Here is a 55,817-nt window from a genome sequence, read left to right on the forward strand (position 1 = left end):
GCGATGAAAATGCTGCGGGCCCGTTTGTACGAGCAGGAAGTGCAGAAGCGCAACGCGGCGTCCCAGGCCCTGGAAGACACCAAGTCGGACATCGGCTGGGGTCACCAGATCCGTTCGTATGTACTTGACGCCTCGCGCATCAAGGACCTGCGCACCAGCATCGAACGCAGCGACTGTGACAAGGTGCTCGATGGCGACATCGACGAATACCTGATCGCCAGCCTCAAACAAGGGCTGTAACGCGACACCCATGCGGCGGGCAGGCGCGCTTCCACCCAGGAGCGAGGCCTGGCCGCAAACTCCGGCCCGGGGCCGGGGGCAACGAACCTGTGATGGAATCTTTAAAGACATGAGCGACCTAGAACTCGACCCGCAAGCCCTGCAACAGGAAGAAAACTCCCTGATCGCCCTGCGCAAGGAAAAGCTTGCTGCCGAGCGCGCCAAGGGCCAGGCCTTCCCCAACGACTTCCGCCGCGACGCCTACTGCGACGTCTTGCAGAAGCAGTATGCGGACAAGACCAAGGAAGAGCTGGCCGAGGCGGCGATTCCAGTCAAGGTGGCCGGTCGTATCATGCTCAACCGTGGTTCGTTCATGGTGATCCAGGACATGACCGGGCGCATCCAGGTCTACGTCAACCGCAAGACGCTGCCGGAAGAAACCCTGGCCGCCGTCAAGACCTGGGACCTGGGCGACATCATTGCCGCCGAAGGCACCCTGGCCCGTTCCGGCAAGGGCGACCTGTACGTCGAAATGACCAACGTGCGCCTGCTGACCAAGTCCCTGCGCCCACTGCCGGACAAGCACCACGGCCTGACCGACACCGAGCAACGCTATCGTCAGCGTTACGTCGACCTGATCGTCAACGAAGACGTGCGCCAGACCTTCCGCGTGCGCTCGCAGGTCATCGCCCACATCCGCAGCTTCCTGATGAAGCGTGACTTCCTTGAAGTCGAAACGCCGATGCTGCAGACCATCCCCGGCGGTGCGGCGGCCAAGCCGTTCGAAACCCACCACAACGCCCTGGACATGGAAATGTTCCTGCGTATCGCGCCAGAGCTGTACCTCAAGCGCCTGGTGGTGGGTGGCTTCGAGAAAGTCTTCGAGATCAACCGCAACTTCCGTAACGAAGGCGTTTCGACCCGGCACAACCCCGAGTTCACCATGCTCGAGTTCTACCAGGCCTACGCCGACTACGAAGACAACATGGACCTGACCGAGGAGCTGTTCCGCGAACTGGCGCAGCTGGTGCTCGGGACCACCGACGTGCCGTACGGCGACAAGGTGTTCCATTTCGGCGAACCGTTCGTGCGCCTGTCGGTGTTCGACTCGATCCTCAAGTACAACCCGGACATCACCGCGGCCGACCTGCAGGACATCGAAAAGGCCCGCGCCATCGCCAAGAAGGCCGGCGCCAAGGTGCTCGGCTTCGAGGGTCTGGGCAAGCTGCAAGTGATGATTTTCGAAGAGTTGGTCGAGCACAAGCTGGAGCAGCCGCATTTCATCACCCAGTACCCGTTCGAAGTGTCGCCGCTGGCCCGTCGCAATGACGAGAACCCAAGCGTGACCGACCGTTTCGAGCTGTTCATCGGTGGTCGCGAAATCGCCAACGCCTACTCCGAGCTCAACGACGCAGAAGATCAGGCAGAGCGTTTTATGGCCCAGGTGGCCGACAAGGACGCCGGCGACGACGAGGCCATGCACTACGATGCCGACTTCGTTCGCGCCCTTGAGTACGGCATGCCGCCGACGGCCGGCGAAGGCATCGGCATCGATCGCCTGGTGATGTTGCTGACCAACTCACCGTCGATCCGGGATGTCATTCTTTTCCCGCACATGCGGCCCCAAGCGTAAGTGTTTCAATTAAAAAGCCGCCTCGAACAGGCGGCTTTTTATTGCCTGTCTGGTACAAACGTATCAATTGGTTAATTTTGAAATAGCGAGGAAAGACCTGTCGTGAATCGTGTAATGGCTCCAGAAGGTGCGGCGGGCGTCGCCACTGCTGTCGCTGAAAGTGTTCAGTACCAGGGTCGCAAGGCCAGCCGGCAGGGCAGTGAACAGCGTCGCCAGGAGATTCTCGATGCGGCCATGCGCATTGTGGTGCGTGATGGTGTGCGGGCGGTACGCCACCGCGCCGTGGCCGCCGAAGCGGGTGTGCCGCTGTCGGCCACGACTTATTATTTCAAGGACATCGATGACCTGTTGACCGATACCTTCGCCCAGTACGTGGAGCGCAGCGCGGCGTTCATGGCCAAGTTGTGGACCAACAATGAAGGCCTGCTGCGGGAGATGGTTGCCTACGGAGACGGCAGCGCCGAATCCCGCTCGCAGCTGGCGGACGACATCGCCCGGATGACTGCCGACTACGTGCAGCATCAATTGCACAGCCGGCGCGAATACCTGATGGCGGAACAGGCTTTTCGTCAGGAAGCGCTGCTCAACCCGCGCCTGGCGGAGCTGGTGCGCTCTCACCAGCAGATCCTGTTGCACGGCACTTGTCAGTTTTTCCAGGTTTTGGGCTCGCGTGAACCCCAGCAGGATGCCAAAGTGTTGACGGCGATTATCGGACGGATGGAATATCAAGGCTTACTCAATGGCGCCGAGCCGGTAGCGGCAGAAGAAATGCTCGGCATCCTGACCCGCTACATGCATCTGGTATTGGCGTCGGTTTAGTTTTTCAGGAGCACCACATGTGGCGAGGGAGCTTGCTCCCGCTGGGCTGCGTAGCGGCCCCTTTTGTGAGCGCTGCGCACTCAAGCGGGAGCAAGCTCCCTCGCCACAAAGGCTCCTCACAAAGACTAGGCGTCGTATGCCATAGGGAGTTCAAATGAAAGCCTGGCGTGCCGTTGTAATGGCCGTGTCGTTGCTGCTGCTCAGTGGCTGCCTGGTGTCCTTCAAGGCGCCGTTGCCCGACAGCGAAGCCGCGCCCCAAGGGCTGGTCGGCCACTGGACCAGTACCAACGCCTGGGGCGAGCCGCTCAACCTGGAGTTGGATGAAGTGGGGCCGCGCCGGTATCAAGCCGTCACCTACTTCAGGGCCAGGCCGCTGGAGCGCGAAGCCATCCCGGTGACCGTCTCCCGTCACGGCAGCCGCTGGTATCTGTCGGCCAAGGTGCCGGCCCGCTTTGGAGGGCATTTCGTGATCGCCGGTTTTGAACTGACCGACAAGCAGGAACTGGTGATCTACAACCTGGATATGGATCAGATCAACCAGGCCATCAGCCAGAAGATCCTCAGTGGCCAGCCGAACCAGAGCGAAGAAGGTGACGGCGTGCTGGTGGACAGCGACATGGGTACGGTTTTCCGTTACCTCGACGACCCGGCCAACTCCGATGTGTTCTCGGAGGCCGTGCGCTACCAGCGGCTGGTCAAATCCCAATAATTGCAACAAGCGGACGTTTTTTCACAGGAGTTCCGGGTGGACGATTACCAGCAGACGATACGCACCTTGTCCGATCGCATTGTGCTGGCGCAAACGCCGATTCGCATTCTCGACGCAGTAAAGTGGGACGAAAGCATCCGCAAGGGTTTCCTCAAGGCCAAGGGCAAGGAAATGCCCGCCGTGGACCGCGACTATTACCTCAACCGGCCCCTGTCGTTCGATTCCAGCAAAGTGAAGCTGGAATTCCAGAACATCGAACGCGACATCACCCGTCAACTCGGGCAGTTCAACCCGGTCGGCCAGATCATGCGTCGCATGTGCAAGGAATACCGCATGGTGGTGCGCATGCTCGAAGCACGCGGCACCGAGGATTTCGGGCTGATCTCCCAGGAGTTGTATGGCGCCGCCTCCGATGCGTTCCACGCCGGCGACCCGACCCTGGCTGACCTGGGCTTGATGCTGTCCGATTACCTGAACAACATTGATGGCCGTGGCGACCTGAAGGACGAGCCGAAGATTCTGACCGCCCAGGACGCTGTCAGCCTGCTGCAGCATCGGCTCAACCGGGTTTTTGGTGAGGCCGAGGAAACCATCCGGGTGTTCGAGTCCGACGGGATCGTGGCCGATGCGGCGGCTGGCGCCGATTACATCAAGATTCGCACCGATGCGATGTTCAACGACCGTGACGTTCGGGCCCTGGAAGTCCATGAAGGTCTGGTGCACGTCGGCACCACCCTCAATGGCCTGAATCAGCCGATCTGCACCTTCCTGTCCAAGGGGCCACCCTCGTCCACGGTGACCCAGGAAGGCCTGGCGATTCTGATGGAGATCATCACCTTCGCCTCTTACCCAAGTCGCCTGCGCAAGCTGACCAATCGCACCCGGGCCATTCACATGGTGGAGGAGGGGGCGGACTTTCTGCAGATATACGAGTTCTTCCGTGAGCAGGGCTTTGAGATGGGCGAAAGCTACGGCAACGCCAGCCGGGTTTTCCGTGGTTCGGTGCCGACGGGTCTGCCATTCACCAAAGACTTGTCCTACCTCAAGGGCTTCATCATGGTTTACAACTACATTCAGCTGGCCGTACGCAAAGGCAAGCTGGAGCAGGTGCCGCTGTTGTTCTGCGGTAAAACCACCCTTGAAGACATGCGCACGATGCGCCAACTCGTGGACGAAGGCCTGGTCGTGCCGCCCAAATACCTGCCGGAACAGTTCCGCGACATGAACGCGCTGTCGGCCTGGATGTGTTTCTCCAACTTCCTCAACCACCTGAGCCTGGACCGGATCGAAGCGGATTATTCCAATATCCTCTGAATACAATGTGGTTGAAAATGTGGGAGCGAGCCTGCTCGCGATTGCGATGTTCCAGTCAACATTGATGTTGACCGTTCTACCGCAATCGCGAGCAGGCTCGCTCCCACAGGGGACGGTGTTTCATTTATTTTTTGCGAGGTTTCACCGGATGCGAACCCTCGGCATCTTATGCCTGCTGCTGACCCTGAGCGGTTGCAGTTCCCTGCTGTTCTACCCCGAACGCGGCCTGCCTTTTACCCCGGAACGGGCCAAGCTCGACTACCGCGACGTCACCCTGACCACCGCCGACGGTGTCAGGCTCCACGGCTGGTGGCTGCCGGTCAAACCAGGGGTGGAGGTCAAGGGCACGGTACTGCACTTGCACGGCAACGGCGGCAACCTGGCCTGGCATCTGGGGGGGAGCTGGTGGTTGCCCGAGCAGGGTTACCAGGTATTGATGGTGGATTACCGCGGTTACGGCCGCTCCGAAGGCGAGCCGAGCCTGCCGGCGATCTATCAGGACATCGACGCGGCGTTCAAATGGCTCGACCAGGCGCCACAGGTTCAAGGCAAGCCTCTGGTGCTGCTCGGCCAGAGCCTGGGCGGCGCGCTGGCGGTGCATTACCTGGCCGATCATCCCGAGCGTCAGCCGCAACTCAAGGCCTTGGTGCTCGATGGCGTGCCCGCCAGTTATCGCGACGTAGGGCGTTTCGCCCTGAGTACTTCATGGCTGACCTGGGCATTGCAGGTGCCGCTGTCCTGGCTGGTGCCGGACGGTGACAGTGCAATCGGTTCGGTGGCGCAATTGAAGGGCGTACCGAAATTGATCTACCACAGCCTCGATGACCCGATCGTGCCTCTTTCCAACGGCATCCGTCTGTATCAAGCTGCGCCGCCGCCCCGGGTCCTGCAACTGACTCGCGGTGGGCATGTGCAGACATTCGCCGACCCGGTCTGGCGAACGGTGATGCTGCGCTATCTCGACGACCCCTGGCACTTCGACGGCCTGCGTCGCCTGGGCGAGATCCCGAATTATCCGAAATCATCCGTTGAATCTTCAGAGAGCCCGCAATGAGCGAAGAACGTAACGCCATCCCCCTGATCATCACCGGTATCTGCAGTATCCTCGGCACCGTCGCGGTGCTCTGGTACTACGGCTACCTGCACTTCGCCAAACCCGAGGATGCGTTGCTGCTCAACGAGTTCACCATGCTCAAGACCGTGCCGGGCGAAGACTACAAAGTCGCCCTGGAGCCTGCCCCCCAGGTCGCCCAGTGCATCGATGGTGTGCTGGTGCTGTTCGACACCGAACAGAAAGGCCTGACCGGCGTGCTGATCAATGAGAAAAAGCGTGCGGTGCGCTGCATGGGGCAGGAGACGCCGCAGAAGCTTGAGCCATAACCCAGCCTCAATTTCCCTGTGGGAGCGAGCCTGCTCGCGATAGCGGTGGACCAGTTGCAACTGCATTGACTGACCCACCGCTATCGCGAGCAAGCTCGCTCCCACAAGGGAAATGTGTTGGCCGATAAAAAAGCCCCGCCTGATCACGTCAGGCGGGGCTTTTGCTTGCAGTCAGCCGATCAGTTGGCGCTCATGGTCGAGCGCGGGGCGACTGGCTGGTTGTCGTTGGAGATGGTCACCTCGACCCGACGGTTCATGGCACGGCCCGAGACGCTGGTGTTGTCCGCCACCGGGAATTCCTTGCCGTAACCTTGGGTCACGATGCGGGATTGGTTTACGCCCATTTTTACCAGCTCGCGTTGTACGGAAGCGGCGCGGCGCTCGGACAGCGACTGGTTGTAGGAGTCCGAACCGGTGCTGTCGGTGTAGCCTTCGATGATCACCTTACGGTCGGGGTTTTCCTGGAGGAACTGGGCCAGTTTATTCACGTTGACCAGGCCGCTGGAGCGCAGCTCGGACTTGTTGGTGGCGAACAGCACGTCACCGAAGGTCACCAGCGTGCCGCGTTCGGTTTGCTTGGCGTTGAGGCTGTCTTGCAGTTGCTTGATCTGCGCGTTACGGGCCTCGAGCAGTGCGCGGGCGCGTTCATCACCGGCGTTTTTCAGCTCGGCTTCAGCGGTGCGCAGGGCGATGGTCTGCTTGGCCACCTCCACGCGCTGGTTGGTCAGATAGGCCAACTGGTCGACCTTGGCTTCATCTTCCTTGTCCATGTAAGCCTTGTCGGCTTTGGCCAGGAAGTCGGCGGCGTCCTTGGTTTCCAGAGCTGCAACCTTGGTCGCCGCCGGGTCAGCCTGCAGACCGTTGTAGTTGGTACGGGCCTGTTCCAGATTAGCGTTCGGATCTGTGGAACACGCGGCCAGCGAGACGCAGGCGGCCAGCAGGGCGGGGATCATCAAGTGTTTGTGCATCATAGTCTGTCGTCCTTTTATCAATGAGAAGTACGTCGCGGCGTGAACGGCTTACTGAAGCTTGTTCATGCCTTCCTGACGCAGTTCCTGAACCCCTTTCTGGGAGTCCTTGAGAGCCTGTTCGGCCTTGGCGGCCTGGGCCTTGCGCTCAGCGACGCGGGCGTCCCACTCGGCCTGCTCGGCCAGACGCTTGGCTTCTTCGTAGTTCTTGTCGTGCATCGCGATCTCGGCCTGCTTGAGCTTGTCCTGGGCCGACTTCATTTCCACGGCGGCGAATTCGGTACCGCCGGCGCTGACGGCGCTGTTGACCGCCGATTGGGTCACCGCGTACTGCTCCGAGGGCGGGTTGCCGGCGCAACCGGCGAGGATGAAGCTGCTACCGATAGCCAGGGCAGCCAACTTCAGGCCGCGCAGGCCAGTGGATGAGGGTTTGGCAGTGCAGGTATTCATAGGCTTCAACTCCATTGGAAAACTCCTGAAAAAACTACAGATCCATGCTGGGACCGAAGCCGGGACGTCTGTTTCGGCGCTGGCGCCGGGGCGCGTTTATTTAAACGACCGTTCCAGTATGGTTACTCGGTGTGACCTGAGGCGTTTTTCAAAAGTTCAGCGAGGATGGCCAATCGCCAAAAGTTTTGCTGACTGGTTGGTCAGCGCCAGAAAAGCTGAACTTTCAAGGCGCGTAGCGGTATTCCCGGCGTAGGAGGCGTGCGTTTTTGTGGGGAGCGCATGTAGGAACTGGCGAAGGCTGGGGCTGCGTTCGGACGATCTTTTGATCTGTCGTCTGGGAAAGATCGCAGCCCCGCTCCTAAAGAAAATTAGTGCTTGGACTTGTCGTTCTGAGAGGAGAGTTGATGCAGATGACGCCGCGACAGAGCGAGAAAACGCGGGGTCGGGCCGACGTCTTCGTAGAGCGGGTCACCCTCTTCATCGGTGGCCACCACTTGCGAGCCCTTGATGTAAGGGAAGCTGGCTTCCAGTTCTTCCAGCGCCGCCCCGATCAATTCGCCGAGAAGTTCCTCGGGTTGGCGCTTGGGGTACATCTCGCAGATCGCCGCCAGTCGTGCGGCGGCCTCCACGTCCAGGTGAATGGTGTAGCCGGTCTGGGTCAGGCAACCCTTGGCGTTTTCTTCCCAGTGTTGGGCGAGCTCACGGATTTTCATGATGGCCTCAATAGCCCGCGGATGGCAGGCGCGCAGAGTGACAAGCCGTTGTGTGGCTTACTGTTAAGACTAGCTTTGTCCGACAAGGTTTAATGTCCCCTCGTCGCTTGTCATAAACGTCTTGCGTCGGCACTCTCTGTAAAACGTCTAACCCAAGAGCTGTCCGGACCTTTTGCTGGAGAACTGCTGATGACCGATATCGATGCACGCTTGCGCGAGGATGTTCACCTGCTCGGCGAGCTGCTGGGCAACACCATCCGCGAACAGTACGGGGACAGGTTTCTCGACAAGATCGAGCAGATCCGCAAGGGTGCCAAGGCCGATCGACGCGGCTCCATGGACGCCGAACTGAGCGCCAGCCTCAATCAGTTGGGCGAGGACGAACTGCTGCCGGTGGCGCGGGCGTTCAATCAGTTCCTCAACCTGGCCAACATCGCCGAGCAGTATCAACTTATCCACCGACGCGAAGAGTCCAAACCGGCACCGTTCGAGGCGCGGGTGTTGCCCGAACTGCTTGCTCGATTGCGGGCCGAGGGCCATGGCGCCGAGTCCCTGGCGCGGCAATTGGGACGGCTGGAAATCGAGCTGGTGCTCACCGCCCACCCCACGGAAGTGGCCCGGCGCACGCTGATCCAGAAATACGATGCCATCGCCGCGCAACTGGCGGCCCAGGACCACCGCGATCTCACCAGCGCCGAACGTGCGCAAATCCACGAGCGTCTGCAACGGCTGATCGCCGAAGCCTGGCACACCGAAGAAATACGCCGCACCCGGCCGACCCCGGTGGACGAGGCCAAGTGGGGCTTTGCGGTGATCGAACATTCGCTGTGGCAAGCCATTCCCAATTACCTGCGCAAGGCCGATCAGGCCCTGCATGCCGCCACCGGCTTGCGCCTGCCGCTGGAGGCTGCACCGATCCGCTTTGCCTCGTGGATGGGCGGCGACCGGGATGGCAACCCCAATGTCACCGCTGCGGTAACCCGCGAAGTGCTGTTGCTGGCGCGGTGGATGGCGGCGGATCTGTACCTGCGCGACGTTGACCACCTAGCGGCTGAGCTGTCCATGCAAAAAGCCAGCGAGGCTTTGCGCGCCCAGGCCGGTGATAGCGCTGAACCCTACCGTGCCGTGCTCAAGCAATTGCGTGAACGCCTGCGCGCCACGCGCAATTGGGCGCACGCGTCCCTGAAAGTCACTACCCCAGCCTCTGCCGATGTGCTGCAGAACAACCGCGAACTGCTGGACCCGCTGGAGCTTTGCTACCAGTCCCTGCACGAGTGCGGCATGGGCGTGATCGCCGACGGGCCGCTGCTCGACTGCTTGCGCCGGGCGGTGACGTTCGGGTTGTTTCTGGTGCGCCTCGATGTACGCCAGGACTCCACGCGCCACAGCGCAGCCATGACTGAAATCACTGACTACCTGGGCCTGGGCCGCTATGAGGACTGGAGCGAGGAGCAGCGCATCAGCTTTCTGCTGGAGGAGCTGAACAACCGGCGTCCGCTGCTGCCCGCACATTTCAAACCGTCGGCCGATACGGCGGAAGTTCTGGCCACGTGCCGGGAAGTGGCGGCGGCGCCGGCGGCGTCCCTGGGCTCGTACGTGATCTCGATGGCGGGCGCCGCTTCCGATGTGCTCGCGGTGCAGCTCTTGTTGAAAGAGGCCGGCGTGTTGCGACCTATGCGGGTGGTGCCGCTGTTCGAGACCCTGGCCGACTTGGACAACGCCGGGCCGGTGATCGAGCAATTGTTGCTGCTGCCGGGCTATCGATCGCGGCTGCAAGGGCCTCAGGAGGTGATGATCGGCTATTCCGATTCGGCCAAGGATGCCGGCACGACAGCGGCGGCCTGGGCACAGTATCGAGCCCAGGAACGGCTGGTGGACATTTGTCGCGAACAGCAAGTCGAACTGCTGTTGTTCCATGGCCGCGGAGGCACCGTGGGGCGTGGCGGCGGTCCGGCTCACGCGGCGATTCTGTCGCAACCGCCGGGTTCGGTGGCCGGGCGGTTCCGTACCACTGAGCAGGGTGAAATGATTCGTTTCAAATTTGGCCTGCCGGACATCGCCGAACAGAATCTCAATCTGTACCTCGCCGCCGTGCTGGAAGCGACACTGCTGCCACCGCCGCCACCCACTCCTCAGTGGCGTCATCTGATGGATGAACTGGCGGCCGACGGGGTCAAGGCTTACCGCGCCGTGGTGCGGGAAAATCCGCAATTCGTCGAGTACTTCCGCCAGTCCACACCGGAGCAGGAACTGGGCCGTCTGCCGCTGGGCAGCCGGCCGGCCAAGCGCCGGGCCGGAGGCATCGAAAGCCTGCGGGCGATCCCGTGGATCTTCGGCTGGACCCAGACGCGCCTGATGCTGCCGGCCTGGCTCGGTTGGGAGACCGCCCTGGGCAAGGCGCTGGAGCGCGGCGAGGGCGAGTTGCTGGGGCAGATGCGCGAGCAATGGCCGTTTTTCCGCACCCGCATCGACATGCTGGAGATGGTGCTGGCCAAGGCCGACGCGGACATCGCGCGCTCCTACGATGAGCGTTTGGTCGAACCTGGGTTGCTACCGTTGGGCGAGCATTTACGCGACCTATTGTCGCAGGCGTGCTCGGTGGTCCTGGGGTTGACCGGTCAGTCGCAGCTACTGGCACATAGCCCTGACACTCTGGAATTCATTCGCCTGCGCAACACCTACCTCGACCCGTTGCACCTGTTGCAGGCTGAACTGCTTGCCCGTTCGCGGCAGCAGGAAGTTGCCCAGGGCAGCCCCGTGGAACAGGCGCTTCTGGTGTCTGTGGCGGGGATTGCCGCCGGTTTGCGCAACACCGGCTAAGGTTAAGCGGCGTACCGAAACGGCCCGCCCGGTATCCCCCGGGCGGAGGCCGGGTGGGCAGGGAGGAGGTCGGTCGGGCGACAGTTTGTTGTCCGGTTGCGACGATCGCCACCTCCTCCCAAGGTCGCGTCAGGCGCGGGTTCCTTCGACTTTCGGCGGCTTGTGTGGGTCGGGCCTGCTGTGTATCTTGATCAGCCTTTGGCCGTTTGGGCGGTCACGATCCTGTTTTCCGAGATTGGCCCCACGAGGCGAATCCGAGCGTTTACATAAAAAAATTGAGGAGCACATCGATGCGCGTCATTCTGCTGGGAGCTCCCGGGGCCGGTAAAGGTACTCAGGCAAAGTTCATCACCGAAAAATTCGGTATCCCGCAAATCTCCACTGGCGACATGCTGCGTGCCGCGGTCAAGGCCGGCACCGAGCTGGGCGTCAAGGCCAAGAGCATCATGGATGCCGGCGGCCTGGTGTCGGATGACCTGATCATCGCGCTGGTCCAGGATCGCATCGCTCAAGCCGATTGCGCCAACGGCTTCCTGTTCGACGGTTTCCCGCGCACCATTCCGCAGGCCGAAGCCTTGGTTACGGCTGGCGTGGAGCTGGATCACGTTGTCGAAATCGCCGTCGACGACGAGGAGATCGTTCAACGCATTGCTGGTCGTCGTGTCCACGAGCCGTCCGGCCGTGTCTACCACACCGTCTATAACCCGCCGAAACTCGCCGGCAAGGACGACATCACCGGTGAAGCACTGGTGCAGCGCAAGGACGACACCGAAGAAACCGTGCGCCATCGCCTGTCGGTCTACCACTCCCAGACCAAGCCGCTGGTGGAGTTCTACCAGAAGTTGTCCGCCAAGACCCAGGGCAAGCCCAAGTACAGCTACATCGCGGGCGTTGGTTCGGTTGAAGCGATCACCGGCAAGGTGCTTGAAGCACTGAGCTGACAAGTCTGCTGTGCAGCAAATAACAACGGCCCGCTTGCGGGCCGTAGTTGTTTATACTGGCGCACTTTTCCCCATCTGATTTACGGACACACCGATGAGCACCTTGCTGGCCCTGGATACCGCGACTGAAGCTTGCTCCGTTGCCTTGCTGCACGACGGCAAGGTCACGAGCCATTACGAGGTGATCCCGCGCTTGCACGCCCAGAAGCTGCTGCCGATGATCCAGCAATTGCTCAGCGATGCAGGGACCACCTTGCAGGCGGTGGATGCGATTGCCTTTGGTCGTGGGCCGGGAGCGTTCACTGGCGTGCGCATTGCCGTCGGCGTGGTGCAGGGCCTGGCGTTTGCCCTGGAGCGGCCGGTGTTGCCGGTGTCCAACCTGGCGGTACTCGCCCAGCGCGCCTTGCGTGAACAGGGCGTCAGCCAGGTCGCGGCGGCCATCGATGCGCGCATGGATGAGGTGTATTGGGGCTGCTACCGCGAGTCCGAGGGTGAGATGCGCCTGGTGGGCGCCGAAGCGGTGCTCCCCCCCGAAGCGGCGGCGTTGCCTGCCAACGCCAGCGGCGACTGGTTCGGCGCCGGGACCGGTTGGGGCTACGGCGAGCGGATTGCCGTCCCCCTCAGCGGCCAGGACGCCTCGATGCTGCCCCATGCCGAAGACCTGCTGACCCTGGCCCGCTTCGCCTGGGAGCGCGGCGAAGCCATCCCGGCCGACGATGCACAACCGGTGTACTTACGGGACAAGGTTGCAACACCCAAATCCGAACGGTAGACCCAGGCGTTGTGAGAGCAAAGCTTGCTCGCGATACGGGGGCCCCGGTTCTCCGGCGGACCGCGTCATCTTCATCGCGGGCAAGCCTTGCTCCTACAAAGTCATTTGCTCCCCCAAAAGTCACGCCCAATATTACCAGTCGTCATTTTTTCGAGCCGGTTTTAAACCTTTTTGACTTTATGTGCTCTAGTTATCACTTGCGCATTTGCGCGGCTGTGAAAGTGCCGCTAAATTGCCATCATTGATACCGAGCATTCTGTTATGCGTATAGACGGCGTTTCATCCCAGTCCTACCCCATCAAACGCAGGCCTCGTGCAGGCAAAGCTGCTGCGGATGAGTCCTTCGATGACGTCGATGGCGAACTGGAATTTCCGTCCGAAGAGCAACTGGCCGCCCGCGCTGCCAAAGCCTCGGCGCAACGCCTGAGCAATCTTCCGGCCCGTCAGCAAGACATGCTGTATCACCGCGCCATGAGCCGCAGTGTATCCGTGGCCCTGGCCAGCTACCTGAGCACTGCCGGTTTTGTTGACTGGGATATGGAAGTGCTGGGACTCGACCTCTACATCTGATGGGGTTGCCTTACTACCTGGGCTGCCCGTCCTGGAGCGAAAACGCCTGGCGCGATTATCTTTATCCGCAAGACGCCAAAAGCTCCGATTTCCTGAACCTCTATTCTCAAGTGTTCAATGCCGTGGAAGGCAATACGACCTTCTACGCCAGCCCCTCTGCAGCCATCGTTCAGCGCTGGGCGCAGACCATGCCCGAGCAGTTTCGCTTCACCGCCAAGTTGCCCGGTGAGATCAGCCACAATGGCGATTTGCGTGAGCACCTGACGGCCATCGAAACCTTCGTGCAATTGCTCAGCCCCCTGGGCGAACGGGTTTCACCGTTCTGGTTGCAGCTACCCAAGGCCTTTACCCCGAATCGCTTGCCGGAGCTGGCGGGCTTCATCGATGCTTTTGAGCGACCCTTGGCCGTGGAGGTCCGTCACGGTGACTTCTTTGCCAAAGGCGATGCCGAACGACAGCTCAACCGCCTGCTCCTTGATCGCGGGGTAGAACGCATCTGTCTGGATCCCCGGGCATTGTTCAGTTGCACCTCGACCGATCCTGCCGTGCTCCATGCTCAATCGAAGAAACCGCGCGTACCGCCCCGGCCGACCGCGTTCACCCACTGCCCGCAGGTGCGTTTCATCGGCCATCCAGTGCTGGAGGCCAACGAACCGTTCCTGACCCCCTGGGTGGAAAAAATCGCCGGGTGGATCGAAGAGGGGCGCACGCCTTATATCTTTCTGCACACCGCCGACAACGTGCTGGCGGCCAAACTCGCGCAACACTTTCATCGCCGATTGATGAGCCGTTTGCCTGGCTTGCCGGCCCTGCCTGAGCTATACAGAGAGCCCGCCGCCGAGCAACTGGGTTTGCTCTGAGGCAAAATTTCTCTGCCCAGGAGTGATTTCCATGGATGCGCAAACCCGTCGAGCCCAGGCCTTCAAAGCCTTGCATGAACGCGAAGGCGCGTTCGTCATTCCCAACCCGTGGGACGCCGGTTCGGCAAAGATGCTTGCCAGTCTCGGCTTCGAGGCCCTGGCCACCACCAGTGCCGGTTACGCTTTTTCCCTGGGACGGCCCGATGGTGCGGCGGGGCTGGATGACACCCTGGCCAATGTCCGGGCGATTGTGGCGGCCACTGACTTGCCAGTGGCGGTCGATCTGGAGAACGGCTTCGCCGATGCCCCCGAGGCGTGCGCCAGCAGCCTGATCCGCGCGGCGCAGGCCGGCGCGGTGGGTGGCTCGATCGAAGATGCCACAGGGCGCGAAGACAGCCCGATCTATGGCTTCGAGCATGCCGTGGCGCGGGTTAAAGCTGCGGCTGACGCGGTGCGCAGTCTGCCGTATCCCTTTGTGCTGACCGCCCGGGCGGAGAATTTTCTGCACGGCAAGCCCGACCTGGATGACACCATTGCCCGCCTGAAGGCGTTCGCCGATGCCGGTGCCGACGTGCTGTATGCCCCAGGCTTGAGCTCGGCCGAGCAGGTGCTGGCGGTGGTCCGGGCGGTGGCGCCGAAACCGGTGAATGTGTTGATGTCCGGGGCGCTGGACCTGACGGTTGCGCAGCTGAGCGAGATGGGCGTCAAGCGCATCAGTGTCGGGTCCGCGCTGGCCCTGGCGGCGTATGGCGAGTTTTTCCGCGCCGCCGAGGAAATCCGCGAACAGGGCTCGTTCACCTTCACCCGTCGTTCGATGCCCTTCAACCAGGCCAACCAATTATTCAAGGGTTGAGGCCCGAGGCATTGTCGTGCGGGTTTTGAAAGGTTTTACGCTATTGGTGCTGGTTGTTGGCGTCGCAGTCCTGGGGGTATGGCGCGGTTGGCTGTCGGTGCCGGCACAATGGAATCCCTGGGCGCCCCTGGACGTCAATGCGCCGCCGAACCTGCTGACCCGTTACAAACTCATGGCCCTGCGCAACGATCCGCAGTTATGCGACCAGGCGCTCGCGACCTCGGGGCTGCGGGCCACTCGCCAGGCCGACAGCAGTCCCCAGGCCAGTTGCCCGCTGAGCAATGTGCTGAGGGTGCAGGGCGGCGAGGTGGCGTTGAGCAGCAGCTTCCTGGCCAGTTGCCCGCTGGCGGTGGCGTTCGCCTTGTTTGAACGGCATGCGCTGCAGCCGGCGGCGCAGGCGACCTATGGGCAGAAAGTGGTGCAGGTCGATCATCTGGGCAGTTTCGCCTGTCGCAATATGTACGGTCGGGAGAGCGGGGCGCGCAGCCAGCATGCCACGGCCAGTGCGCTGGATATCGCCGGGTTTCGCCTGGCGGACGGCCGTCGTGTGAACGTGCTCAAGGACTGGCCGAAGGACAACACCCACGCCCAATTCCTGCGCCAGGTGCGCGACGGTGCCTGTGACGTGTTCAATGTGGTCTTGAGTCCGGATTACAACGCGGCGCACCGCAACCATTTTCATCTGGATGTCGGGCCGTGGTGGATTTGCCGTTGATTCAGGCGGCGATGCGCAGGTTCTGCAACACGATCGGGCGTGCCCAGCGGGTATCGAAGTCCAGTTGCTTCTGCTGTGCCACCAGTTCCTCTTCCGGGAACGGCGGGAACGGCTTGTCCAGCAGGTCCAGTTCGAATTCGGCAATCGGCAGGTGCAGTGGACGTGGCTGAGGCGCAGGTCCCGGTTCTGGCAGCGGTTGGCCGGCGGCAAGCACCAGAGGGCGAACCCAGTTGCTTTCGAAGGTCTGCTGTTTTTGCTGGGTGGCGATTTCTTCCGGCGGGAACGGCGGGAAGGGTTTGTCCAGCAGGTCGAGTTCAAATTCAGCGATTGGCAGGAACAGCGGCTCAGGCGGTTTGACTTGGGTTTCTGTCACTTGGCAGTTGCGCTGGCTGACAATGTGCTCGAGCAATTCGGCGCCGAGGGTCGGTTCAACAGCCTCATCGAGGGCAACTGGCTGGTAGCTGCCAGGCGCCGGTGCGTTATCACCCAGTTGATCGGCCAGGGCCCGGGCAAAAAAATCCTGCCACAGGTGACTGACGCCGCTCAGGGCTTGGGTGTTGCGCAGGCTGTAATCGCCGTAAGGGGAGATGACGCCTATCGATGTGGATTGAATGTCTGACATTTTTCTCGGTCGACGCTCAGCTCTGGCAAAATGCCGTTCACCGTTGTTATCGGCCGTTTTTGCCGATCCTTAATTTTTTGAGCATGTTTCCAAGAATGAACAACTTCCATGAGTGATCAACCCGCGGCCTGCCGCATCCATGTTGAGGCCCTGGCCCCGGCCTTCCAGCCGCAGGCCGAGCACTGGGCACAGCGCCTTGACCTGCCGTTGCAGGTGGACGATGGCGAGTTTGCCTTGCAGGTCGGTGAGCAGGGGTTGCAATTGCAGCAACTGGGGCCGGATGCGCCGGGACCGGTGCGGGTGGACTTCGTCGAAGGCGGCGCGGCCCATCGCCGCTTGTACGGCGGCGGTAGCGGCCAGATGATCGCCAAGGCCGTGGGTGTGGCCCAGGGCGTACGTCCGCGTGTGCTGGATGCCACGGCCGGGTTGGGCAAGGATGCGTTTGTGCTGGCCAGCCTGGGCTGTGAAATGAGCCTGATCGAGCGCCAGCCGCTGATCGGCGCATTGCTTGAGGATGGCCTGGCCCGAGGCGCGGAGGACTTCGACGTGGCGCCGATCGTCGCCCGCATGCGGTTGCTCAAGGGCAATTCCATCGAGGTGATGCGCAACTGGCAAGGCGAGCCGCCCCAGGTGATCTACCTGGACCCGATGTTCCCTCATCGTGAGAAAACGGCCCTGGTGAAGAAGGAAATGCGCCTGTTCCGGCCGCTGGTGGGCGACGACCTGGACGCTCCGGCGTTGTTGGCCGCGGCCCTGGCCCTGGCGACTCACCGCGTCGTGGTCAAGCGCCCGCGCAAGGCACCGTGCATCGAAGGGCCAAAACCCAGCCACGGGCTCGAGGGTAAATCCAGCCGCTACGACATCTACCCCAAGAAGGCGCTCAAGGCCTGAGACCGCGTCGCCTCCATCGCGAGCAGGCTCGCTCCCACAGATGTGTGTTGTGTTAACTACACCTTACCCTGTGGGAGCGAGCCTGCTCACGATGAGGCCCGCCCAGCCGGCGAGAATCTATCAGATGATCTGCGGCCGATAAGCCCGCATAAACAACCCCACCACTTCCTCGACATGAGCCTCGGCCGCTGCGGCTTCCAACGGTGCGCCGCAGCCATACAGCAAGCGGAAATTCGCCGCACCCTTGATGAGGCAGAAGAAGTGTTCCGCCGCATTGCGCGGTTTGTCGATGCTCAGGGCGCCGCTCTGGTTGACCTTGTTCAGCAGCCTTTCCATGCCTGAGAGCATCCGTTGCGGGCCTGCTTCGAAGAAGATCGTCGACAGCTGCGGGTCCTGACTGCCCAAGGCCATGATCAACCGATGCAGGTTCACCGATTCGTCGCTGTTGATCAGTTGGTGAAAACCACGGGCAATGTTCAGCAACACATGTTCGATCGGCACGCCGTCAGGCCATTCGAAGAAAAGCGGCGGCACTTGCTCTTCACACTTGGCCACAACGGCAGCGGAAAACAGCGTTTCCTTGTCGTTGAAGTGGCTGTAGACCGTCAGCTTCGACACACCGGCCTCGGTGGCGACCGCGTCCATGCTGGTGTTGGCATACCCCAGGCTGACGAAGAGTTTTTTTGCCGCGTCGAGAATGGCCTGGCGCTTGGCCAGATCCTTCGGACGGCCTGGGCCGTTGGGAGGTGAAAGATTGTTCGACATTATTCGCTTTTAATACTGGACTGGTGAGTTTGCTATTAATAACATACTCGTCAGTATAATTATTCCAAGCACCATTAGCGAAAGGTCACTCGCCATGTTCCGCTATGCCTTGCCCCTCGCCCTGCCAGTGAGCCTGGTTTTTTTATTGTCTGCGTGTGGTCAGGACGAACCCGTGTCCCTTGCCGTGCGCCCCGCCATGGTGGTGCAGCCAGAGCCTTCGGGCCAGGCGATGGAAAGTTATCCGGGTGAAGTCAGGGCGCGATTCGAGCCAGACCTGGCCTTTCGCATCGGCGGCAAAGTAAGCCGACGACTGGTCGAAGAGGGCCAGCGAGTCAAGGCCAACCAGCCCCTGGCCGAGCTCGATCCCCAGGACGTGCGCCTGCAGCTGGAAGCCACCCGTGCCCAAGTCGCCGCCGCCGAAGCCAACCTGAACCTGGTGCGCGCTGAACGTGATCGCTACAAAACCTTGATGGAGCGGCAGATGGTCAGCCGCTCCCAGTACGACAACGCAGAAAACCTCTACCGCTCCGGTGCCGCGCGGCTCAAGCAGATCAAGGCTGAATTCGATGTCGCCAGCAACCAGGCCAGTTACTCGGTGCTGCGTGCGCCTCAGGATGGCGTGGTTGCCCGGCGTTCCGTGGAGGTCGGGCAGGTGGTGTCGGCCGGTCAAACGGTCTTCACCCTCGCCACTGACGGCGAGCGTGAAGTGCTGATCAGCCTGCCGGAGCAGGGCTTTGGCCGGTTCAAGATTGGTCAGCCGGTCTCGGTGGAGCTATGGAGCCAGCCCGATCAGCGTTTCAGCGGACGCATCCGCGAACTGTCGCCAGCCGCCGATCCCAGATCCCGCACCTTCGCCGCTCGCGTTGCCTTCACCGCCGGCAGTGTTCCGGCTGAGTTGGGCCAGAGTGCCCGAGTGTTTATCCAGACCGGCGACCAGGTGTCGCTGTCGGTGCCGCTGTCTGCACTCACCGCCGAGAACGGCGCCACTTACGTGTGGGTAGTCAACGGCAATAACACCCTGAAAAAAGTCCCGGTGCGCGTCGGCCCGTTTGGCGAAAAGACCGTTCCGGTGCTTGAAGGGCTGAGCCCCAATGACTGGGTCGTCGCAGCCGGTGTGCACGTGCTCCTCGACGGCCAGCAGGTGCGGCCGGTGGATCGCTCCAACCGCGTGGTCAATCTGGCGGCCAAGGAGTAATCCCCGATGGGCTTCAATCTTTCCGAATGGGCGCTGCGTAACCGCCAGATCGTCCTGTTCCTGATGTTGCTGCTGGCAATCGTCGGCGCGCTTTCCTACACCAAGCTCGGCCAGAGCGAAGACCCGCCGTTTACCTTCAAGGCCATGGTCATTCGCACCAACTGGCCGGGGGCTACGGCCGAGGAGGTTTCTCGCCAGGTCACCGAACGCATCGAAAAGAAACTGATGGAAACCGGCGATTACGAAAGAATCGTCTCGTTCTCCCGCCCGGGCGAATCCCAGGTGACGTTCATGGCTCGCGATTCCCTGCATTCGGCGCAGATTCCCGAGTTGTGGTACCAGATCCGCAAGAAGGTCAGTGACATCCGTCACACCTTGCCGCCGGGCATCCAGGGGCCGTTTTTCAACGATGAGTTCGGCACCACCTTCGGCAATATCTATGCGCTGACTGGCGATGGTTTTGACTACGGCGTGCTCAAGGATTACGCCGATCGCATCCAGATCCAACTGCAACGGGTCAAGGATGTGGGCAAGGTTGAACTGCTGGGTTTGCAGGACGAGAAAATCTGGATCGAACTGTCGAACGTTAAGCTGGCGACCCTCGGCGTGCCGCTGGCGGCAGTCCAGCAGGCGTTGGAAGAGCAGAACGCAATATCGACCGCAGGTTTTTTCGAAACCGGCAGCGAGCGAGTCCAACTAAGGGTATCGGGAAATTTTCAGACAGTAGAAGAGATCCGCGACTTTCCCATTCGTGTCGCTGATCGCACGTTCCGTATCGGCGATGTCGCGGATGTGCATCGCGGTTTCAACGATCCGCCAGCCCCGCGCATGCGCTTCATGGCCGAAGATGCCATTGGTCTGGCCGTGGCGATGAAGGACGGCGGCGACATTCTGATTCTGGGCAAGGCCCTGGAGGCGGAGTTTGCCCGTATCCAGAACAACCTGCCGGCCGGCATGCAATTGCGTAAGGTCTCGGACCAGCCGGCGGCGGTGAAAACCGGTGTTGGCGAGTTCGTCCAGGTGCTGGTGGAGGCCCTGACGATCGTGTTGCTGGTGAGCTTCTTCTCCCTCGGGCTGCGAACCGGGATGGTGGTCGCCCTGGCGATTCCGCTGGTGCTGGCGATGACCTTCGCCGCGATGTATTACCTGGGCATCGGCCTGCACAAGATTTCCCTTGGCGCGCTGGTGTTGGCGTTGGGTCTGCTGGTGGATGACGCGATCATCGCGGTCGAGATGATGGCGATCAAAATGGAGCAGGGCTTCGACCGGATCAAGGCCGCCAGCTATGCCTGGACCAGCACCGCATTCCCGATGCTCACCGGTACGCTGATCACCGCTGCGGGTTTCCTGCCGATCGCCACGGCGCAGTCAGGCACCGGTGAGTACACCCGTTCGATTTTCCAGGTCGTTACCCTGGCGCTGCTGGCCTCCTGGGTGGCCGCGGTGGTGTTCGTGCCGTACCTGGGTGAGAAACTGTTGCCGGACCTGGCGAAAATTCATGCCGCCAAACACGGCACCGCTGATGGCCAGTTCAACCCCTACGGCACGCCGTTCTACCAGCGTGTCCGGCGCTTGGTGGAGTGGTGCGTGCGGCGGCGCAAAACCGTCATCGTGCTGACTGTGCTGTTATTTGTGGGCTCGGTGGCACTGTTCCGTTTCGTGCCACAACAGTTCTTCCCGGCCTCGGGGCGACTTGAGCTGATGGTCGACCTGAAGCTGGCCGAAGGCGCGTCCCTGAGCAACACCGCCGAGCAGGTCAAGCGCCTTGAAGCGCTGCTCAAGGACCACGCGGGCATCGACAACTACGTGGCTTATGTCGGCACCGGTTCACCGCGTTTCTACCTGCCGCTGGATCAACAACTGCCGGCACCCAGCTTCGCCCAGTTCGTGGTGCTGGCCAAGACCATCGAAGACCGCGAGCCCCTGCGCAGCTGGTTGATCACCACGTTGAACGAGCAGTTCCCGGCCCTGCGCTCGCGGGTCACGCGCCTGGAAAATGGCCCGCCAGTGGGTTATCCGGTGCAGTTTCGCGTGACCGGTGAGCACATCGAACAAGTCCGGGCCCTGGCGCGGAAAGTGGCGACCAAGGTTCGTGAAAATCCCTACGTGGCCAATGTGCATCTGGATTGGGAAGAGCCGAGCAAGGTGGTGTACCTGAACGTCGATCAGGACCGCGCCCGAGCGTTGGGCGTGAGTACGGCTAACCTGTCGAGCTTTTTGCGCAGTTCCCTCACCGGCTCCAGCGTCAGCCAATACCGGGAAGACAACGAACTGATCGAGATTCTGCTGCGCGGCACGGTGCATGAGCGCACCGAATTGTCCCTGCTGCCGAGCCTGGCGGTGCCGACCGACAATGGCACAAGCGTTGCGCTGTCACAGATCGCGACGCTGGAATACGGCTTCGAAGAAGGCGTTATCTGGCACCGCAATCGCCTGCCAAGTGTGACCGTGCGGGCTGATATCTATGGCAAGGAACAACCGGCGACCCTGGTGCAGCAGATCTTCCCGACCCTGGCCCCGATTCGTGCCGAGCTGCCGGACGGTTATCTGCTGGAAGTGGGCGGTACGGTAGAGGATGCCGCCCGTGGCCAGCAATCGGTGAACGCCGGCGTGCCGCTGTTCATCGTCGTGGTGCTGACGTTGCTGATGCTGCAACTGCGCAGTTTTTCCCGCACGGCCATGGTGTTTCTCACCGCGCCCCTGGGGCTGATCGGTGTCACGCTGTTCCTGCTGGTGTTCCGCCAGCCGTTCGGTTTCGTTGCCATGTTGGGCACCATCGCCTTGTCGGGGATGATCATGCGCAACTCGGTGATTCTGGTGGACCAGATCGAACAGGACATCAAGGCGGGGCTCGCCCCGTGGCAGGCGATCATCGAAGCCACTGTGCGACGGTTCCGCCCGATTGTGCTCACCGCGCTGGCGGCGGTGCTGGCGATGATTCCGCTGTCACGCAGCCTGTTCTTTGGCCCGATGGCGGTGGCGATCATGGGCGGGCTGATCGTGGCGACGGCGTTGACGCTGTTGTTCCTGCCGGCGTTGTATGCGGCGTGGTTCAGGGTCAAGAAGACCTGACACGATCCTGATAGCACTGAAGATCAAATGTGGGAGCGAGCCTGCTCGCGATGGCGGAATATCAGTCAACACAGATGTTATGGCTGATACCGCTATCGCGAGCAGGCTCGCTCCCACAGTGTTTTTGCGCTGAACTCAGAGCGTACCAAACACCTTCTTGGCCAAACTGCTCGCCGCCGCCGCAGGGTTCTGGCGGATGGTGGCTTCCTGTTTGCCGATCATCTCGAACAAACCGTCCAGCGCTTGTTCGGTCACGTAGTTTTCGATGTTGGCGCTTTTGGCGTCCAGCACGCCGAAGGTCGCCGCTTGGCCTGCGAACGTGTTGTATTTCTGCGCCAGGCCGACCTTGTCGGTGGCTTGCTTGACGATGGGCAGGAACTTGGCGCGGATCTGCTCGCGGCTGCTCTTGTTCAGGTACTGCGTGGCGGAATCGTTGCCGCCGCTCAGGATCCCCTTGGCATCGCTCACACTCATGTTCTTCACGGCATTGACCAGGATCGGCTGGGCCTGGACCACAGCGGCTTCAGCGGCCTGGTTCATGCTGGCTTCCAGTTGTTCGACCTGATCGCCCATGCCAAAGGCTTTCATCTTGCTGGCGACTTTACCGAGCTTGCCCGGCAGTTCGATCTTTACCTCGGGATTGTTGCTGAAGCCACCGGGTGTGCCCAACTGCTTGACGGCTACTTGGGCGCCCTGGGTCAGTGCGTCCTTGAGGCCGCCGGTGGCGTCCTTCTGCGAGAGGTCGGCCAGGGACAGGGCCATGGTGTTGGCGCAGAACAACAGGCCGGCGCACAGGCTGGTGAAACGGAGCGTAGAGCGGAGCATGGCAGCTTCCTTGAAAAAATTAGAAAGAGAAATCAGCGGGCGGCGTTGACGCGGATCTTCAGCGGCTGTGGATCTTTGCCATCGAGCTGCACGGTGTGTTGTTCGGTGGTGATGAACATCAACTGGCCGTCCACTTCAATGCGCGCGCTCACGGCATAGCGATGGCCGGGTTTGACCTGGGCCGGATCATAGCTGAGGTGAAACGGCAGCGGGACCTGGCCCTTGACCGGACCGCTCTGTTCATCGAGCACCACCGCGGGGGCGTCGGCCAGGGACACATCCTGCAGGCTCACGCTTAAGACAGCGGTGGGCGGCAGGGCGATGCGCTGCAGGTAGAACACTTCACCGTCGAGACTGTTTTTGCTCGCCAGCGGTGCGCTGGAGCAGGCACTGAGTAACGTGGCAACGGCGACGAGAAGAAGCTTTTTCATTGGGGGCATTTCCATATTGAGGGCGCCAGAGAGAACCTGGCGCCTGTGGGGTCAGTCCGCAACCACCGGGATGACCTGATCTGCCGCATCTTCACTGCGATGCAACGCCACCTGACGGATCGACAAACGGATCTCCGCCGGCAGGACCCGCTTGGCCGCACCTTCGGCCAGTTCACCCAGCAGCTCGTGATAGCTTAGCTTGCCCGCTTCGTCCCGGCGCAGTACGTCCAGGTCCAGCATTGTCTGGATGAAATGCCGGAACAGGCTCTTGTCGAAGAATTCCGGTGCGTTCAAGCCGTGCAGGATCGACAGGCGCTGGGCCATGACCGTGCAGAGGTCTTCCAGTTCTTCGGCGCTGATGCTGTTCTGGCCGCTGTTGAGCAGCAGGGAGACGGTCATGTAGAAGCGCTGCAAGGTCTGCGCGATGCTCTTGGACAACAGGGTCAGCAGCACGAAATGCCGCGAACTTGGGGCCGGGCGCAGGTACAGGTCTTTTTCGAAACGCAGCAGCCCTTGTTCGACGAACGCTTCGAGCCATTGGTCGACCACGGCGTCCAGTTCTTCCAGTGACCAGCGAATGAACAGCTCCGATTGCAGGTAGGGGTACAAGGCGCGGGTGTAGCGCAGGATCTGTTCGCGGCTCATGCGCGAAGTGCTTTGGAAGAAACTCGCCAGCAACGCCGGCAGGGCAAAGATGTGCAGCACGTTGTTGCGGTAGTAGGTCATCAGGACGGCATTCTGCTCGTCCAGATACAGAATCTTGCCCAGGGCATCGCTCTGTTCCGACAGCAGGTGCATGCCTTTGACGTGCTCGATCAGCGCTCGACCATCGCCCTCGGGCAAGGTGGTGTGAGGCGAGTACGGCACTTTGCGCAACAACGCCAGGTACAGGTCCAGCACCCGGGCCATGGCACGGTCGTCCAGGGCCAGGCGGCTGGTGGACAGCAGCGCCAGGGCGACCAGGTTGACCGGGTTGATGGCCGCCGCTTCGTTCAGGTGCCGGGCCACCCGCTCGCCGAGGCGGTGGGTGGTTGCGTTGAGCCAGGCCGGTTTGAATTGCGGGCCCAGCTCCTGTTGGCGCCAGCCTGGCTGTTCGCCGTCGAGAAACTCCGCCAGTTTGATCGGCTCACCGAAGTTCACCGCTACTTGGCCGAAGCGCTGCTTGAGGGCACCGATGACCTTGAAAATGTCGAAGATCGATTCTTTCTTCTTGCTCGCCCCACGCAGTTCACCCAGGTAGGTGCGGCCTTCCAGGACGCGCTCATAGCCGATGTAGACCGGCACGAACACGATGGGCATGCGCGATGAGCGCAGGAAGCTGCGCAAGGTGATGGCGAGCATGCCGGTTTTGGGTTGCAGCATGCGTCCGGTGCGCGAGCGACCGCCCTCGACGAAATACTCCACCGGAAAGCCTTTGGTGAACAGCGTGTGCAGGTACTCGTTGAACACCGCGGTATAGAGCGGGTTGCCCTTGAAGGTGCGACGCATGAAAAACGCCCCGCCCCGACGCAGCAGACCGCCGATCACCGGCATGTTGAGGTTGATGCCGGCGGCGATGTGCGGCGGGGTCAGGCCGTTGCGAAACAGCAGGTACGACAGCAGCAGGTAGTCGATATGGCTGCGGTGGCACGGCACGTAGATGACTTCGTGGCCCTGGGCGACCTTCTGCACGCCTTCGATGTGGTTGACCTTGATGCCGTCGTAGATCTTGTTCCAGAACCAGCTCAGCACCACTTCCAGGAAACGGATCGCGGTGTAGGTGTAGTCCGAGGCGATTTCGTTGCCGTAACGCAGCGCTTGGGCCTTGGCTTTTTCCGGGGTGATTTTTTCCCGCTCGGCCTCGTCGGCAATCGCCTGTTTGACCAGCGGCTGGTTCAGCAGCCCCTTGACCAGATTGCGTCGGTGGGAAATGTCCGGGCCAATGACTGCCGCTTTCAAGTTGCGAAAATGTATCCGCAGGATCCGCTGGGCCATGCGCACGGTGCGTTCGTGGCCCTTGTCGTGCTCGATCAGTTCGCGCAAATGGATCGGCGCGGAAAACTGCACGCGGGTCTTGCGCCCCAGGATCATGATGCTCAGCAAGCGCCGCAGCCGGCCAGTGACGGCCCAGCTGTCGGCGAACAACAGTTTCCACGGGCTGGATTCGCTGTCGGGCGACTGCCCCCAGAACACGCTGACCGGGATGATTTGTGCGTCTTCGGCGGCGTTGTGGGTCAGGGCATTGACCAGTCGCGTCAGGGTCGGCGGCGCGCCGCGTTTGTCCTGCCGGCCGAGCCAGTCCGGCTCCGGAGTCAGGTAGAAAAACGCCGCCGGTTCCAACAGGTTGCCCACGGACACCGGCAGTACCGGGCGGGGCAGGCCAGCCTTGGTGCACTCGGTGTCGAGCACCGCCAGGTCGGTGAGCGAAGGGTTTTGCAGGACGTAGAACACCGGACGACTGCGGTCGAGGTTGAGGGTGAAGGACGACTGATTGATCGTCTCGGAGCGAACCCAGAGGTACAACAGTCGGCGCAGGGTGCCAAACACAAGACGGCGGAACGGGGAACGGGTCATACGGCTTCTGCATGAGTGGATAAGATAAAGCGGCGGCTAGTGTGCCGGATTCGTCGAAAATCGGCAAAAAAGCGCCGAAGTAAAGTCAGTTGAGAGTTTTTACGTCTGTCATATACTCGGGCAGCTGACTGCCTCTGCCTTCCTCGTGGACGGCCGGACGGCGGCGAAGATCGTACGGCTTTCTATCGAAAGGCCGACTTAAAAATAAAAATGGGAGTGAGCAATCATGGCAGCACGCGAAACCGGCAATGTGAAGTGGTTCAACGACGCCAAAGGCTACGGCTTCATCCAGCGTGAAGGCGGGGCGGATGTATTCGTGCATTACCGCGCGATCCGTGGCGAAGGCCATCGTTCTCTGACTGAAGGCCAGCAGGTCGAGTACGCGGTGGTGGAAGGGCAGAAGGGCTTGCAGGCTGAGGATGTGGTGGGGTTGTAACCCGCATTCACTGGCGACACAAAACCCCTTGTGGGAGCGAGCCTGCTCGCGATAGCGGTGTGTCAGTCACTTCTAATCTGGCTGATCTACCGCTATCGCGAGCAGGCTCGCTCCCACATGGGTTGTGCTTTTACCTTTGTATCTGCGGCGGGCATCGCGAGGGTGGCCCTCAGATAGTCACGCCGTCTTCCAGGTAATCTCTTCTTCCCCATCGGCGCTGATGCGAATCCAGCGATCCGCCGACTCTTCACCTTCTTCCTCCACCCACGACCCAGGTGCGCAGCGCACTTCGACGTTCAGCGCGGCAAAGGCTGCACGGGCGCAGGCGATGTCGTCTTCCCACGGGGTCTGGTCGCTTTCCAGGTACAGGCTGTTCCATTTACCCACAGCCTTGGGTAGCCAGGTCACCGGGATATCGCCGGCCTTGCACTTGTAGGTTTGGCCTTTCTGGACCCAGTCGCTGCACGGGCCCAGGGCCTGGCCGAGCCACGCGGCAATGGCCTTGTGATCGACGTCGGCGTCTTTGAGGTAAATCTCGATATCGGGTTGGCGCATGGATGTCCTCACTGCGGTCTTGAAAAATCCATTCGCGGATTTAACTGGCCTCTGGCGGTTGCCCGAGGCCGGGAATTAAAAGTTATTGAAGAACGAAATAATCGTAGCGCATCGACACCGTGACCTCGAACGGCTCGGCCTGCTCGATCACGCTGGCGCGGCGTTCGGCACTGGCGCGCCAGCCGTGGGGCGTCATCGCCAACAGGTTGGCGCGGTCCTGGCCACTTATGAGTGTGAGCTTGAACTCGAGGGTTTCGCTGTGATCGAGCACCATGCCCGACGGCACCAGGGCCAGGTGTTTGTCATCCGTGTACTGGCGCACTTCGTCGTACAGTCGCTCGCGCAATTCCATCAGGTGGCCGCTGGTCGGGCCGACCTTCATCAGGCCGCCACCGGGGCTGAGCAGGCGTTTGGCCTCCTGCCAGTCCAGCGGGCTGAACACGCTGGCCAGAAACTGGCAGCAGCCGTCCGCCAGCGGTACGCGGGCCATGCTGGCGATCAACCAGGTCAGCCGTGGATCGCGTTTGCAGGCGCGTTTGACCGCCTCGCGGGAAATGTCCAGGGCGTAGCCATCGGCATCCGGCAAGGCGTCGGCGATCTGCGCGGTGTAGTAACCCTCGCCACAGCCGATGTCCAGCCAGCGACCGGGCGCGCGCTCGGCGGCCAGTTCGGCCAGGCGCCGGGCGACAGGGGCGTAATGCCCGGCGTTGAGGAAGTCGCGGCGGGCTTCGACCATCGCCTGGTTGTCGCCGGGATCGCGGCTGTTCTTGTGCTGCACCGGCAGCAGGTTCAGGTAACCCTGCCGCGCGCGGTCGAAGCGATGGCCGGCCGGGCACACCACGCCGTTGTCCACCGCGTTCAGCGGTTCACTGCAGATCGGGCAGGCGAGCATCAGGCGAGCAACTTGATCAGCGTCTTGTAGTAGATCTCGGTCAGTACGTCGAGATCGGCCGCCAGCACGCGCTCGTTGACCTGGTGGATGGTCGCGTTGACCGGCCCCAGTTCCACCACTTGGGTGCCCATGGTGGCGATGAAGCGGCCATCGGAGGTGCCACCGCTGGTGGAGGCTTTTGTCTCGCGACCGGTGACATCCTTGATGCTCGAAGACACGGCATCCAGCAACGCGCCTGGTTCGGTGAGGAATGGCAGGCCCGACAACGCCCAATCGATGTGCCAGTCCAGTTGATGCTTGTCGAGGATATCGGCGACGCGTTTTTGCAAGCCTTCGACGGTGGACTCGGTAGAGAAGCGGAAGTTGAACACCGCCACCAGGTCGCCAGGGATCACGTTGGTCGCGCCAGTGCCGGCGTTGAGGTTGGAAATCTGGAAACTGGTGGGCGGGAAGAAGTCGTTGCCGTGGTCCCAATGCTCGGCGGCCAACTCTGCCAGGGCCGGCGCGGCCAGATGGATGGGGTTCTTCGCCAGGTGCGGATAGGCCACGTGGCCTTGCTTGCCGCGCACCGTCAGTTTGGCGCCGAGGGAGCCGCGGCGGCCGTTCTTGACCACGTCACCCACCAGGGTGGTGCTCGACGGCTCGCCGACGATGCACCAGTCCAGGCGTTCCTGGCGGGCCTTGAGGCGCTCGACCACGGCCTTGGTGCCGTGGTGGGCCGGGCCTTCTTCGTCGCTGGTGATCAGAAAGGTGATCGAGCCCTTGTGGTCCGGGTAGTCGGCGACAAACCTTTCCGCTGCCACCACCATCGCCGCCAGGCTGCCTTTCATGTCTGCCGCGCCACGGCCACAGAGCATGCCGTGTTCATCGATGACCGCATCGAACGGGTCGAGCTGCCAGGCCTGCACCGGACCGGTCGGCACCACGTCGGTGTGCCCGGCGAAACACAGCACCGGGCCGTCATGCTTGCCATGGCTGGCCCAGAAGTTATCCACATCCTCGATGCGCATCGGTTCGAGCGTAAAGCCCGCGCTGCCCAGGCGCTGCATCATCAGTTTCTGGCAATCGGCATCCACCGGCGTCACGGACGGACGGCGGATCAGGTCGCAGGCGAGTTGCAGGGTCGGCGAGAGGTCGGCGTGGGCCGTCATGGAAAACTCCGAAAGCTGGAAAGGAGATCACAGTCCATGTGGGAGCGGGCTTGCTCGCGAAGCTTTTAGCGTCAGTGATGACGCCTTCGCGAGCAAGCCCGCTCCCACAGGTCCTGAGTTCGACCGTTGGATTGTATTCGGTCGAGGCTTACAAAATGGCGGTTATCTTATAGCAAAACGACCCCGGTGGGCCCCTGGTGCTGGTCAGTTGGACCACGAAACCTGTGGGAGCGAGCTTGCTCGCGATGCGGTGGATCAGTCGACATTGATATTGACTGGACCGATGCCATCGCGAGCAGGCTCGCTCCCACAGAGGTTTTGCTTAAATTGCTACGACAAAGCCCTATAATGCGCGCCGGTTTTTGGGGTAATGGTCATGAGTACAGAAGATCCACGGTTTGCCGGTATCGCCCGTTTGTATGGCATCGAAGGCCTGGAGCGCCTGCGGGCGGCCCATGTGGCGATTGTCGGGGTGGGCGGTGTTGGTTCCTGGGCGGCGGAAGCCATCGCCCGGTGCGGCGTGGGCGAGATTTCGCTGTTCGACCTGGATGATGTCTGCGTCAGCAATGCCAACCGCCAACTGCACGCCCTGGACAGCACCGTCGGCAAACCCAAGGTCGAGGTGATGGCCGAGCGCCTGCGCGGCATCAACCCCGACTGCACGGTGCATGCCGTGGCGGATTTCGTCACCCGCGACACCATGGCCGAATACATCACGCCGAACATCGACTGCGTGATCGACTGTATCGACAGCGTCAACGCCAAGGCGGCGCTGATCGCCTGGTGCAAACGCCGCAAGATCCAGATCATCACCACCGGCGGCGCGGGTGGGCAGATCGACCCGACGTTGATCCAGGTGTGCGACCTGAACCGCACGTTCAATGATCCGCTGGCCTCGAAAGTGCGTTCTACCTTGCGCCGCGATTACGGTTTTTCCCGTACCGTGACCCGCCATTACAGCGTGCCCTGCGTGTTCTCCACCGAGCAACTGCGCTACCCGAAACCGGACGGCAGCATTTGCTTGCAGAAGAGCTTTGTCGGCGATGGCGTCAAGCTCGACTGTGCTGGCGGGTTTGGTGCGGTGATGATGGTCACGGCGACGTTCGGCATGGTCGCGGCGACCAAGGCTGTGGATAAGATTGTGGCGGGTGTGCGGCGGCCGGCGGACCGGGTTAAGCCTCAGGTTTGAGCACTGGGGCTGATGGCCTCATCGCGAGCAGGCTCGCTCCCACATTGGATCTCATGGAACACAAGTTTTGTGTACGACACGGATCCCCTGTGGGAGCGAGCCTGCTCGCGATGGCGATCATTCAGTCAACTCAAGCATCCGCTTCAACACCGCATTCAAACCATTGCTGCGCGACGGCGACAACTGCCGCGACAATCCCAACTGATTGAACCAATCCGGCAAATCCACCTGTTGCAACTCGTCAGCCGACAAGCCGTTGACCCGCGCCAGCAGCAACGCCACCAGCCCACGAATCAACCGCGCATCGCTGCTGGCGGCAAACTGCCAATGTCCGTCCTGCAGCCGTCCCACCAACCACACCTGACTTTCACAACCATGGACGAGATTGGCGTCGCACTTATCCGCATCGCTCAAGGGCGGCAGGCGCTCGCCCCATTGCATCAGCAGCCGGGCGCGTTGCTCCCAGCTCGATGCGTCCTGGAAAATCTGCAGCGCCTCGGCGGCCTCGAACGGCAGGCTCATCGGAGCAGCTCCAAGGCCTGGTCCAGGGCTTCGAAGAAGCGTTCGATATCGGCGGAGTCGTTGTACAGCGCCAGCGACACGCGAATCGCCCCCGACAGCTTCAGATGTTTGAACAGCGGCATGGCGCAGTGATGCCCGGCGCGTACAGCGATGCCTTGTTCGGTCAGCAAGTGGGCCACGTCGGCGTTGTGCACGCCTTCGACCACGAAGCTGACCAGGGCCACGCTCGGATTGCCCACCAGGCGGACGCCATTGCGCGCCAGCAGCCCGTGAAGCAGGTAGTCATGCAGTGCAGTTTCATGGTCGCTGACTGCCTGCGGGTCGAGGCCGGACAGGTAGTCGAGGGTCGCGCCCAGGCCGATCACACTGGCAATCGGCGGCGTGCCGGCTTCGAAGCCCAGTGGCGCCGGACGGAACGTGGCGCTGTGGTAGTCGGCCTGTTGCACCATCTCGCCGCCGAACTGCCAATGACGCAGTTGATGAAGCGCTTCGGTGCGGCCGAACAACACGCCCAGTCCTTCGGTGCCATAGAGCTTGTGGCTGGAAAATACATAAAAGTCGCAGCCCAGTGCCTCCACATCGTGACGGCCATGAACCACACCCTGGGCGCCATCGATCACCGTCAGCGCGCCTTGGACCTTGGCCAGGGCCAATAGCGCTGGCAAGGGCTGCCAGGTGCCCAGCACGTTGGACAGCTGGCTCACCGCCAGCAGGCGCGTACGTGGGCCGATCAGTTCGGCGGCGGCGCTGATATCGATCACCCCGTCGGCACCCAGCGGCAACACCACCAGCGTCAGCGCACGACGCTCGGCCAGTTGTTGCCACGGCAGCAGGTTGGCGTGGTGTTCCAGGGCACTGATGACGATTTCATCGCCCGGATTGAAAAGATGTTCCAGCCCATAGGCCAGAAGATTCAGCGCCGAAGTGGCGCCATGGGTGAAGACGATTTGCCCGCAATCCCCGGCATTGAGCCATTGCGACACTTTGAGTCGGCTGTCTTCGAATGCCTGGGTCGCATGGGCGCCCGGCAGATGCTGTGCGCGGTGCACGTTGGCCGCGCCATTGGCGTAGTAATGCGCCAGGGCGTCCAGCAGGGCTTGGGGTTTTTGCGTGGTGGCGGCATTGTCCAGGTAGGTCTGGCCTTGCCGTTGCAAGGCGGCGATGGCCGGGAAATCGGCGCGCCAGGGAGAGGGAATCAACATGCTTTCGGGCCCTGCTGGAGTTACGCCGGACCCTGTGGGAGCAAGGTTGCTCCCACAGGTGATGGTGTGAAGCGGCTTAGTTGTGGGCGTGCAGTGCTTCGTTCAGCTCGATGGCCGATTTATGGGTTTTGCATTCCACCGCGCCGGTCTCGGAGTTGCGGCGGAACAGCAGATCGGGCTGGCCGGCCAGCTCGCGGGCCTTGACCACCTTGACCAGTTGGTTGTTCTCGTCCAGCAGCGCCACCTTGGTGCCGGCGGTCACGTACAGGCCCGACTCCACGGTGTTGCGGTCGCCCAGCGGAATGCCGATGCCGGCGTTGGCACCGATCAGGCAGCCTTCACCGACCTTGATCACGATGTTGCCGCCGCCCGACAGGGTGCCCATGGTCGAGCAACCGCCGCCCAGGTCAGACCCCTTGCCAACGAATACGCCAGCCGATACACGGCCTTCGATCATGCCCGGGCCTTCGGTGCCGGCGTTGAAGTTGACGAAACCTTCGTGCATCACTGTGGTGCCTTCGCCTACGTAGGCGCCCAGGCGGATCCGCGCGGCATCGGCGATACGCACGCCGGCCGGGACCACGTAGTCAGTCATTTTCGGGAACTTGTCCACCGAGAACACTTCCAGCAGCTCGCCGCGCAGACGGGCTTCGAGCTGGTGCTCGGCCAGTTCGCCCAGGTCGATTGCGCCCTGGCTGGTCCAGGCCACGTTCGGCAGCAGCGGGAAAATACCGGTCAGGTTCAGGCCGTGAGGCTTGACCAGACGGTGGGACAACAGATGCAGCTTGAGGTAGGCCTCGGGCGTGGAGCTCAGTGGGGCGTCTTCAGCCAGCAGAGTGGCGACCAGCGGCTTGTGGCTCTCGGCCAGACGGGTCAGCAACGCGGCTTGCCCGGCATCGACGCCCTTGAGCGCGTCAGCCAGTTGCGAAGCCTGGGCGGTGGTGAAGGTGATGGCCTGGTTGCCTTCGCTATAGCCCAGAATCGGCGCGATGGCCTTGACGATCTCGGCCGAAGGGTTGAGCAACGGTTGGGCGTAGAACACTTCCAGCCAGCTACCTTGACGGTTTTGCGTGCCGACACCGAAGGCCAGGCTGAACAGAGTATTGGACATGAAATTACCTCTACAAAATGGACTGGGCAGGCTTACTTGATCTCTGCCGCATAAATATCTGGCTTGAAGCCAATCAGGGTTCGGTCACCGAGATCAAGCACCGGGCGCTTGATCATCGAGGGTTGGCCGAGCATCAGTTCGATGGCTTTCGTCTGGTCGAGATCGGCTTTGCGTTCGTCGTCGAGTTTGCGAAAGGTCGTACCGGCACGGTTCAACACCACTTGCCAGCCATGCTCGTTGCACCATTGGGTCAGGTGCTCACGGTCGATGCCGGCGGTCTTGTAATCGTGAAAGTCGTAGTGCACAGCGTGTTCATCGAGCCAGGTGCGCGCCTTTTTCATCGTGTCACAGGCTTTGATACCGAAAAGGTGCAACGTTTTACTTGAATCGGTCAAGGAATTGCCCCCTTTGCAGGTGCTGGAAATAAAAGGTCAAGGATTATGCCATGACCGGACGGTTTCGCGACGGCCCAGGTTGATGTGCAGCAAAACCTGTGGGAGCGAGCTTGCTCGCGATGGCGTCCGACCAGCCTGCATGGTATCGACTGATACACCGCTATCGTCGGATCGCCGCCCGGAGCAGGCTCGCTCCCACAGGAGGTGGGCTGCGACATAGGTGTAACGGCCAAGTTAATGCTAGGCGGTTAATATGGCACTTCAACGGCAAGCTGTTGCCGGATGTGTGTCGCTGTAAATGGAAACTCGTTATGCAAAGCGCTTATACCGTGCTGATCCTGTTGACGCTGGTGGGTGTTTCACGGCTGATCGGACGGTTGATCCCGCTGCCGTTGCCCTTGGTGCAGATCGGCGCAGGGGCGTTGCTGGCCTGGCCATCCCTGGGTTTGCATGTAACGCTCAATCCAGAATTGTTCCTGTTTTTATTCCTGCCACCGCTGCTGTTCTCCGACGGCTGGCGTATGCCCAAGCGCGAATTCTGGCGCCTGCGCGGGCCGATCCTGACGCTGGCGGTGGGGCTGGTGCTGTTTACGGTGGTGGGCGCCGGTTATTTCATTCACTGGCTGCTGCCGAGCATCCCGCTACCGGTGGCGTTTGCCCTGGCGGCGGTCCTGTCGCCGACCGACGCGGTGGCGGTGTCGGCGATTGCTCGCGACCGCTTGCCCGCCCCCCTGATGCACATGCTCCAGGGCGAAGCGCTGATGAACGACGCCTCGGGCCTGGTCACCTTCAAGTTCGCCCTGGCGGCGGCCATCACCGGGGTGTTTTCCCTGGCCAACGCGAGCCTGACCTTCGTGCTGGTGGCGATCGGCGGACTGCTGGTCGGCGTGGCCTTGAGTTGGCTGGTGGGCCGTATGCGGGCCTGGATGATCGGGCGCGGCTGGGACGACCCGGCCACCCACGTAGTGTTCATGTTGCTGTTGCCATTCGCGGCCTATGTGCTGGCTGAACGTTTGGGCGCTTCGGGGATTCTCTCGGCAGTGGCGGCCGGCATGATGCAGAGCTGGCTCGACCTGCTGCCGCGCCAGACCGGCACGCGGTTGCTCAACCGCAGCGTCTGGTCACTGCTGGAGTTCGCCTTCAACGGCTTGATCTTCCTGCTGCTGGGCCTGCAATTGCCGGACATCGCCAAGGCGGTGACCAGCCACGAAACCACATTGTGGCCGACGCTGTTCTACCGCTGCCTGGACGTGGTGGCGATTTTCCTGGTGTTGCTGGTGCTGCGGTTTGTCTGGGTGCAAAGCACCTGGCGCCTGTCCGGGCTATTGCGCCGCTGGCGTGGCAAGGGCGAGCTGACGCTCGTGCCGACTGCGCGCTCCTGCTGGTTGCTGACCTTCGGCGGGGTGCGCGGAGCGGTGACACTGGCGGGCGTGCTGTCGGTGCCGATGCTGTTGGCGGCGGGTGAGCCGTTTCCCGAGCGAGACTTGCTGATCTTCATTGCCGCCGGGGTCATTCTGCTGTCATTGATCGCCGCCTGCATCGCCCTGCCATTGCTGCTGCGAGGTATCGAGAAAAGCCCCGATGACAAGCGCCGCACCGAAGTGCGTGATGCCTGGCGTAAAACCGCTGAAGCGGCGATCCGCGCGCTGGAGGTGGAGGAGCCGAGCGAGGCCGCTAGCGTACCGGACGCGGCCCAGGCGGCGCTGGCGACCGAGGTCAAGGCGCGGTTGATGTCTGAATATCGCCATCAGTTGGAGGTGTTCAACGATTCCGCCGAAGCCCAGGCGCTGGCGTTCGAAATGGACCTGCTGGAACGCCGGCTGCGCTTGAAGGCCTATCGGGCGCAGCGGCTGGAGTTGTATCGCCTCAGCCGTCATCACCAGATTGGAGATGATGTGCTGCGAGAGGTGCTGGGGGAGTTGGATCTGGCAGAGGCGAATTTGGGGTTGGGTAAATAACGGTTGGGGTTAGAGCGGAAGGTAGGCCTTCACACCGGCGATCACGCCTTGCATGTCTTCAGAGCCCAGGCGAGGAACGAAGTACTCTCGGCCCTTGGATCGAGTCTTTTTATGCAGCTTGTCCAGACGTTCAAAACTCACGGTATAAATCATGTCGCACTTCACCCACAGCTCTTTGTAGCCATCGGACTGGAGGGGGTTGGTGCGGAGCAGGTGGTGCCAGTCCTGCTGAGTTTGTGGAGTTGTGGAGGAAATCGGCACCACAGTGCAGAGCTTGCGACTGTGTGTGGCAGTAGGAGAGATCACCACCACCTTGCGGATCTTCAGCATTTCAGGCGCAACAAAGCCCCGCGTGAAGTCGCAAAGAAGAACATCGCCTTGCTTGGGATGGTAATAAAGAGGCATTCCTTATCCTCATAAAAAAGCAAAGCCGCCCGAAGGCGGCTTCAATCGACACGCAGTTGAGCTTGCTTCGCCCTTTCTGCGCCGCTGGGTCAACCTCGAGAGGGACCCAGACTCCTGCCAGCTTTCGCTGGTGACGGGGAGGATTATGGCTACAGGGGATAGCGAATTCAAGCCAGCTTGAACCCTCGTAACAGGGTTGAATGAGATCTTTCGGTTTACAAAGTAAGCGAAATCAACGGCTTGGCGTTCGCGGTATGTTTTATGTCTTTTCTTGTCTGAGCAGACAGACCGTGGTCTGTCAGACGCGCCGAAGTTTCCGACAAGTTTTTAAGGTTGTCCGTCGGAAGCGAGGGCTCTAGCCTCTGGGTGTCGCTGCCAATTCAGCGACCGGACGTGAGAATCCGAACAAAACCTCTAGGAGCACGGGCTTCTGCGCTATCCAAGCGCGGGGCTTTACATACTCCCGCTCTAGGGAGCAATTTTGATGGACAACAAAGAGACTCAAAACGCACCAAAGCCCGCATCCACTTTCCCCTACGGCGATTACGCGCCCGAAAAACTGCAAGAAGCCGCTGATCGTGTGCTGGATCACTATCTCAAACCTGACGACAGCAAGTCAGAACCCAAGCCCTCAGTACAGCTATTCACTGTGGCTGACGGTATCGACACCGAAGTGTTGCTGGCCAATCTCAGCGAAACCCTGCCTTCGGCCAATGCAATGCTCAATGACCTTGCCTTCGATCAGGACGGCTCGCGACGACATGTAGCATTGGGAGTGGCCCAGATGATTGAGTTGGGGATGTTGTTGGCGAACAAGTGCCTGGATCGGGTAGAGCTTCGGGCTTGATGTAATAGTGCCGGCCTCATCGCGAGCAAGCTTTGCTCCCACAGGGGATATGGATCGTTCCCACGCTCTGCGTGGGAATGCCGCCAGGGACGCTCCGCGTTCCGCTTCTGGAGGGTGACGCAGAGCGTCACGGGATGCATTCCCACGCAGATTGAGTTGACTGCTTGGGGCTGCTACGCAGCCCAGCGGGAGCAAGCTCCCTCGCCACAACAGCGCTTATGCGTGAGCCTCTTCCTGCTCAGGAACCAGCCGCACTTCCACTCTCTGACCCAACGCACGCGCTGCGCTGGCAAGCGTTGCCAGCGTCATTCCTGCATCGTTCTGATCCAACGCACGATCAACAGCAGTGCGACTGGTGTGCATCCGCTGTGCAAGGGCCTTTTTGGTCACTTTCTGAAGTTTCATTGCTTCGGCAATCTGCCAGGCAATAACGCGTTTGAGCGCAGCTGCGGAAACTTCTTCGGCGATACCTTGCTCGGCGAGGAAGTCGTCAAAATCAGATCCGATGTGCTTGTTCATTTGCTGTGCCTCATAGTCTTGCTTTGCGCTGCTTGGCAGTTGCCATGTCGGTGGTTGGCGTTTTTTGACTTTTCTTTATGAAAGCGTGGAGTAGAACCATGTCAGAGCCCACCACAGTGAAAAGAACGCGGGCGATGGTATCTCCAAGGTCAATCCTGACCTCCCATAGCCCAGTGTCCAGTTTGGGGGCGATATCAACCATGGATGGAGTGCACCGAAATAGGTGCATTGCGCAACCCGGGAGTCACTGAGAATTTGTACAGGGCCCCAAGACTGCGGTGTGTCAGAGCACTGCTTGGGGCTGCTTCGCAGCCCAGCGGGGATAAATCCCCTCGCCACAACAGCAGTTCGCTCAAGTCCTGGTGCAGCCATCAACCCCGACGCTGAATGAACGCGCGAATCCGCTCCGCCGCTTCCACACATTCAGCCAATGGCGCGACCAGGGCCATGCGCACGCGTCCGGCGCCTGGGTTGACGCCATCCACTTCGCGGGACAGGTACGAGCCCGGTACCACGGTCACGTGTTCCTGTTCGAACAGGTCACGGCAGAACGCCGCATCATCGCCCGCTACGTTCGGCCACAGGTAGAAGCTACCGTCGGGGCGTTGCACGTCCAGTACCGGGCTGAGGATTTCCAGTACCGCGTCGAACTTTTCCCGGTACAGCGCGCGGTTGGCCCGTACGTGCACTTCGTCGTTCCATGCGGCGATGCTCGCCAGTTGGGTCTGAACCGGCATCGCGCAGCCGTGGTAGGTGCGATACAGCAAGAAGCCCTTGAGGATGTCCGCATCGCCGGCCACGAAACCGGAGCGCAGGCCTGGCAGGTTGGAGCGTTTGGACAGGCTGTGGAACACCACGCAGCGCTTGAAATCCTGGCGGCCGAGCTCGACGCAGGCGCTGAGCAGCCCTGGTGGCGGGGTCTGTTCGTCGAAGTACAGCTCGCTGTAGCACTCGTCCGCGGCAATCACGAAGTCGTGCTCGTCGGCCAGGGCAATGAGCCTCTTCAGCACATCCACCGGGATCAGCGCACCGGTCGGGTTGCCCGGGGAGCACAGGAACAGGATCTGGCAGCGTTTCCAGATGTCCGGCGAGACTGCATCGAAATCCGGATTGAAGCCGTTTTCGTCCAGGCACGGCAGGTAGTGTGGCTTGGCTCCGGCCAGGAACGCGGCGCCTTCATAGATCTGATAGAACGGATTCGGGCTGACCACCAAGGCGTCGTCGCCACGGTTGACCACGGTCTGGGTGAAGGCAAACAGCGCTTCACGGGTGCCATTGACCGGCAGCACGTGGCGCGCCGGGTCCAGCCAGCCGTTCGGCACGTTGAAGCGGCGCTCGCACCAGCCGGTGATGGCTTCACGCAATTCCGGGATGCCGAGGGTGGTCGGGTACACGGCCATTTTTTCCAGATTGCTGGCCAGGGCTTCAGCCACAAAGCTTGGCGAGCGGTGCTTGGGCTCGCCGATGGACAGCGCGATCGGGCGTTTGTCCGGGTTGGGCGTGACGCTGCCCAGCAGGGCGCGGAGCTTTTCGAACGGGTAGGGCTGCAACTGGTTCAGAGCGTTGTTCATCGGGGGCCTCTTTTAATGTGGGAGCGAGCCTGCTCGCGATAGCGGTATGTCAGGAAACATCTGTGCTGGATGTTCTGCCGTCATCGCGAGCAGGCTCGCTCCCACAGGGGGAAATTTGTTCGTTCAGATGCTGATCCGTGTCAGGTGAGCATCAGGTTCCTGGTTGACGCTCAACTGCCGGACAATCGCGTCCTGCAAGCGGCTGCACAGCTGCGGATCGGACAGCGGCTGGTTATGCGCGTCAGTGATGAAGAACACGTCTTCCACCCGTTCGCCCAAGGTGGCGATCTTGGCGTTCTGCAACGACAGGTCGAACTCCAGGAATATATGCCCGACCCGCGCCAGCAGGCCAGGGCGGTCCGGGGCGCTGAGCTCCAGCACCGTGACCTGACGCTGGGCGTCGTTGTGGATCGTTACCTGGGGAGCGAAGGCGAAGTGCTTGAGCTGGCGCGGGACCCGGCGCTGGATGATGGTCGGGTAATCCGCCGGGTTGCGCAGGGCCTCGGTGAGACCGTCGCGGATCTGTTTGACCCGCGTCGGGTTGTCGCCAATCGAATCGCCATCGGTGTCGAGCACAATGTAGGTGTCGAGGGTGAACTGGCTGCTGGAGGTAATGACCCGGGCGTCGTGAATGTTGAGGTTGAGCTGGTCCATCGCCGCCACAGTCACGGCGAAGAAGTCGTGCTGGTCCGGGGCGTAGATGAAAATCTGCGTGCCGCCCTCGAACTCGCGCTGGGTGGTTTCCTTGATCAGCACCAACGGCCCGCCATCGGCCGGTTGCTGCAGAATCGCGTCGCTGTGCCAGGCGACGTCGCCGGCAGTGTGGCGCAGGAAATAGTCATCGCCCAACTGCGACCAGAGCTGCTCGACGTCGTCCGGATCGGTGCCGCCGCGCACCAGGATGTCCAGGGCGGCAGTCTGGGTGCGACGGATCTGCTCTTCGCGGTCCACCGGGTTTTCCAGGCCGCGGCGCAAGGCCCGCTTGGTCTCGGTGTAGAGCTGGCGTAACAGGCTGGCGCGCCAGGAGTTCCACAGGCTCGGGTTGGTGGCATTGATATCGGCCACGGTCAGCACGTAGAGGTAATCCAGACGTGTTTCATCACCGACGATCTGGGCGAAGTCGTGGATCACCTGCGGGTCGGACAGGTCCTTGCGCTGGGCGGTGGTCGACATCACCAGGTGATTCTGCACCAGCCAGACGATCAGCCGGCTGTCCCATACCGGCAGTTGATGGCGCTGGCAGAACGCCTCGGCATCCACCGCGCCGATCTCGGAGTGGTCGCCCTGGCGACCCTTGCCGATGTCGTGGTAAAGCCCCGCCATGTAGATCAGTTCGGGCTTGGGCAGCTTGCCCATGAGCTTGCTGGCCAGCGGGAATTTTTCCGATACCTGGGTGTATTGCAACTTCCGCAGGTGCTTGATCAGGTTCAGCGTGTGGGCATCGACCGTATAGATGTGGAACAGGTCGTGCTGCATCTGACCGACGATGAAACCGAACTCCGGCAGGTAGCGCCCCAGAATGCCGTAGCGGTTCATCCGCCGCAGGTTGCGATGCACCCCGATCCTGCACTTGAACAGCTCGATGAACAGGCTGGTGTTGCGGATATCGTGGCGGAAGTCGTCATCGATCAGGTGACGGTTTTCCCGCAGCAGGCGAATGGTGTCGGCGCGCACCCCCTTGATTTCCGGCTGCTGGGCCATGAGCACGAAAATCTCCAGCATGGCGAACGGCGTACGGCGGAATACATTGGCGTTGCGCGCTTCGATGTAACCATCGTGGAGCTGGAAGCGTGAGTTGATCGGCTGCGGCGGTTCTTCGTCTTCGGGGGCGAGGATGACCTCCTCGAAGTGCTGGATGATCAGTTCGCTGAGCTGGGCGATGCTCATCACCACCCGGTAGTACTGCTGCATGAAGTTTTCGATGGACTGCTTGGCATCCTGGCCCTCGAAACCCAGCAAGCCCGCGATGGAGCGCTGGTGATCGAACAGCAAGCGGTCTTCGGAGCGCCCGGCGAGCATGTGCAAGGCGTAGCGCACTTTCCACAGGAATTCCTGGGATGAGGCCAGCAGGGCATTTTCGCTTTCCACCAGGAAGCCTTCGCCAGCCAGGGCGCGCAGGTTCAGGGTGCCGTACTGGCGACGGGCAACCCACAGGATGGTCTGGATGTCCCGCAATCCGCCAGGGGAGCCTTTGACGTTGGGTTCCAGGTTGTATTCGGTGTCGTTGTACTTGTGGTGGCGGGCCTTTTGTTCGGCGTGCTTGGCCAGGAAAAAGTCCTTGCTGGGCCACATGTGCGCGGTGCTGGTGACTTCGAGCATACGCTGGCGAAGGCGCTCGGGACCGGCGATGGTGCGGCTTTCCATCAGGTTGGTGATCACCGTCAGGTCGGCGCGGGCCTCGTCGGCGCATTCCTGCACCGAGCGCACGCTCTGACCGACTTCCAGGCCGATGTCCCACAGCAGTGTCAGGAAACGCTCGATGGAGTCGCGGAAAACTTCATGGTCGGCGCTGTCCAGCAGGATCAGCAGATCGATGTCGGAGTAAGGGTGCAGCTCACCGCGCCCATAGCCGCCCACCGCCACCAGGGCAATGTCGGCGTCTTCGCTCCAGTTGAACTGCTCCCAGGCCTTTTGCAGGATGTTATCGACGAACCAGGCACGGTCTTCGATCAGCCGGCGAATATCCCGGCCACTGCGAAAGCGCTGGTCGAGCACTTCATGAGCCTGGCGGATCGCCTTCTTGAAGGCCGATATGGGGCTTGCCTTCAGGGCCAGTTCAGCCTGGAACTGGCCGCGGTCGAAGAGTTCGGGATCCACCTGCGGCATCGAATGGCTTTCCTTTCTTTCTATCTATAGCTGGGTTGTGGATCAGGCGGAAACGCGAGCGATGGTGTCATCGCTGCGCAGGGTGAAGATCTCGTACCCAGTCTCGGTAACCAGCAAGGTATGTTCCCACTGGGCCGACAGCTTGCGGTCCTTGGTGATGGCGGTCCAGCCGTCGCCCAGTACCTTGGTGTCGGCGCGACCCTGGTTGATCATTGGCTCGATGGTGAAGGTCATGCCCGCTTGCAGCTCCATGCCGGTGCCGGCACGGCCGTAGTGCAGGATCTGCGGTTCTTCATGGAACACTTTGCCGATACCGTGGCCGCAGAATTCGCGCACCACCGAAAAGCCGTTCTTCTGCGCGTGTTTCTGGATCACTTCACCGATGTCTCCCAGGCGGCAGCCCGGTTTCACCAGTTCGATGGCCATGTACATGCATTCCTGGGTGACTTTCGACAGGCGCTGGGCCCATTCCGGCACGTTGCCGACATGGAACATGCGGCTGGTGTCACCGTGGTAGCCATCCTTGATGACGGTAACGTCGATGTTCAGGGTGTCGCCATCCTTCAACGGCTTTTCGTTGGGGATGCCGTGGCAGACCACGTGGTTGATCGAGGTGCAGATCGACTTGGGGAAGCCTTTATAGTTGAGCGGGGCAGGGATGGCTTTCTGCTCGTTGACGATGTAGTCGTGGCAGATCCGGTCCAGTTCTTCGGTGGTAACGCCCGGCTTGACGTGTTCGGCAATCATTTCCAGCACGTCGGCGGCGAGTTTGCCGGCGACACGCATTTTTGCGATGTCCTCGGGGGTCTTGAGGGTGACGGTCATACAGGCTCTCTCTGCGCCCGGCGGCGCTGTTCAAAACGAAATAGGCGGCGGATGATGAGCAGCGCGGCCCTGAAAGAGGCGATTCTAACAGACGATCAGCGCAATGAACCCTATCGCCTGGATGGAACTCTGTGGCGAGGGGATAAAACCCCTTCCACAGGGGTTTTCAGAATCCGTGTTCCGTTTTCGCCCTTGCTGTGGTATAAAATGCGCCGCTTTCCGGGGATGACCCCGCAAGCTTAAATCCACACACGTGTCGACACGATGACCTGGGTGCCTTCGGCTTATATAGGCCGCTGGTTGGTCATTGGGATACGTGGAGGCCAAACCCGACTTATCAAGGAACTATCATGTCCCAAGTCAACATGCGCGATATGCTGAAGGCCGGTGTGCACTTCGGTCACCAGACCCGTTACTGGAACCCGAAAATGGGTAAGTACATTTTCGGCGCGCGTAACAAGATCCACATCATCAACCTTGAAAAAACCCTGCCGATGTTCAACGAAGCACTGACCTTCGTAGAGCGCCTGGCCCAGGGCAAAAACAAGATTCTGTTCGTCGGCACCAAGCGTTCCGCTGGCAAGATCGTTGCTGAAGAAGCAGCACGTTGCGGTTCGCCGTACGTCGATCACCGCTGGTTGGGCGGCATGCTGACCAACTTCAAGACCATTCGCGCTTCCATCAAGCGTCTGCGTGACCTTGAAGTGCAGTCCGAAGACGGTACTTTCGCCAAGCTGACCAAGAAAGAAGCGCTGATGCGCACTCGCGATCTTGAGAAGCTGGACCGCTCCCTGGGCGGTATCAAGGACATGGGCGGTCTGCCTGACGCACTGTTCGTGATCGACGTTGACCACGAGCGCATCGCGATCACCGAAGCCAACAAGCTGGGTATCCCGGTCATCGGCGTTGTCGATACCAACAGCAGCCCGGAAGGCGTTGACTACATCATCCCAGGCAACGATGACGCCATCCGCGCCATCCAGCTGTACATGGGTTCGATGGCTGACGCTGTTATCCGTGGTCGCAACAATGTTAATGGCGGCACCGAAGTCTTCGCTGAAGAAGCTCCGGCAGCAGCCGCTGAGTAATTGACGCCCTGGCGTTGACTCAGTAAGCAAAAAGGGGGCTTGGCCCCCTTTTTGCCACCTCGAAAACCATTTGTCAGCAGCGCAGCTACAGCATCTGTAACGTGCAGCGGCTAACAAGGGTGGTTCGGGAAGAATTGCACGCCCGTTCAATCGGGTGGAATGGTTGAAAACCTATCCAAGAGGATTTTGAAATGGCAGAGATTACTGCAGCGTTGGTCAAAGAACTGCGCGAGCGTACCGGCGAAGGCATGATGGACTGCAAGAAGGCCTTGACCAAGGCTGGCGGCGACATCGAGAAAGCCATTGATGACATGCGTGCTTCGGGCGCCATCAAGGCTGCCAAGAAAGCCGGCAACGTCGCCGCTGAAGGCGCCATCGCCATCAAGGACGACGGCAAGGTCGCCGTTCTGCTGGAAGTCAACTCCCAGACCGACTTCCTGGCTCTGCAGGATGACTTCAAGGCATTCGTCGCTGCCAGCGTCGAAAAAGCCTTTGCTGACAAACTGACTGATGTCGCTCCGCTGATCGAAGCTCGTGAAGCTGATCGTCTGGTTCTGGTCGGCAAGACCGGCGAGAACGTCAACATCCGTCGTCTGGCTCGCGTTGAAGGTGACGTGGTCGGTACTTACCTGCACGGTAACAAGATCGGTGTTGCAGTTGTCCTCAAGGGCGGTTCCGTTGAACTGGCCAAGGACATCGCCATGCACGTAGCGGCCAGCAACCCTGAGTTCCTGCTGCCATCGCAAGTTTCCGCTGAAGCCATCGAACGCGAAAAAGCCGTGTTCATGAGCCTCAACGAAGACAAGATGAAAGGCAAGCCAGCTGAAATCGTTGAAAAAATGATCGGCGGCCGCATCAGCAAGTTCCTGGCTGAAGCCAGCCTGGTTGAGCAAGCTTTCGTCAAGGACCCGGAAATCACCGTGGGTGCCCTGGCCAAGAAAGGCGGCGCTGAAATCGTTTCCTTCACTCGCTTTGCGGTAGGTGAAGGCATCGAGAAGCCAGTCGACAACTTCGCTGACGAAGTTGCTGCTCAGGTAGCGGCTGCTTCCAAGCAATAAGACGGTTTTTTTAACTGTCGCCCTGAAGAGGCTGCCCGCTCACGCGCGCAGCCTCTTTTTGGATGGGATACCGATTTTTATTGGTTTCCTGTCGGAACTGGCTTACAAAGCCGTGTTTCGATGGCGCTGTGTCAGCGTCAAGCTAGAGTGAACGCAGGCTGCAAACAGCCTGAAAGAATTTTCGAAAATACGCCGCAGGAGAGATTCGCAATGGCTCAGCAGGGCAGTGGTTATCAGGCTCGCTATAAACGCATTCTACTCAAGCTTAGCGGCGAGGCCCTGATGGGCTCGGAAGAGTTCGGGATCGATCCGAAAGTGCTGGATCGCATGGCGCTGGAAGTCGGCCAGTTGGTCGGAATTGGCGTTCAGGTCGGCCTGGTCATCGGCGGCGGCAACCTGTTCCGCGGCGCAGCGCTGAGCGCGGCCGGCATGGATCGGGTTACGGGCGACCACATGGGCATGCTGGCCACTGTGATGAACGCCCTGGCTATGCGCGATGCGCTGGAGCGTGCCAATATCTCGGCCATCGTAATGTCGGCCATTTCCATGGTCGGCGTGACCGATCACTACGACCGCCGCAAAGCCATGCGCCACCTCAATGCCAAGGAAGTGGTGATTTTTGCCGCCGGCACCGGCAATCCGTTCTTCACCACGGATTCGGCCGCCTGCTTGCGAGCGATCGAGATCGATGCCGATGTCGTGCTCAAGGCAACCAAGGTCGATGGCGTCTATACCGCTGACCCGTTCAAAGATCCGCATGCCGAGAAGTTCGATCATCTGACCTACGATGAAGTACTGGATCGCAAGCTGGGTGTCATGGACCTGACGGCTATCTGTCTGTGCCGCGACCACAAGATGCCGCTGCGCGTCTTTAACATGAACAAGCCCGGCGCCCTGCTGAATATCGTGCATGGCGGCGCCGAAGGAACACTGATCGAGGAAGTACAACAATGATCAACGAAATCAAGAAAGACGCTCAAGAGCGCATGCAGAAATCCGTGGAATCGCTGGCACACAACTTCGGTCGCATTCGTACCGGCCAGGCGCACCCAAGCATTCTCGAAGGCGTGATGGTGCCGTACTACGGCGCTGATACGCCGATCAAGCAAGTGGCCAACATCACCGTCAAGGATGCCCGGACCCTGCAAGTCGTTGCCTTTGAGCGCAACATGCTGGGCGCGGTCGACAAGGCCATCGGCAGTGCCGGCCTGAACCTGAACCCGACCAACCTGGGTGAGTTGCTGCTGATTTCCATGCCTGCCCTGACCGAGGAAACCCGTAAGGGCTTCACCAAGCAGGCCCGTGATGTGGCTGAAGACGCTCGCGTTGCCGTGCGCAACATCCGTCGTGATGCCAACAGCCAGCTCAAGGATCTGGTCAAGGAAAAGGAAATCAGTGAAGACGAAGAGCGTCGCGCCGCTGGCGAGATTGATGATCTGACCAAGAAGTACGTGGCTAAGATCGATGCGGATTTGGCGCAGAAAGAAAAAGACCTGATGGCCGTATAAGGGTCTCGTTTTCATGGAAAAGACCAAACAGGCCGTGCCGTTTGCGATTCCGCGTCACGTGGCGATCATCATGGATGGCAATAATCGCTGGGCCAAGAAGCGCTTTATGCCTGGCGTGGCCGGGCACAAGGCGGGGGTCGATGCAGTTCGCGCGGTCATCGAGGTGTGTGCCGAGGCCGGGGTCGAGGTGCTGACCCTGTTCGCCTTCTCCAGCGAGAACTGGCAGCGTCCGGCCGATGAAGTCAGCGCCTTGATGGATCTGTTCCTCAAGGCTCTGCGGCGTGAGGCCAAGCGCCTCAACGACAACAGCATCAGCCTGCGCATCATTGGTGACCGCTCGCGCTTTCATCCCGAGTTGCAGGCTGCGATGCGCGAAGCCGAGGCCGCCACGGCGGGTGCCAATCGGTTCGTCCTGCAGATTGCCGCCAACTATGGCGGCCAATGGGACATCGCCCAGGCAGCCCAGCGGCTGGCGCGGGAGGTCCAGGCCGGGCATCTGCGGCCGGAAGACATCACGCCTGAGCTGCTGCAGACCTGTCTGGCCACTGGCGACTTGCCGTTGCCGGACCTGTGCATTCGTACCGGTGGCGAGCATCGCATCAGTAACTTCCTGCTCTGGCAGCTGGCTTACGCCGAGCTGTATTTCTCCGACCTGTTCTGGCCGGACTTCAAACACGAAGCCATGCGCACGGCGCTGGCCGATTTCGCTTCCCGTCAGCGTCGTTTCGGTAAAACGAGCGAGCAGATCGAAGCTGGAGCCCGGGTTTAATGCTTAAACAACGAATCATCACCGCTCTGATCCTGTTGCCCATCGCCCTGGGTGGATTTTTCCTGCTTGAAGGTGCCAGTTTCGCGCTGTTCATCGGATTGGTCGTGACCTTGGGGGCATGGGAGTGGGCGCGCTTGGCGGGCTTCCCGGCGCAGTCTGCGCGCGTGGCCTATGCCGTGGCCGTGGCGGCGATGCTGTTCGTCATGTACCTGGTGCCGGGTATCGCGCCCTGGGTTCTGGGGGCAGCGGTATTGTGGTGGGCCACGGCGACCTTCCTGGTGTTGACCTATCCGCGCACCACGCATCATTGGGCAGGTGCTGCCGCGAAGCTGGTGATTGGCCTGCTTATCCTGCTGCCGGCCTGGCAAGGGCTGATCTGGATCAAGCAAGGCCCGTTGGGCAACTGGCAGATCATGGCTGTGATGGTGTTGGTCTGGGGGGCGGATGTCGGTGCCTATTTCTCCGGACGGGCGTTTGGCAAGCGCAAGCTTGCTCCCAAGGTCAGTCCCGGCAAGAGCTGGGAAGGGGTCTATGGAGGCCTGGCCTTGAGCCTGGTGATCACAGCGGTGGTCGGCGTCGTGCGGGAGTGGAGTGCCGGGCAGTTGCTGATGGGCCTGTTTGGGGCTGCTCTCATCGTATTTGTATCGGTGGTCGGCGACCTGACCGAAAGCATGTTCAAGCGTCAGTCCGGCATCAAGGACAGCAGTAATCTGCTGCCCGGCCATGGTGGCGTGCTGGATCGCATCGACAGCCTGACCGCTGCGATTCCGATCTTTGCCGTGCTGCTATGGATGGCGGCATCGTGAGTCGCCCTCAACAAATTACCGTCCTGGGTGCTACCGGTTCGATCGGCCTGAGTACGCTTGATGTCATCGGCCGTCACCCGGAGCGCTATCAGGTATTTGCCCTCAGTGGTTTTACTCGCTTGAGTGAACTGCTGGCGCTGTGCATACGCCATACCCCGCGTTTCGCCGTGGTGCCTGAGGCTGGCGTTGCCCGCGCCTTGCAGGACGACTTGCGCGCGGCGGGCTTGCCTACCCGTGTCCTGGTGGGGGAGGAAGGGTTGTGTCAGGTCGCCTCCGATCCTGAAGTCGACGCGGTGATGGCGGCGATTGTCGGCGCGGCGGGTTTGCGTCCAACGCTGGCGGCGGTAGAGGCAGGCAAAAAAATCCTGCTGGCCAATAAAGAAGCACTGGTCATGTCCGGCGCGCTGTTCATGCAGGCCGTGCGCAAAAGCGGTTCGGTGCTGCTGCCCATCGACAGCGAGCACAATGCGATTTTTCAATGCATGCCGCAGGACTTTTCCCGCGGCCTGGGCGCAGTGGGGGTCCGGCGGATTTTACTGACGGCTTCCGGCGGTCCGTTCCGGCAGACTCCGCTGGAAGAGTTGGTGCATGTTTCACCCGAGCAGGCTTGTGCTCACCCGAACTGGTCCATGGGGCGCAAGATTTCCGTGGATTCGGCCAGCATGATGAACAAGGGCCTGGAACTGATCGAGGCCTGCTGGTTGTTCGATGCCAAGCCGTCCCAGGTGGAAGTGGTGATTCACCCGCAGAGCGTGATTCACTCCCTGGTGGATTTCATAGACGGTTCGGTGCTGGCTCAATTGGGCAACCCGGACATGCGTACTCCGATCGCCAATGCGCTGGCCTGGCCTGCGCGGATTGATTCGGGCGTGGCGCCGCTGGACCTGTTCGCCATTGCCCGCCTGGATTTCCAGGCGCCTGATGAGCAGCGCTTTCCATGCCTGCGTCTGGCGCGACAAGCGGCTGAGGCAGGCAACAGTGCTCCGGCCATGCTCAATGCTGCCAATGAAGTGGCGGTTGCAGCGTTTCTCGACGGACGTGTCCGTTACCTCGAGATCGCGAGTATCATCGAGGAGGTCTTGAACCTCGAGGCTGTGGTTTCGCTCGATGACCTCGATGCGGTATTCACGGCGGACGCCAGGGCTCGTGAGCTGGCGGGCCAATGGTTGAAGCGCCACGGGCGTTGAGGCTGCGGTACGTTAGCCAGGGTTGTCCTGGGCAGGATTGCGGAGAAAACAGATGAGCGCGCTCTATATGATTGTCGGCACCCTGGTTGCATTGGGGGTGTTGGTCACTTTTCACGAATTCGGTCATTTCTGGGTCGCGCGGCGCTGTGGCGTCAAGGTTCTGCGTTTTTCCGTCGGTTTCGGCATGCCGCTGCTGCGCTGGCATGACAAAAAGGGCACCGAATTCGTTGTGGCAGCCATTCCGCTGGGCGGCTACGTGAAGATGCTCGACGAGCGCGAAGGTGAAGTGCCGGCCGATCAGGTCGACCAATCCTTCAATCGCAAGACCGTCCGTCAGCGTATTGCCATCGTGGCGGCGGGGCCGATAGCCAACTTTTTGCTGGCCATGGTTTTTTTCTGGGCCCTGGCCATGCTGGGCAGCGAGCAGGTGCGTCCGGTCATCGGTGGGGTGGAGGCCGGCAGCGTCGCCGCCCGTGCCGGGCTGGGTGTCGGGCAGGAAATCGTTGCCATCGATGGGGAGCCGACATCGGGCTGGGCGGCGGTCAACCTGCAACTGGTGCGTCGCCTGGGTGAGAGCGGTTCGTTGCAATTGATGGTGCGCGAGCAGGGTTCCACGGTGGATTCGCCTCGCGAACTGATCCTGGACAACTGGCTCAAGGGCGCCGACGAGCCGGATCCGATCCGTTCCCTGGGGATCAAGCCATGGCGTCCGGCCTTGCCGCCGATACTCGCCGAACTCGACCCGAAAGGCCCGGCCCAGGCTGCAGGCCTGAAGACCGGTGATCGGCTGCTGGCGCTCGATGGCCTGCCGGTCAGTGACTGGCAGCAGGTGGTCGATTTGGTTCGTGTACGTCCGGATAGCAAGATAGTGCTGCGCGTCGAGCGCGATGGTGCGCCGATCGACGTCCCGGTAACCCTGGGCGCCCGTGGCGAGAGCAAGGCGCCGACCGGCTATCTGGGTGCCGGCGTCAAGGCTGTCGACTGGCCGCCGGAAATGATCCGCGAGGTCAGTTTCGGCCCTTTGGCGGCGATTGGCGAGGGCGCGCGTCGTACCTGGACCATGAGCATCCTGACCCTCGATTCGCTCAAGAAAATGTTGTTCGGCGAGCTCTCGGTAAAAAACTTGAGTGGACCGATAACCATTGCTAAAGTGGCGGGCGCTTCTGCCCAGTCGGGCGTCGCTGATTTCCTGAATTTCCTTGCTTATCTGAGCATTAGCCTGGGGGTTCTGAATTTGCTGCCCATTCCGGTACTGGATGGGGGGCATTTGTTGTTTTATCTGATCGAGTGGGCGCGTGGTCGTCCCTTGTCGGATAGGGTGCAAGGTTGGGGGATACAGATCGGTATCAGCTTGGTGGTCGGGGTAATGTTGCTTGCCTTGGTCAACGATCTGGGTCGTCTGTAACGCTTCGCTGAATTGCGAATCTGCCGCATTTTGCGGCAGTTTGTTTATTGCCAGTTGGAATAAGAAAGGACTTCATGAAACGTCTGCTGCTAACTGCGGTTCTCACCGTATTGATGATCGCCGAAGTTCACGCCGAGTCCTTCACTATCTCTGATATTCGCGTCAATGGCCTCCAGCGGGTCTCCGCGGGTAGTGTCTTTGGTGCCTTGCCGTTAAACGTCGGCGAGCAGGCGGATGATCGGCGTCTGGTGGAATCCACTCGCGCGCTGTTCAAAACCGGCTTCTTTCAGGATATCCAGCTGGGTCGTGATGGCAATGTACTGGTCATCACGGTAGTTGAGCGTCCATCGGTTGCCAGTATCGAGATCGAAGGCAACAAGGCGATCTCCACTGAAGACCTGATGAAGGGCCTCAAACAGTCCGGTCTGGCCGAAGGCGAGATCTTCCAGCGCGCCACCCTCGAAGGTGTTCGTAACGAGCTGCAACGCCAGTACGTTGCCCAGGGCCGTTACTCGGCCACCGTCGACACCGAAGTGGTGCCGCAGCCGCGCAACCGCGTAGGCCTGAAGGTCAACATCAATGAAGGCACCGTGGCCGCGATCCAGCACATCAACGTGGTGGGCAACACCGTTTTCCCTGATGAAGACCTGATCGACCTGTTCGAACTCAAGACCACCAACTGGCTGTCGTTCTTCAAGAACGACGACAAGTACGCCCGTGAAAAGCTCTCCGGTGACCTGGAACGTCTGCGTTCCTACTACCTGGACCGCGGCTATATCAACATGGACATCGCTTCGACCCAGGTGTCCATCACCCCGGACAAGAAGCACGTCTACATCACCGTCAACGTCAACGAAGGCGACAAGTACACCGTTCGTGACGTCAAGCTCAGCGGCGACCTGAAGGTGCCTGAAGACCAGGTCACCTCTCTGCTGCTGGTGCAGAAGGGCCAGGTGTTCTCGCGCAAGCTGATGACCACCACTTCCGAGCTGATCACCCGTCGTCTGGGCAACGAGGGCTACACCTTCGCCAACGTCAACGGCGTGCCGCAACCGCACGATGAAGACCATACCGTCGACATCACCTTCGCCGTGGATCCGGGTAAGCGTGCCTACGTCAACCGCATCAACTTCCGTGGCAACACCAAGTCCGAAGATGAGGTGCTGCGCCGTGAAATGCGCCAGATGGAAGGTGGCTGGGCGTCGACCTACCTGATCGACCAGTCCAAGACCCGTCTGGAGCGCCTGGGCTTCTTCAAGGAAGTCAACGTCGAGACCCCGGCAGTACCGGGCGTCGATGACCAGGTCGATGTGAACTACAGTGTCGAAGAGCAGGCGTCCGGCTCGATCACCGCCAGCGTCGGTTTCGCCCAGAGCGCCGGCCTGATCCTCGGTGGTTCGATCACCCAGAACAACTTCCTGGGTACCGGTAACCGGGTCAGCGTTGGCTTGACCCGCAGCGAATACCAGACCCGCTACAACTTCGGTTTCGTGGACCCCTACTGGACTGCTGACGGTGTGAGCCTGGGCTACAACGCCTTCTATCGCACCACTGACTATGATGAGCTCGACTCCGACATCTCCAGCTATGCCGTGGATAGCCTGGGTGCAGGCGTCAACGTGGGTTATCCAATCAGCGAGACTTCGCGTCTGACGTTCGGTCTCACCGCCCAGCAGGACGAGATCAGCACCGGGCGTTATACCGTTGACGAGATTTTTGACTTCGTTGAAAAGGAAGGCGACAAGTACCTGAACTTCAAGGCGTCTGTCGGTTGGTCCGAATCGACCCTGAACAAAGGTGTGCTGGCGACCCGTGGTCGTTCCCAGAGCCTGGTATTGGAAACTACCACCCCTGGCAGCGACCTCTCGTTCTTCAAGCTCGACTATCGTGGCCAACTGTTCCAGCCGCTGTCTGATAATTACACCATGCGCCTGCACACTGAGCTGGGTTATGGCGACGGTTATGGTTCCACCGACGGCTTGCCGTTCTACGAGAACTACTATGCTGGTGGTTTCAACTCGGTCCGTGGCTTCAAGGACAGCACCCTTGGCCCGCGCAGTACGCCAAGCAAGGGCACCAACCCGGGAACCATACGTGATCCGGACCAGGATCCGCTGCCGTTCGGTGGTAATGTCCTGATCCAGGGCGGTGTCGAGCTGTTGTTCCCGATGCCGTTCGTCAAGGATCAGCGCTCCTTGCGTACCTCGGTATTCTGGGACGTGGGTAACGTATTCGACTCTTCGTGCGAGGACACCACCAACGCCGACGGCACCAGGTCCAATACCAAGTGCAACGACATCAGCCTGAGCAACATGGCAAGTTCCGTGGGCGTGGGTGTGACCTGGGTCACCGCGCTCGGTCCTTTGAGCTTCGCCCTGGCGATGCCGATCAAGAAACCGGATGACGCTGAAACCCAAGTGTTCCAATTCTCCCTCGGCCAGACGTTTTAAGCGTCTGACCCAAGATAACGACAATGGATTTTGTAGGAGTACATCGTGCGTAAGTTGACTCAATTGGTTCTCCTGGCGACCTTGATGGTCGCAGGTCCGGCTTTTGCCGACATGAAGATTGCCGTACTGAACTATCAGATGGCCCTGCTGGAATCCGACGCGGCGAAGAAATACGCCGTGGATGCCGAGAAGAAGTTCGGCCCGCAGCTGACCAAGCTCAAGAGCCTGGAGAGCAGCGCCAAGGGTATCCAGGATCGTCTGGTTTCCGGTGGCGACAAAATGGCCCAGGGCGAGCGTGAGCGTCTGGAGCTTGAGTTCAAGCAAAAGGCCCGTGACTTCCAGTTCCAGTCCAAGGAGCTGAACGAAGCGAAAGCCGTTGCCGACCGCGAGATGCTCAAGCAGCTCAAGCCAAAGCTCGATCGGGCGGTGGAAGAAGTCATCAAGAAAGGTGGTTTTGACCTGGTGTTCGAGCGTGGTGCAGTGATTGACGTCAAACCCCAGTACGACATCACGCGCCAGGTTATCGAGCGCATGAATCAGCTGAAGTAATCCATGACCGCGACTATCAAGCTCGGCCAACTGGCTGAGTTCCTCGGCGCCACCCTGCGTGGCGACCCGGAGAAGGTCATCACTGGGCTAGCCACTTTGCAAGAGGCTGGCCCAGCTCAGTTGAGCTTCCTGGCAAATCCTCAATATCGCAAATACCTGGCCGACAGCCGGGCCGCAGCGCTGTTGCTCAAGCCTGCCGATGCTGACGGGTTCGCGGGCGATGCGCTGATCGTACCGGATCCCTACCTGGCGTATGCGCGGATTTCCCACCTGTTCGACCCCAAGCCCAAGTCGGCCCCCGGCATTCATCCCAGCGCGGTCATCGCGGCGGATGCGGTGGTTGATCCCACGGCCAGCATCGGTCCTTTTGTCGTCATTGAAAGCGCCGCCCGGGTCGGCCCGGGCGTCACGCTGGGTGCCCATTGCTTCATCGGTGCGCGCTGCGAGATCGGTGAGGGTGGCTGGCTTGCTCCGCGGGTCACGTTGTATCACGACGTGCGTATCGGAAAGCGGGTAGTGATCCAGTCGGGTGCGGTACTGGGCGGTGAAGGTTTCGGTTTTGCCAAGGAGAAGGGGATCTGGCAAAAGATCGCCCAGATCGGCGGCGTGACCATCGGTGATGACGTGGAAATCGGCGTCAACACCGCGATCGACCGGGGCGCCCTGTCTGATACGGTCATCGGCAATGGCGTCAAGCTCGACAACCAGATTCAGATCGCCCACAACGTCCAGGTCGGTGATCACACCGCCATGGCCGCCTGCGTAGGCATTTCCGGCAGCACCCGGATCGGCAAGCATTGCATGCTCGCCGGTGGCGTGGGGCTGGTGGGGCACATTGATATTTGTGACAACGTATTCCTCACCGGAATGACCATGGTGACCCATTCGATCACCGAGCCGGGTGCTTATTCTTCCGGCACGGCGATGCAACCGGCGGCCGAATGGCGCAAGAGCGCGGCCCGAATCCGCCAGCTCGATGACATCGCGCGGCGTTTGCGTCAGTTGGAAAAGCGTGTAGGGGACGTGACCCCTGACGGTAATGCTTCATCAGATGGCTGATACCATTTCCATATCAAGTGTGCACAGCCGCTAGACTGCCTCCTTGATTTGCTAGAGGGGCGCGCGTCGATCGTGCGCTTCCAATCTTTACATAGGCTTCCCCCCGAAATGATGGACATCAACGAGATTCGCGAATACCTGCCTCACCGTTACCCGTTCCTGCTGGTGGACCGGGTGGTGGAACTTGACGTTGAAGGCAAGCGGATTCGCGCCTACAAGAATGTCAGCATCAACGAACCGTTCTTCAATGGTCACTTTCCCGCGCATCCAATCATGCCCGGCGTGCTGATCATCGAGGCAATGGCTCAGGCTGCCGGGATCCTTGGTTTCAAAATGCTCGACGTGAAGCCTGCCGACGGCACGCTTTACTACTTCGTGGGCTCCGACAAGCTGCGTTTTCGCCAGCCGGTCACCCCGGGCGATCAGCTGATCCTCGAAGCCACATTCATCAGTTGCAAGCGCCAGATCTGGAAGTTCGAATGCCAGGCTTCGGTCGACGGCAAGCCAGTCTGCTCCGCTGAAATCATCTGTGCGGAACGCAAACTATGAGTTTGATTGACCCTCGCGCAATCATCGATCCGGCGGCAGTCCTGGCCGCCGATGTCGAGGTCGGCCCATGGTCGATCATCGGCCCAGGTGTGGAAATCGGCGAGGGTACGGTGATCGGGCCCCATGTAGTTCTCAAGGGTCCGACCCGGATCGGTCGGCACAACCGCATCTACCAGTTTTCTTCGGTAGGCGAGGACACGCCCGATCTCAAGTACAAAGGTGAAGAAACCCGGCTGGTCATTGGCGATCACAACGTGATCCGCGAAGGCGTGACGATTCACCGTGGCACCGTTCAGGATCGTTCCGAAACGACTCTGGGCAACCATAACCTGATCATGGCCTACGCCCATATCGGTCATGACAGCGTCATTGGCAACCATTGCATCCTGGTCAACAACACCGCGTTGGCTGGCCACGTGCATGTGGACGACTGGGCGATCCTGTCCGGTTTCACCTTGGTCCATCAATATTGTCATATCGGCGCCCACAGCTTCTCGGGCATGGGCACCGCCATCGGCAAGGACGTACCGGCCTATGTCACTGTGTTCGGTAACCCGGCCGAAGCCCGCAGTATGAATTTCGAAGGCATGCGCCGTCGTGGTTTCAGCGAAGAGGCGATCACGGCATTGCGGCGCGCCTACAAGGTTGTGTACCGCCAGGGGTTGACCGTCGAACAGGCCCTTGTCGAGTTGGCCGAGGCTTCGGCGCAGTTCCCGGAAGTCGCGATATTCCGTGACTCCATCCAGTCCTCGACTCGCGGCATCACTCGCTAACCATGGCTAACTTGCGTATAGCACTGGTGGCGGGAGAGGCTTCCGGTGACATTCTGGGTGCCGGTCTGATGCGTGCGCTCAAGGCGCAGCACCCAGCAGTGGAGTTCATCGGTGTCGGTGGC

At 60.8% G+C, this 55,817-nt stretch carries 55 protein-coding genes and 1 pseudogene (2 of these 56 only partly in view); 35 read left to right on the top strand and 21 right to left on the bottom strand.

Annotated features, from left to right (window positions below; translation table 11 throughout):
• The 7 genes from prfB to T3A99_RS21555 all read left to right on the top strand — a co-directional run.
• Positions 1–240 (top strand): peptide chain release factor 2 gene (gene prfB / locus T3A99_RS21525; RefSeq protein WP_107321555.1) (it extends 856 nt beyond the left edge of the window). Within the gene, positions 1–240 belong to an annotated coding region that runs on past the window's edge; the region does not span the whole gene.
• Positions 241–349: 109 nt separating this feature from the next.
• A complete protein-coding gene (gene lysS / locus T3A99_RS21530) occupies positions 350–1,852 on the top strand; it encodes a lysine--tRNA ligase (RefSeq protein ID WP_107321556.1) in 1,503 nt (500 codons plus the stop codon).
• A gap of 102 nt (positions 1,853–1,954) precedes the next feature.
• Positions 1,955–2,671: a TetR/AcrR family transcriptional regulator gene (locus tag T3A99_RS21535; RefSeq protein ID WP_047227527.1), complete on the top strand. Its 717-nt coding sequence runs from the start codon at positions 1,955–1,957 to the stop codon at positions 2,669–2,671.
• 154 nt (positions 2,672–2,825) lie between these two features.
• Positions 2,826–3,380 (top strand): hypothetical protein, encoded by a 555-nt coding sequence (locus tag T3A99_RS21540; RefSeq protein ID WP_274090889.1) that lies wholly within the window; start codon positions 2,826–2,828, stop codon positions 3,378–3,380.
• A 36-nt stretch (positions 3,381–3,416) separates the two neighbouring features.
• Positions 3,417–4,694, top strand: coding sequence for a flavohemoglobin expression-modulating QEGLA motif protein (locus T3A99_RS21545; RefSeq protein WP_047227529.1), 1,278 nt, complete (start codon positions 3,417–3,419; stop codon positions 4,692–4,694).
• Between the two features lie 148 nt (positions 4,695–4,842).
• Positions 4,843–5,748 carry an alpha/beta hydrolase gene (locus tag T3A99_RS21550; protein WP_076386204.1) on the top strand — a complete coding sequence of 302 codons (906 nt, stop codon included), beginning with the start codon at positions 4,843–4,845 and terminating at the stop codon, positions 5,746–5,748.
• Entirely contained in the window at positions 5,745–6,074 is a 330-nt protein-coding gene (locus T3A99_RS21555; RefSeq protein WP_047227531.1) for a hypothetical protein, read from the top strand. The genes T3A99_RS21550 and T3A99_RS21555 overlap by 4 nt, the downstream gene beginning before the upstream one ends.
• 179 nt (positions 6,075–6,253) lie before the next feature.
• Here T3A99_RS21555 and T3A99_RS21560 read toward each other — a convergent pair whose 3' ends face one another.
• The 3 genes from T3A99_RS21560 to T3A99_RS21570 form a co-directional block, all read right to left on the bottom strand.
• On the bottom strand, positions 6,254–7,042 hold the full coding sequence (locus T3A99_RS21560) for an OmpA family protein (protein WP_160891745.1): 789 nt from the start codon (positions 7,040–7,042) through the stop codon (positions 6,254–6,256).
• Between the two features lie 51 nt (positions 7,043–7,093).
• Positions 7,094–7,507, bottom strand: a complete 414-nt coding sequence (locus tag T3A99_RS21565; protein WP_047227532.1) for a DUF4398 domain-containing protein — start codon at positions 7,505–7,507, stop codon at positions 7,094–7,096.
• A gap of 353 nt (positions 7,508–7,860) precedes the next feature.
• The gene (locus tag T3A99_RS21570; protein WP_047227533.1) at positions 7,861–8,205 is read right to left on the bottom strand and encodes a hypothetical protein; all 345 of its coding nucleotides are present in this window, start codon (positions 8,203–8,205) and stop codon (positions 7,861–7,863) included.
• Between the two features lie 189 nt (positions 8,206–8,394).
• On the opposite strand from T3A99_RS21570, the gene ppc reads away from it, so the two are divergent.
• The 7 genes from ppc to T3A99_RS21605 all read left to right on the top strand — a co-directional run bounded on the left by ppc (position 8,395) and on the right by T3A99_RS21605 (position 15,736).
• The gene (ppc, locus tag T3A99_RS21575) at positions 8,395–11,025 is read left to right on the top strand and encodes a phosphoenolpyruvate carboxylase (RefSeq protein WP_274090890.1); all 2,631 of its coding nucleotides are present in this window, start codon (positions 8,395–8,397) and stop codon (positions 11,023–11,025) included.
• Positions 11,026–11,315: 290 nt separating this feature from the next.
• Positions 11,316–11,966 carry an adenylate kinase gene (gene adk, locus T3A99_RS21580; protein ID WP_047227535.1) on the top strand — a complete coding sequence of 217 codons (651 nt, stop codon included), beginning with the start codon at positions 11,316–11,318 and terminating at the stop codon, positions 11,964–11,966.
• Positions 11,967–12,060: 94 nt separating this feature from the next.
• Positions 12,061–12,738, top strand: a complete 678-nt coding sequence (tsaB, locus tag T3A99_RS21585; RefSeq protein WP_047227536.1) for a tRNA (adenosine(37)-N6)-threonylcarbamoyltransferase complex dimerization subunit type 1 TsaB — start codon at positions 12,061–12,063, stop codon at positions 12,736–12,738.
• A 261-nt stretch (positions 12,739–12,999) separates the two neighbouring features.
• Positions 13,000–13,308 (top strand): hypothetical protein, encoded by a 309-nt coding sequence (locus T3A99_RS21590; RefSeq protein WP_107321560.1) that lies wholly within the window; start codon positions 13,000–13,002, stop codon positions 13,306–13,308.
• A complete protein-coding gene (locus T3A99_RS21595; RefSeq protein ID WP_107321561.1) occupies positions 13,308–14,168 on the top strand; it encodes a DUF72 domain-containing protein in 861 nt (286 codons plus the stop codon). Before T3A99_RS21590 ends, T3A99_RS21595 begins: the two co-directional genes overlap by 1 nt.
• A gap of 31 nt (positions 14,169–14,199) precedes the next feature.
• Positions 14,200–15,021, top strand: coding sequence for an isocitrate lyase/PEP mutase family protein (locus T3A99_RS21600; RefSeq protein ID WP_160891638.1), 822 nt, complete (start codon positions 14,200–14,202; stop codon positions 15,019–15,021).
• 16 nt (positions 15,022–15,037) lie between these two features.
• Positions 15,038–15,736 carry an extensin family protein gene (locus T3A99_RS21605; protein WP_274090891.1) on the top strand — a complete coding sequence of 233 codons (699 nt, stop codon included), beginning with the start codon at positions 15,038–15,040 and terminating at the stop codon, positions 15,734–15,736.
• A 1-nt stretch (position 15,737) separates the two neighbouring features.
• Here the strand turns inward: T3A99_RS21605 and T3A99_RS21610 are convergent, their stop codons facing one another.
• Complete coding sequence (locus T3A99_RS21610) at positions 15,738–16,358, bottom strand: energy transducer TonB (protein WP_107321564.1); 621 nt, start codon at positions 16,356–16,358, stop codon at positions 15,738–15,740.
• Positions 16,359–16,466: 108 nt separating this feature from the next.
• Between T3A99_RS21610 and T3A99_RS21615 the strand changes: the two genes are divergently transcribed.
• The gene (locus T3A99_RS21615; RefSeq protein ID WP_047227542.1) at positions 16,467–17,249 is read left to right on the top strand and encodes a class I SAM-dependent methyltransferase; all 783 of its coding nucleotides are present in this window, start codon (positions 16,467–16,469) and stop codon (positions 17,247–17,249) included.
• 120 nt (positions 17,250–17,369) lie between these two features.
• Here the strand turns inward: T3A99_RS21615 and T3A99_RS21620 are convergent, their stop codons facing one another.
• On the bottom strand, positions 17,370–18,014 hold the full coding sequence (locus T3A99_RS21620) for a TetR/AcrR family transcriptional regulator (RefSeq protein ID WP_047227543.1): 645 nt from the start codon (positions 18,012–18,014) through the stop codon (positions 17,370–17,372).
• Positions 18,015–18,108: 94 nt separating this feature from the next.
• On the opposite strand from T3A99_RS21620, the gene T3A99_RS21625 reads away from it, so the two are divergent.
• Both T3A99_RS21625 and T3A99_RS21630 read left to right on the top strand, forming a co-directional pair.
• A complete protein-coding gene (locus T3A99_RS21625; protein WP_047227544.1) occupies positions 18,109–19,209 on the top strand; it encodes an efflux RND transporter periplasmic adaptor subunit in 1,101 nt (366 codons plus the stop codon).
• A gap of 6 nt (positions 19,210–19,215) precedes the next feature.
• Positions 19,216–22,281: an efflux RND transporter permease subunit gene (locus T3A99_RS21630; protein ID WP_076386200.1), complete on the top strand. Its 3,066-nt coding sequence runs from the start codon at positions 19,216–19,218 to the stop codon at positions 22,279–22,281.
• Positions 22,282–22,416: 135 nt separating this feature from the next.
• Here the strand turns inward: T3A99_RS21630 and T3A99_RS21635 are convergent, their stop codons facing one another.
• From T3A99_RS21635 to plsB, 3 genes are read right to left on the bottom strand one after another with little or no spacing between them, the layout of a single operon-like run.
• A complete protein-coding gene (locus tag T3A99_RS21635) occupies positions 22,417–23,106 on the bottom strand; it encodes a DUF4197 domain-containing protein (protein ID WP_076386199.1) in 690 nt (229 codons plus the stop codon).
• A 32-nt stretch (positions 23,107–23,138) separates the two neighbouring features.
• Complete coding sequence (locus T3A99_RS21640; RefSeq protein ID WP_047227547.1) at positions 23,139–23,537, bottom strand: YbaY family lipoprotein; 399 nt, start codon at positions 23,535–23,537, stop codon at positions 23,139–23,141.
• Between the two features lie 51 nt (positions 23,538–23,588).
• Positions 23,589–26,090 (bottom strand): glycerol-3-phosphate 1-O-acyltransferase PlsB, encoded by a 2,502-nt coding sequence (gene plsB, locus T3A99_RS21645; protein ID WP_047227548.1) that lies wholly within the window; start codon positions 26,088–26,090, stop codon positions 23,589–23,591.
• 226 nt (positions 26,091–26,316) lie between these two features.
• On the opposite strand from plsB, the gene T3A99_RS21650 reads away from it, so the two are divergent.
• Positions 26,317–26,526, top strand: coding sequence for a cold-shock protein (locus T3A99_RS21650; RefSeq protein ID WP_003184959.1), 210 nt, complete (start codon positions 26,317–26,319; stop codon positions 26,524–26,526).
• 177 nt (positions 26,527–26,703) lie between these two features.
• Here T3A99_RS21650 and T3A99_RS21655 read toward each other — a convergent pair whose 3' ends face one another.
• The 3 genes from T3A99_RS21655 to dapE form a co-directional block, all read right to left on the bottom strand.
• Entirely contained in the window at positions 26,704–27,081 is a 378-nt protein-coding gene (locus T3A99_RS21655) for a hypothetical protein (protein WP_047227549.1), read from the bottom strand.
• An 82-nt stretch (positions 27,082–27,163) separates the two neighbouring features.
• Positions 27,164–27,973 (bottom strand): putative RNA methyltransferase, encoded by an 810-nt coding sequence (locus T3A99_RS21660; protein ID WP_047227550.1) that lies wholly within the window; start codon positions 27,971–27,973, stop codon positions 27,164–27,166.
• The gene (gene dapE, locus T3A99_RS21665) at positions 27,973–29,124 is read right to left on the bottom strand and encodes a succinyl-diaminopimelate desuccinylase (protein WP_047227551.1); all 1,152 of its coding nucleotides are present in this window, start codon (positions 29,122–29,124) and stop codon (positions 27,973–27,975) included. The genes T3A99_RS21660 and dapE overlap by 1 nt, the downstream gene beginning before the upstream one ends.
• Positions 29,125–29,500: 376 nt before the next feature.
• Between dapE and tcdA the strand changes: the two genes are divergently transcribed.
• On the top strand, positions 29,501–30,313 hold the full coding sequence (gene tcdA / locus T3A99_RS21670; RefSeq protein WP_003198205.1) for a tRNA cyclic N6-threonylcarbamoyladenosine(37) synthase TcdA: 813 nt from the start codon (positions 29,501–29,503) through the stop codon (positions 30,311–30,313).
• A 117-nt stretch (positions 30,314–30,430) separates the two neighbouring features.
• On the opposite strand, the gene T3A99_RS21675 is transcribed toward tcdA, so the two are convergent.
• The 4 genes from T3A99_RS21675 to T3A99_RS21690 form a co-directional block, all read right to left on the bottom strand.
• Entirely contained in the window at positions 30,431–30,835 is a 405-nt protein-coding gene (locus T3A99_RS21675; protein ID WP_188251272.1) for a SufE family protein, read from the bottom strand.
• Complete coding sequence (locus T3A99_RS21680; protein WP_322834792.1) at positions 30,832–32,037, bottom strand: cysteine desulfurase; 1,206 nt, start codon at positions 32,035–32,037, stop codon at positions 30,832–30,834. Before T3A99_RS21680 ends, T3A99_RS21675 begins: the two co-directional genes overlap by 4 nt.
• Before the next feature lie 76 nt (positions 32,038–32,113).
• Positions 32,114–33,148 (bottom strand): 2,3,4,5-tetrahydropyridine-2,6-dicarboxylate N-succinyltransferase, encoded by a 1,035-nt coding sequence (dapD, locus tag T3A99_RS21685; protein WP_274090893.1) that lies wholly within the window; start codon positions 33,146–33,148, stop codon positions 32,114–32,116.
• 32 nt (positions 33,149–33,180) lie between these two features.
• The gene (locus T3A99_RS21690; RefSeq protein ID WP_076386191.1) at positions 33,181–33,543 is read right to left on the bottom strand and encodes an ArsC family reductase; all 363 of its coding nucleotides are present in this window, start codon (positions 33,541–33,543) and stop codon (positions 33,181–33,183) included.
• 311 nt (positions 33,544–33,854) lie between these two features.
• Between T3A99_RS21690 and T3A99_RS21695 the strand changes: the two genes are divergently transcribed.
• A complete protein-coding gene (locus tag T3A99_RS21695; RefSeq protein WP_274090894.1) occupies positions 33,855–35,501 on the top strand; it encodes a Na+/H+ antiporter in 1,647 nt (548 codons plus the stop codon).
• Positions 35,502–35,510: 9 nt separating this feature from the next.
• On the opposite strand, the gene T3A99_RS21700 is transcribed toward T3A99_RS21695, so the two are convergent.
• On the bottom strand, positions 35,511–35,906 hold the full coding sequence (locus T3A99_RS21700) for a type II toxin-antitoxin system PemK/MazF family toxin (RefSeq protein WP_210643046.1): 396 nt from the start codon (positions 35,904–35,906) through the stop codon (positions 35,511–35,513).
• Between the two features lie 484 nt (positions 35,907–36,390).
• On the opposite strand from T3A99_RS21700, the gene T3A99_RS21705 reads away from it, so the two are divergent.
• Positions 36,391–36,753 carry a DUF6124 family protein gene (locus tag T3A99_RS21705; RefSeq protein WP_274090895.1) on the top strand — a complete coding sequence of 121 codons (363 nt, stop codon included), beginning with the start codon at positions 36,391–36,393 and terminating at the stop codon, positions 36,751–36,753.
• A gap of 216 nt (positions 36,754–36,969) precedes the next feature.
• Here T3A99_RS21705 and T3A99_RS21710 read toward each other — a convergent pair whose 3' ends face one another.
• The 5 genes and pseudogenes from T3A99_RS21710 to map form a co-directional block, all read right to left on the bottom strand.
• Positions 36,970–37,272 carry an XRE family transcriptional regulator gene (locus T3A99_RS21710; RefSeq protein WP_057448352.1) on the bottom strand — a complete coding sequence of 101 codons (303 nt, stop codon included), beginning with the start codon at positions 37,270–37,272 and terminating at the stop codon, positions 36,970–36,972.
• Positions 37,273–37,282: 10 nt separating this feature from the next.
• Positions 37,283–37,456 (bottom strand): annotated as a pseudogene (locus T3A99_RS21715) (type II toxin-antitoxin system RelE/ParE family toxin); the annotation flags it as partial.
• Between the two features lie 187 nt (positions 37,457–37,643).
• Positions 37,644–38,843 (bottom strand): succinyldiaminopimelate transaminase, encoded by a 1,200-nt coding sequence (dapC, locus tag T3A99_RS21720; RefSeq protein ID WP_047227558.1) that lies wholly within the window; start codon positions 38,841–38,843, stop codon positions 37,644–37,646.
• Positions 38,844–38,966: 123 nt separating this feature from the next.
• Positions 38,967–41,669 (bottom strand): [protein-PII] uridylyltransferase, encoded by a 2,703-nt coding sequence (locus tag T3A99_RS21725; RefSeq protein WP_047227559.1) that lies wholly within the window; start codon positions 41,667–41,669, stop codon positions 38,967–38,969.
• A gap of 42 nt (positions 41,670–41,711) precedes the next feature.
• Positions 41,712–42,494, bottom strand: a complete 783-nt coding sequence (gene map / locus T3A99_RS21730) for a type I methionyl aminopeptidase (RefSeq protein WP_047227560.1) — start codon at positions 42,492–42,494, stop codon at positions 41,712–41,714.
• 350 nt (positions 42,495–42,844) lie between these two features.
• Here map and rpsB point away from each other — a divergent pair, with 350 nt between their 5' ends.
• From rpsB to lpxB, 14 genes are all read left to right on the top strand, one after another.
• A complete protein-coding gene (gene rpsB / locus T3A99_RS21735) occupies positions 42,845–43,582 on the top strand; it encodes a 30S ribosomal protein S2 (RefSeq protein ID WP_003198231.1) in 738 nt (245 codons plus the stop codon).
• Positions 43,583–43,773: 191 nt separating this feature from the next.
• Entirely contained in the window at positions 43,774–44,640 is an 867-nt protein-coding gene (gene tsf / locus T3A99_RS21740) for a translation elongation factor Ts (protein ID WP_047227561.1), read from the top strand.
• A gap of 210 nt (positions 44,641–44,850) precedes the next feature.
• Positions 44,851–45,594, top strand: coding sequence for a UMP kinase (gene pyrH / locus T3A99_RS21745; RefSeq protein WP_024779012.1), 744 nt, complete (start codon positions 44,851–44,853; stop codon positions 45,592–45,594).
• Positions 45,591–46,148 carry a ribosome recycling factor gene (gene frr / locus T3A99_RS21750; RefSeq protein ID WP_047227562.1) on the top strand — a complete coding sequence of 186 codons (558 nt, stop codon included), beginning with the start codon at positions 45,591–45,593 and terminating at the stop codon, positions 46,146–46,148. Before pyrH ends, frr begins: the two co-directional genes overlap by 4 nt.
• A gap of 13 nt (positions 46,149–46,161) precedes the next feature.
• Positions 46,162–46,917 (top strand): polyprenyl diphosphate synthase, encoded by a 756-nt coding sequence (gene uppS / locus T3A99_RS21755; protein WP_047227563.1) that lies wholly within the window; start codon positions 46,162–46,164, stop codon positions 46,915–46,917.
• On the top strand, positions 46,917–47,723 hold the full coding sequence (locus T3A99_RS21760; RefSeq protein WP_047227564.1) for a phosphatidate cytidylyltransferase: 807 nt from the start codon (positions 46,917–46,919) through the stop codon (positions 47,721–47,723). Before uppS ends, T3A99_RS21760 begins: the two co-directional genes overlap by 1 nt.
• Positions 47,720–48,910: a 1-deoxy-D-xylulose-5-phosphate reductoisomerase gene (gene ispC / locus T3A99_RS21765; protein ID WP_274090897.1), complete on the top strand. Its 1,191-nt coding sequence runs from the start codon at positions 47,720–47,722 to the stop codon at positions 48,908–48,910. The genes T3A99_RS21760 and ispC overlap by 4 nt, the downstream gene beginning before the upstream one ends.
• 52 nt (positions 48,911–48,962) lie before the next feature.
• A complete protein-coding gene (gene rseP, locus T3A99_RS21770) occupies positions 48,963–50,315 on the top strand; it encodes an RIP metalloprotease RseP (RefSeq protein WP_322834793.1) in 1,353 nt (450 codons plus the stop codon).
• Positions 50,316–50,389: 74 nt separating this feature from the next.
• The gene (gene bamA, locus T3A99_RS21775; protein WP_139051056.1) at positions 50,390–52,765 is read left to right on the top strand and encodes an outer membrane protein assembly factor BamA; all 2,376 of its coding nucleotides are present in this window, start codon (positions 50,390–50,392) and stop codon (positions 52,763–52,765) included.
• Positions 52,766–52,810: 45 nt separating this feature from the next.
• Positions 52,811–53,314: an OmpH family outer membrane protein gene (locus tag T3A99_RS21780; RefSeq protein ID WP_047227567.1), complete on the top strand. Its 504-nt coding sequence runs from the start codon at positions 52,811–52,813 to the stop codon at positions 53,312–53,314.
• Between the two features lie 3 nt (positions 53,315–53,317).
• On the top strand, positions 53,318–54,373 hold the full coding sequence (lpxD, locus tag T3A99_RS21785) for a UDP-3-O-(3-hydroxymyristoyl)glucosamine N-acyltransferase (RefSeq protein WP_047227568.1): 1,056 nt from the start codon (positions 53,318–53,320) through the stop codon (positions 54,371–54,373).
• Between the two features lie 108 nt (positions 54,374–54,481).
• The gene (gene fabZ / locus T3A99_RS21790; protein WP_047227569.1) at positions 54,482–54,922 is read left to right on the top strand and encodes a 3-hydroxyacyl-ACP dehydratase FabZ; all 441 of its coding nucleotides are present in this window, start codon (positions 54,482–54,484) and stop codon (positions 54,920–54,922) included.
• The gene (gene lpxA, locus T3A99_RS21795) at positions 54,919–55,695 is read left to right on the top strand and encodes an acyl-ACP--UDP-N-acetylglucosamine O-acyltransferase (RefSeq protein WP_047227570.1); all 777 of its coding nucleotides are present in this window, start codon (positions 54,919–54,921) and stop codon (positions 55,693–55,695) included. The genes fabZ and lpxA overlap by 4 nt, the downstream gene beginning before the upstream one ends.
• Positions 55,696–55,697: 2 nt before the next feature.
• Positions 55,698–55,817: the 5' portion of a lipid-A-disaccharide synthase gene (gene lpxB, locus T3A99_RS21800; protein WP_173407340.1), read on the top strand. The gene runs 1,011 nt beyond the window's last position; 120 of the gene's 1,131 nt are visible here — the first part of the coding sequence; it begins with the start codon at positions 55,698–55,700; its stop codon lies beyond the right edge, outside the window.

It is taken from the genome of Pseudomonas sp. N-137 (assembly GCF_034555295.1).
GTDB lineage: Bacteria > Pseudomonadota > Gammaproteobacteria > Pseudomonadales > Pseudomonadaceae > Aquipseudomonas > Aquipseudomonas rhizophila.

Excerpts from the sequence above, each read along its gene's own strand:
- tsaB (WP_047227536.1), top strand. The coding sequence starts at position 12,061 with ATGAGCACCTTGCTGGCCCTGGATACCGCGACTGAAGCTTGCTCCGTT.
- dapE (WP_047227551.1), bottom strand. The coding sequence starts at position 29,124 with ATGACGGCCCACGCCGACCTCTCGCCGACCCTGCAACTCGCCTGCGAC.
- lysS (WP_107321556.1), top strand. The coding sequence starts at position 350 with ATGAGCGACCTAGAACTCGACCCGCAAGCCCTGCAACAGGAAGAAAAC.
- tsf (WP_047227561.1), top strand. The coding sequence starts at position 43,774 with ATGGCAGAGATTACTGCAGCGTTGGTCAAAGAACTGCGCGAGCGTACC.
- T3A99_RS21695 (WP_274090894.1), top strand. The coding sequence starts at position 33,855 with ATGCAAAGCGCTTATACCGTGCTGATCCTGTTGACGCTGGTGGGTGTT.
- pyrH (WP_024779012.1), top strand. The coding sequence starts at position 44,851 with ATGGCTCAGCAGGGCAGTGGTTATCAGGCTCGCTATAAACGCATTCTA.
- T3A99_RS21570 (WP_047227533.1), bottom strand. The coding sequence starts at position 8,205 with ATGAAAATCCGTGAGCTCGCCCAACACTGGGAAGAAAACGCCAAGGGT.
- T3A99_RS21655 (WP_047227549.1), bottom strand. The coding sequence starts at position 27,081 with ATGCGCCAACCCGATATCGAGATTTACCTCAAAGACGCCGACGTCGAT.
- T3A99_RS21660 (WP_047227550.1), bottom strand. The coding sequence starts at position 27,973 with ATGCTCGCCTGCCCGATCTGCAGTGAACCGCTGAACGCGGTGGACAAC.
- T3A99_RS21550 (WP_076386204.1), top strand. The coding sequence starts at position 4,843 with ATGCGAACCCTCGGCATCTTATGCCTGCTGCTGACCCTGAGCGGTTGC.
- T3A99_RS21540 (WP_274090889.1), top strand. The coding sequence starts at position 2,826 with ATGAAAGCCTGGCGTGCCGTTGTAATGGCCGTGTCGTTGCTGCTGCTC.
- T3A99_RS21700 (WP_210643046.1), bottom strand. The coding sequence starts at position 35,906 with ATGCCTCTTTATTACCATCCCAAGCAAGGCGATGTTCTTCTTTGCGAC.
- T3A99_RS21640 (WP_047227547.1), bottom strand. The coding sequence starts at position 23,537 with ATGAAAAAGCTTCTTCTCGTCGCCGTTGCCACGTTACTCAGTGCCTGC.
- plsB (WP_047227548.1), bottom strand. The coding sequence starts at position 26,090 with ATGACCCGTTCCCCGTTCCGCCGTCTTGTGTTTGGCACCCTGCGCCGA.
- T3A99_RS21675 (WP_188251272.1), bottom strand. The coding sequence starts at position 30,835 with ATGAGCCTGCCGTTCGAGGCCGCCGAGGCGCTGCAGATTTTCCAGGAC.
- T3A99_RS21600 (WP_160891638.1), top strand. The coding sequence starts at position 14,200 with ATGGATGCGCAAACCCGTCGAGCCCAGGCCTTCAAAGCCTTGCATGAA.
- T3A99_RS21625 (WP_047227544.1), top strand. The coding sequence starts at position 18,109 with ATGTTCCGCTATGCCTTGCCCCTCGCCCTGCCAGTGAGCCTGGTTTTT.
- rpsB (WP_003198231.1), top strand. The coding sequence starts at position 42,845 with ATGTCCCAAGTCAACATGCGCGATATGCTGAAGGCCGGTGTGCACTTC.
- fabZ (WP_047227569.1), top strand. The coding sequence starts at position 54,482 with ATGATGGACATCAACGAGATTCGCGAATACCTGCCTCACCGTTACCCG.
- adk (WP_047227535.1), top strand. The coding sequence starts at position 11,316 with ATGCGCGTCATTCTGCTGGGAGCTCCCGGGGCCGGTAAAGGTACTCAG.
- frr (WP_047227562.1), top strand. The coding sequence starts at position 45,591 with ATGATCAACGAAATCAAGAAAGACGCTCAAGAGCGCATGCAGAAATCC.
- T3A99_RS21680 (WP_322834792.1), bottom strand. The coding sequence starts at position 32,037 with ATGTTGATTCCCTCTCCCTGGCGCGCCGATTTCCCGGCCATCGCCGCC.
- bamA (WP_139051056.1), top strand. The coding sequence starts at position 50,390 with ATGAAACGTCTGCTGCTAACTGCGGTTCTCACCGTATTGATGATCGCC.
- T3A99_RS21590 (WP_107321560.1), top strand. The coding sequence starts at position 13,000 with ATGCGTATAGACGGCGTTTCATCCCAGTCCTACCCCATCAAACGCAGG.
- T3A99_RS21620 (WP_047227543.1), bottom strand. The coding sequence starts at position 18,014 with ATGTCGAACAATCTTTCACCTCCCAACGGCCCAGGCCGTCCGAAGGAT.
- T3A99_RS21555 (WP_047227531.1), top strand. The coding sequence starts at position 5,745 with ATGAGCGAAGAACGTAACGCCATCCCCCTGATCATCACCGGTATCTGC.
- lpxA (WP_047227570.1), top strand. The coding sequence starts at position 54,919 with ATGAGTTTGATTGACCCTCGCGCAATCATCGATCCGGCGGCAGTCCTG.
- T3A99_RS21630 (WP_076386200.1), top strand. The coding sequence starts at position 19,216 with ATGGGCTTCAATCTTTCCGAATGGGCGCTGCGTAACCGCCAGATCGTC.
- T3A99_RS21635 (WP_076386199.1), bottom strand. The coding sequence starts at position 23,106 with ATGCTCCGCTCTACGCTCCGTTTCACCAGCCTGTGCGCCGGCCTGTTG.
- T3A99_RS21560 (WP_160891745.1), bottom strand. The coding sequence starts at position 7,042 with ATGCACAAACACTTGATGATCCCCGCCCTGCTGGCCGCCTGCGTCTCG.
- map (WP_047227560.1), bottom strand. The coding sequence starts at position 42,494 with ATGACCGTCACCCTCAAGACCCCCGAGGACATCGCAAAAATGCGTGTC.
- T3A99_RS21595 (WP_107321561.1), top strand. The coding sequence starts at position 13,308 with ATGGGGTTGCCTTACTACCTGGGCTGCCCGTCCTGGAGCGAAAACGCC.
- dapD (WP_274090893.1), bottom strand. The coding sequence starts at position 33,148 with ATGTCCAATACTCTGTTCAGCCTGGCCTTCGGTGTCGGCACGCAAAAC.
- T3A99_RS21615 (WP_047227542.1), top strand. The coding sequence starts at position 16,467 with ATGAGTGATCAACCCGCGGCCTGCCGCATCCATGTTGAGGCCCTGGCC.
- T3A99_RS21565 (WP_047227532.1), bottom strand. The coding sequence starts at position 7,507 with ATGGAGTTGAAGCCTATGAATACCTGCACTGCCAAACCCTCATCCACT.
- T3A99_RS21705 (WP_274090895.1), top strand. The coding sequence starts at position 36,391 with ATGGACAACAAAGAGACTCAAAACGCACCAAAGCCCGCATCCACTTTC.
- T3A99_RS21610 (WP_107321564.1), bottom strand. The coding sequence starts at position 16,358 with ATGTCAGACATTCAATCCACATCGATAGGCGTCATCTCCCCTTACGGC.
- dapC (WP_047227558.1), bottom strand. The coding sequence starts at position 38,843 with ATGAACAACGCTCTGAACCAGTTGCAGCCCTACCCGTTCGAAAAGCTC.
- tcdA (WP_003198205.1), top strand. The coding sequence starts at position 29,501 with ATGAGTACAGAAGATCCACGGTTTGCCGGTATCGCCCGTTTGTATGGC.
- ppc (WP_274090890.1), top strand. The coding sequence starts at position 8,395 with ATGACCGATATCGATGCACGCTTGCGCGAGGATGTTCACCTGCTCGGC.
- rseP (WP_322834793.1), top strand. The coding sequence starts at position 48,963 with ATGAGCGCGCTCTATATGATTGTCGGCACCCTGGTTGCATTGGGGGTG.
- T3A99_RS21725 (WP_047227559.1), bottom strand. The coding sequence starts at position 41,669 with ATGCCGCAGGTGGATCCCGAACTCTTCGACCGCGGCCAGTTCCAGGCT.
- uppS (WP_047227563.1), top strand. The coding sequence starts at position 46,162 with ATGGAAAAGACCAAACAGGCCGTGCCGTTTGCGATTCCGCGTCACGTG.
- T3A99_RS21710 (WP_057448352.1), bottom strand. The coding sequence starts at position 37,272 with ATGAACAAGCACATCGGATCTGATTTTGACGACTTCCTCGCCGAGCAA.
- T3A99_RS21650 (WP_003184959.1), top strand. The coding sequence starts at position 26,317 with ATGGCAGCACGCGAAACCGGCAATGTGAAGTGGTTCAACGACGCCAAA.
- lpxD (WP_047227568.1), top strand. The coding sequence starts at position 53,318 with ATGACCGCGACTATCAAGCTCGGCCAACTGGCTGAGTTCCTCGGCGCC.
- T3A99_RS21760 (WP_047227564.1), top strand. The coding sequence starts at position 46,917 with ATGCTTAAACAACGAATCATCACCGCTCTGATCCTGTTGCCCATCGCC.